General features: G+C 44.8%; 53 protein-coding genes, 2 pseudogenes and 1 riboswitch. Of the genes and pseudogenes, 28 read left to right on the top strand and 27 right to left on the bottom strand.

The features are described 5' to 3' along the window. Nucleotides 1–101 precede the first annotated feature (101 nt). Both manA and AB4558_RS15860 read right to left on the bottom strand, forming a co-directional pair. A complete protein-coding gene (gene manA, locus AB4558_RS15865; protein ID WP_372158926.1) occupies nt 102–1,319 on the bottom strand; it encodes a mannose-6-phosphate isomerase, class I in 1,218 nt (405 codons plus the stop codon). 116 nt (nt 1,320–1,435) lie between these two features. Continuing rightward, entirely contained in the window at nt 1,436–3,340 is a 1,905-nt protein-coding gene (locus AB4558_RS15860; RefSeq protein WP_372158925.1) for a fructose-specific PTS transporter subunit EIIC, read from the bottom strand. 377 nt (nt 3,341–3,717) lie between these two features. Between AB4558_RS15860 and AB4558_RS15855 the strand changes: the two genes are divergently transcribed. Both AB4558_RS15855 and AB4558_RS15850 read left to right on the top strand, forming a co-directional pair. Next, entirely contained in the window at nt 3,718–4,557 is an 840-nt protein-coding gene (locus tag AB4558_RS15855; RefSeq protein WP_372158924.1) for a helix-turn-helix transcriptional regulator, read from the top strand. A gap of 563 nt (nt 4,558–5,120) precedes the next feature. After that, nucleotides 5,121–6,899 carry a sodium:solute symporter family transporter gene (locus AB4558_RS15850; protein WP_372158923.1) on the top strand — a complete coding sequence of 593 codons (1,779 nt, stop codon included), beginning with the start codon at nt 5,121–5,123 and terminating at the stop codon, nt 6,897–6,899. A gap of 129 nt (nt 6,900–7,028) precedes the next feature. Here AB4558_RS15850 and AB4558_RS15845 read toward each other — a convergent pair whose 3' ends face one another. Together AB4558_RS15845 and AB4558_RS15840 are read right to left on the bottom strand one after the other, a co-directional pair. Continuing rightward, nucleotides 7,029–7,802 carry a PTS sugar transporter subunit IIA gene (locus AB4558_RS15845; RefSeq protein WP_017061657.1) on the bottom strand — a complete coding sequence of 258 codons (774 nt, stop codon included), beginning with the start codon at nt 7,800–7,802 and terminating at the stop codon, nt 7,029–7,031. A gap of 7 nt (nt 7,803–7,809) precedes the next feature. Next, nucleotides 7,810–8,112 (bottom strand): PTS fructose transporter subunit IIB, encoded by a 303-nt coding sequence (locus AB4558_RS15840; RefSeq protein ID WP_017070485.1) that lies wholly within the window; start codon nt 8,110–8,112, stop codon nt 7,810–7,812. Between the two features lie 328 nt (nt 8,113–8,440). Here AB4558_RS15840 and AB4558_RS15835 point away from each other — a divergent pair, with 328 nt between their 5' ends. After that, nucleotides 8,441–10,306, top strand: coding sequence for a fructose-specific PTS transporter subunit EIIC (locus AB4558_RS15835; protein ID WP_372158922.1), 1,866 nt, complete (start codon nt 8,441–8,443; stop codon nt 10,304–10,306). A 126-nt stretch (nt 10,307–10,432) separates the two neighbouring features. Here AB4558_RS15835 and AB4558_RS15830 read toward each other — a convergent pair whose 3' ends face one another. Next, nucleotides 10,433–11,017 (bottom strand): TetR/AcrR family transcriptional regulator, encoded by a 585-nt coding sequence (locus tag AB4558_RS15830; protein WP_017076914.1) that lies wholly within the window; start codon nt 11,015–11,017, stop codon nt 10,433–10,435. 139 nt (nt 11,018–11,156) lie between these two features. After that, nucleotides 11,157–11,330, bottom strand: a complete 174-nt coding sequence (locus tag AB4558_RS15825) for a hypothetical protein (protein WP_017061661.1) — start codon at nt 11,328–11,330, stop codon at nt 11,157–11,159. 495 nt (nt 11,331–11,825) lie between these two features. On the opposite strand from AB4558_RS15825, the gene AB4558_RS15820 reads away from it, so the two are divergent. Continuing rightward, entirely contained in the window at nt 11,826–13,805 is a 1,980-nt protein-coding gene (locus AB4558_RS15820; RefSeq protein WP_372158921.1) for a methyl-accepting chemotaxis protein, read from the top strand. Nucleotides 13,806–13,926: 121 nt separating this feature from the next. Here the strand turns inward: AB4558_RS15820 and AB4558_RS15815 are convergent, their stop codons facing one another. Beyond that, nucleotides 13,927–15,090 carry an amino acid permease gene (locus AB4558_RS15815; protein WP_017061663.1) on the bottom strand — a complete coding sequence of 388 codons (1,164 nt, stop codon included), beginning with the start codon at nt 15,088–15,090 and terminating at the stop codon, nt 13,927–13,929. A gap of 490 nt (nt 15,091–15,580) precedes the next feature. On the opposite strand from AB4558_RS15815, the gene AB4558_RS15810 reads away from it, so the two are divergent. From AB4558_RS15810 to AB4558_RS15800, 3 genes are all read left to right on the top strand, one after another. Further along, a complete protein-coding gene (locus AB4558_RS15810) occupies nt 15,581–16,816 on the top strand; it encodes a MerR family transcriptional regulator (protein ID WP_372073834.1) in 1,236 nt (411 codons plus the stop codon). Next, a complete protein-coding gene (locus tag AB4558_RS15805; RefSeq protein ID WP_372112843.1) occupies nt 16,817–17,386 on the top strand; it encodes a GNAT family N-acetyltransferase in 570 nt (189 codons plus the stop codon). A 236-nt stretch (nt 17,387–17,622) separates the two neighbouring features. Then, complete coding sequence (locus AB4558_RS15800; RefSeq protein WP_017061666.1) at nt 17,623–18,171, top strand: carboxymuconolactone decarboxylase family protein; 549 nt, start codon at nt 17,623–17,625, stop codon at nt 18,169–18,171. A 91-nt stretch (nt 18,172–18,262) separates the two neighbouring features. Here the strand turns inward: AB4558_RS15800 and AB4558_RS15795 are convergent. Continuing rightward, nucleotides 18,263–19,689, bottom strand: a pseudogene (locus AB4558_RS15795) (PLP-dependent aminotransferase family protein). A 124-nt stretch (nt 19,690–19,813) separates the two neighbouring features. Between AB4558_RS15795 and AB4558_RS15790 the strand changes: the two are divergent. Beyond that, a complete protein-coding gene (locus AB4558_RS15790; protein ID WP_371725250.1) occupies nt 19,814–20,713 on the top strand; it encodes a DMT family transporter in 900 nt (299 codons plus the stop codon). A 104-nt stretch (nt 20,714–20,817) separates the two neighbouring features. Here AB4558_RS15790 and AB4558_RS15785 read toward each other — a convergent pair whose 3' ends face one another. Beyond that, nucleotides 20,818–21,243 (bottom strand): DUF3010 family protein, encoded by a 426-nt coding sequence (locus AB4558_RS15785; RefSeq protein ID WP_017061669.1) that lies wholly within the window; start codon nt 21,241–21,243, stop codon nt 20,818–20,820. Between the two features lie 259 nt (nt 21,244–21,502). Here AB4558_RS15785 and AB4558_RS15780 point away from each other — a divergent pair, with 259 nt between their 5' ends. Then, the gene (locus tag AB4558_RS15780) at nt 21,503–23,140 is read left to right on the top strand and encodes a methyl-accepting chemotaxis protein (RefSeq protein WP_372158920.1); all 1,638 of its coding nucleotides are present in this window, start codon (nt 21,503–21,505) and stop codon (nt 23,138–23,140) included. A gap of 153 nt (nt 23,141–23,293) precedes the next feature. On the opposite strand, the gene AB4558_RS15775 is transcribed toward AB4558_RS15780, so the two are convergent. Continuing rightward, entirely contained in the window at nt 23,294–23,641 is a 348-nt protein-coding gene (locus AB4558_RS15775; RefSeq protein ID WP_017064934.1) for a DUF3316 domain-containing protein, read from the bottom strand. Between the two features lie 209 nt (nt 23,642–23,850). On the opposite strand from AB4558_RS15775, the gene AB4558_RS15770 reads away from it, so the two are divergent. After that, nucleotides 23,851–24,720 carry a LysR family transcriptional regulator gene (locus AB4558_RS15770; protein ID WP_017064933.1) on the top strand — a complete coding sequence of 290 codons (870 nt, stop codon included), beginning with the start codon at nt 23,851–23,853 and terminating at the stop codon, nt 24,718–24,720. Between the two features lie 114 nt (nt 24,721–24,834). Here the strand turns inward: AB4558_RS15770 and AB4558_RS15765 are convergent, their stop codons facing one another. Beyond that, a complete protein-coding gene (locus tag AB4558_RS15765) occupies nt 24,835–26,496 on the bottom strand; it encodes a methyl-accepting chemotaxis protein (RefSeq protein WP_372074956.1) in 1,662 nt (553 codons plus the stop codon). A gap of 275 nt (nt 26,497–26,771) precedes the next feature. Here AB4558_RS15765 and AB4558_RS15760 point away from each other — a divergent pair, with 275 nt between their 5' ends. From AB4558_RS15760 to dgcA, 5 genes are all read left to right on the top strand, one after another. Further along, nucleotides 26,772–27,284, top strand: a complete 513-nt coding sequence (locus tag AB4558_RS15760) for an RNA methyltransferase (protein WP_017061674.1) — start codon at nt 26,772–26,774, stop codon at nt 27,282–27,284. A 110-nt stretch (nt 27,285–27,394) separates the two neighbouring features. Continuing rightward, a complete protein-coding gene (locus AB4558_RS15755) occupies nt 27,395–28,231 on the top strand; it encodes an SGNH/GDSL hydrolase family protein (protein WP_017069800.1) in 837 nt (278 codons plus the stop codon). A gap of 95 nt (nt 28,232–28,326) precedes the next feature. Continuing rightward, entirely contained in the window at nt 28,327–29,232 is a 906-nt protein-coding gene (locus AB4558_RS15750; RefSeq protein WP_102320893.1) for a LysR family transcriptional regulator, read from the top strand. Between the two features lie 91 nt (nt 29,233–29,323). Next, on the top strand, nt 29,324–30,331 hold the full coding sequence (gene dgcN / locus AB4558_RS15745) for an N-acetyltransferase DgcN (protein ID WP_017061677.1): 1,008 nt from the start codon (nt 29,324–29,326) through the stop codon (nt 30,329–30,331). A gap of 57 nt (nt 30,332–30,388) precedes the next feature. Beyond that, the gene (gene dgcA, locus AB4558_RS15740) at nt 30,389–31,375 is read left to right on the top strand and encodes an N-acetyl-D-Glu racemase DgcA (protein ID WP_017066889.1); all 987 of its coding nucleotides are present in this window, start codon (nt 30,389–30,391) and stop codon (nt 31,373–31,375) included. Between the two features lie 94 nt (nt 31,376–31,469). Here dgcA and AB4558_RS15735 read toward each other — a convergent pair whose 3' ends face one another. From AB4558_RS15735 to AB4558_RS15720, 4 genes are all read right to left on the bottom strand, one after another. Then, a complete protein-coding gene (locus tag AB4558_RS15735; RefSeq protein ID WP_102393449.1) occupies nt 31,470–32,258 on the bottom strand; it encodes an HAD-IIB family hydrolase in 789 nt (262 codons plus the stop codon). Nucleotides 32,259–32,336: 78 nt separating this feature from the next. Further along, entirely contained in the window at nt 32,337–32,492 is a 156-nt protein-coding gene (locus AB4558_RS15730; protein ID WP_017061679.1) for a DUF3012 domain-containing protein, read from the bottom strand. Nucleotides 32,493–32,732: 240 nt separating this feature from the next. After that, nucleotides 32,733–33,089, bottom strand: coding sequence for a ribosome hibernation-promoting factor, HPF/YfiA family (hpf, locus tag AB4558_RS15725; RefSeq protein ID WP_017061680.1), 357 nt, complete (start codon nt 33,087–33,089; stop codon nt 32,733–32,735). A gap of 337 nt (nt 33,090–33,426) precedes the next feature. Beyond that, nucleotides 33,427–33,684 (bottom strand): hypothetical protein, encoded by a 258-nt coding sequence (locus tag AB4558_RS15720; protein ID WP_229648214.1) that lies wholly within the window; start codon nt 33,682–33,684, stop codon nt 33,427–33,429. 57 nt (nt 33,685–33,741) lie between these two features. Between AB4558_RS15720 and AB4558_RS15715 the strand changes: the two are divergent. Next, nucleotides 33,742–33,969 (top strand): annotated as a pseudogene (locus AB4558_RS15715) (hypothetical protein); the annotation flags it as partial. A gap of 411 nt (nt 33,970–34,380) precedes the next feature. Then, nucleotides 34,381–35,811 (top strand): YfcC family protein, encoded by a 1,431-nt coding sequence (locus AB4558_RS15710; RefSeq protein WP_372126902.1) that lies wholly within the window; start codon nt 34,381–34,383, stop codon nt 35,809–35,811. A gap of 121 nt (nt 35,812–35,932) precedes the next feature. On the opposite strand, the gene glgC is transcribed toward AB4558_RS15710, so the two are convergent. Further along, nucleotides 35,933–37,153, bottom strand: coding sequence for a glucose-1-phosphate adenylyltransferase (gene glgC / locus AB4558_RS15705; protein ID WP_017064925.1), 1,221 nt, complete (start codon nt 37,151–37,153; stop codon nt 35,933–35,935). Nucleotides 37,154–37,553: 400 nt separating this feature from the next. Here glgC and ompW point away from each other — a divergent pair, with 400 nt between their 5' ends. Both ompW and AB4558_RS15695 read left to right on the top strand, forming a co-directional pair. Beyond that, nucleotides 37,554–38,201, top strand: coding sequence for an outer membrane protein OmpW (ompW, locus tag AB4558_RS15700; protein ID WP_372158919.1), 648 nt, complete (start codon nt 37,554–37,556; stop codon nt 38,199–38,201). Between the two features lie 202 nt (nt 38,202–38,403). Further along, the gene (locus AB4558_RS15695) at nt 38,404–40,215 is read left to right on the top strand and encodes a choice-of-anchor I family protein (protein WP_372158918.1); all 1,812 of its coding nucleotides are present in this window, start codon (nt 38,404–38,406) and stop codon (nt 40,213–40,215) included. A 106-nt stretch (nt 40,216–40,321) separates the two neighbouring features. Here the strand turns inward: AB4558_RS15695 and AB4558_RS15690 are convergent, their stop codons facing one another. Further along, nucleotides 40,322–41,041, bottom strand: a complete 720-nt coding sequence (locus AB4558_RS15690; RefSeq protein WP_004733012.1) for an SDR family oxidoreductase — start codon at nt 41,039–41,041, stop codon at nt 40,322–40,324. Nucleotides 41,042–41,266: 225 nt separating this feature from the next. Here AB4558_RS15690 and AB4558_RS15685 point away from each other — a divergent pair, with 225 nt between their 5' ends. Continuing rightward, nucleotides 41,267–42,172 (top strand): LysR substrate-binding domain-containing protein, encoded by a 906-nt coding sequence (locus AB4558_RS15685; protein ID WP_372158917.1) that lies wholly within the window; start codon nt 41,267–41,269, stop codon nt 42,170–42,172. 70 nt (nt 42,173–42,242) lie between these two features. Here AB4558_RS15685 and AB4558_RS15680 read toward each other — a convergent pair whose 3' ends face one another. Then, entirely contained in the window at nt 42,243–42,581 is a 339-nt protein-coding gene (locus tag AB4558_RS15680) for a winged helix-turn-helix transcriptional regulator (RefSeq protein ID WP_372158916.1), read from the bottom strand. 105 nt (nt 42,582–42,686) lie between these two features. Between AB4558_RS15680 and AB4558_RS15675 the strand changes: the two genes are divergently transcribed. Beyond that, complete coding sequence (locus tag AB4558_RS15675; RefSeq protein ID WP_372158915.1) at nt 42,687–43,454, top strand: SDR family NAD(P)-dependent oxidoreductase; 768 nt, start codon at nt 42,687–42,689, stop codon at nt 43,452–43,454. A gap of 135 nt (nt 43,455–43,589) precedes the next feature. Beyond that, the gene (locus tag AB4558_RS15670) at nt 43,590–44,243 is read left to right on the top strand and encodes a cupin domain-containing protein (protein WP_372158914.1); all 654 of its coding nucleotides are present in this window, start codon (nt 43,590–43,592) and stop codon (nt 44,241–44,243) included. Nucleotides 44,244–44,341: 98 nt separating this feature from the next. Here the strand turns inward: AB4558_RS15670 and AB4558_RS15665 are convergent, their stop codons facing one another. Then, nucleotides 44,342–44,980 carry an NAD(P)-dependent oxidoreductase gene (locus tag AB4558_RS15665; protein ID WP_372158913.1) on the bottom strand — a complete coding sequence of 213 codons (639 nt, stop codon included), beginning with the start codon at nt 44,978–44,980 and terminating at the stop codon, nt 44,342–44,344. A gap of 154 nt (nt 44,981–45,134) precedes the next feature. On the opposite strand from AB4558_RS15665, the gene AB4558_RS15660 reads away from it, so the two are divergent. Beyond that, nucleotides 45,135–46,031 carry a LysR family transcriptional regulator gene (locus tag AB4558_RS15660; protein WP_017069812.1) on the top strand — a complete coding sequence of 299 codons (897 nt, stop codon included), beginning with the start codon at nt 45,135–45,137 and terminating at the stop codon, nt 46,029–46,031. A gap of 131 nt (nt 46,032–46,162) precedes the next feature. Here AB4558_RS15660 and AB4558_RS15655 read toward each other — a convergent pair whose 3' ends face one another. Next, nucleotides 46,163–47,011 (bottom strand): hypothetical protein, encoded by an 849-nt coding sequence (locus tag AB4558_RS15655; RefSeq protein ID WP_017064918.1) that lies wholly within the window; start codon nt 47,009–47,011, stop codon nt 46,163–46,165. 338 nt (nt 47,012–47,349) lie between these two features. Next, the gene (gene ribB, locus AB4558_RS15650; RefSeq protein WP_017054827.1) at nt 47,350–48,006 is read right to left on the bottom strand and encodes a 3,4-dihydroxy-2-butanone-4-phosphate synthase; all 657 of its coding nucleotides are present in this window, start codon (nt 48,004–48,006) and stop codon (nt 47,350–47,352) included. A 188-nt stretch (nt 48,007–48,194) separates the two neighbouring features. Then, nucleotides 48,195–48,345: riboswitch (FMN riboswitch) on the bottom strand. Nucleotides 48,346–48,714: 369 nt separating this feature from the next. Here ribB and AB4558_RS15645 point away from each other — a divergent pair. Continuing rightward, nucleotides 48,715–49,461: a phosphatase PAP2 family protein gene (locus AB4558_RS15645; RefSeq protein WP_017064917.1), complete on the top strand. Its 747-nt coding sequence runs from the start codon at nt 48,715–48,717 to the stop codon at nt 49,459–49,461. A 53-nt stretch (nt 49,462–49,514) separates the two neighbouring features. Here AB4558_RS15645 and AB4558_RS15640 read toward each other — a convergent pair whose 3' ends face one another. The 3 genes from AB4558_RS15640 to AB4558_RS15630 all read right to left on the bottom strand — a co-directional run bounded on the left by AB4558_RS15640 (nt 49,515) and on the right by AB4558_RS15630 (nt 52,117). Then, on the bottom strand, nt 49,515–49,877 hold the full coding sequence (locus tag AB4558_RS15640) for an MmcQ/YjbR family DNA-binding protein (protein ID WP_372158912.1): 363 nt from the start codon (nt 49,875–49,877) through the stop codon (nt 49,515–49,517). 78 nt (nt 49,878–49,955) lie between these two features. Beyond that, on the bottom strand, nt 49,956–50,681 hold the full coding sequence (locus AB4558_RS15635) for a sulfite exporter TauE/SafE family protein (RefSeq protein ID WP_170963358.1): 726 nt from the start codon (nt 50,679–50,681) through the stop codon (nt 49,956–49,958). A gap of 224 nt (nt 50,682–50,905) precedes the next feature. Then, nucleotides 50,906–52,117: an MFS transporter gene (locus tag AB4558_RS15630; RefSeq protein ID WP_102429223.1), complete on the bottom strand. Its 1,212-nt coding sequence runs from the start codon at nt 52,115–52,117 to the stop codon at nt 50,906–50,908. 29 nt (nt 52,118–52,146) lie between these two features. Here AB4558_RS15630 and AB4558_RS15625 point away from each other — a divergent pair, with 29 nt between their 5' ends. Then, the gene (locus AB4558_RS15625; RefSeq protein WP_017061698.1) at nt 52,147–52,296 is read left to right on the top strand and encodes a hypothetical protein; all 150 of its coding nucleotides are present in this window, start codon (nt 52,147–52,149) and stop codon (nt 52,294–52,296) included. 460 nt (nt 52,297–52,756) lie between these two features. Further along, a complete protein-coding gene (locus tag AB4558_RS15620) occupies nt 52,757–53,371 on the top strand; it encodes a YitT family protein (RefSeq protein ID WP_017065874.1) in 615 nt (204 codons plus the stop codon). A gap of 120 nt (nt 53,372–53,491) precedes the next feature. Here the strand turns inward: AB4558_RS15620 and sigZ are convergent, their stop codons facing one another. After that, nucleotides 53,492–54,076 carry an RNA polymerase sigma factor SigZ gene (sigZ, locus tag AB4558_RS15615; protein WP_017061700.1) on the bottom strand — a complete coding sequence of 195 codons (585 nt, stop codon included), beginning with the start codon at nt 54,074–54,076 and terminating at the stop codon, nt 53,492–53,494. Next, nucleotides 54,060–54,356: a helix-turn-helix transcriptional regulator gene (locus tag AB4558_RS15610; protein ID WP_004733042.1), complete on the bottom strand. Its 297-nt coding sequence runs from the start codon at nt 54,354–54,356 to the stop codon at nt 54,060–54,062. Before AB4558_RS15610 ends, sigZ begins: the two co-directional genes overlap by 17 nt. Nucleotides 54,357–54,589: 233 nt before the next feature. Here AB4558_RS15610 and AB4558_RS15605 point away from each other — a divergent pair, with 233 nt between their 5' ends. After that, a complete protein-coding gene (locus tag AB4558_RS15605) occupies nt 54,590–55,690 on the top strand; it encodes a permease (RefSeq protein WP_372158911.1) in 1,101 nt (366 codons plus the stop codon). 90 nt (nt 55,691–55,780) lie between these two features. Here the strand turns inward: AB4558_RS15605 and trmY are convergent, their stop codons facing one another. After that, nucleotides 55,781–56,380, bottom strand: coding sequence for a tRNA (pseudouridine(54)-N(1))-methyltransferase TrmY (gene trmY, locus AB4558_RS15600; protein ID WP_017061702.1), 600 nt, complete (start codon nt 56,378–56,380; stop codon nt 55,781–55,783). A 255-nt stretch (nt 56,381–56,635) separates the two neighbouring features. Here trmY and AB4558_RS15595 point away from each other — a divergent pair, with 255 nt between their 5' ends. Next, nucleotides 56,636–57,160: a DUF3087 family protein gene (locus AB4558_RS15595; protein WP_371721795.1), complete on the top strand. Its 525-nt coding sequence runs from the start codon at nt 56,636–56,638 to the stop codon at nt 57,158–57,160. The last annotated feature ends 511 nt before the right edge of the window (nt 57,161–57,671 follow it).

The following is a 57,671-nucleotide window of genomic DNA, read 5'->3' as shown; positions in this document are numbered from 1 at the left end:
GCGATGAACCAGAAAAAAGCGGTAGGAACAAAAAAGCCCTGCAAAGCAGGGCATGATCAATGTTTGTATCTACTCGGGAGAGCTAGATTTACTCGATAGAGCTAGCTGTAAGCACGCGCTACACGTCCAACGCAATCCAGTTTGTAACTCTCAGCGTAAGCAGGAATGAATACCGATTGGCCTTTCTCTATCACGCAGGTTTCGCCGCATTGGTGAGTGAGCACCATGGATTCGTCGAGTGGTAATAGGATCTCGGCACCTTCGGTAGTGATCTGTCGTTGATGTGAGTTTTGCACGATAGAGAACTTAAAATCCTCGACTGGAATTTGGTATTCCATCACATCACCTTGCTCTATCGGGCTGAGCAGCAATCTATCCGCAGGCTTTTCATTGAATTGAGTACAAGAGACTAATTCATTGATATCCATGTACTTAGGCGTCAACCCTGCGCGAAGTACATTGTCTGAATTCGCCATCACTTCTAAGCCCGTACCTTTAATGTAAGCGTGCGGTGTCTCGGCATCAAGATACATGGCTTGCCCTGGTTTTAGGGTAATCACGTTCAACAGTAGCGGAGCAAACAGGCCTACATCACCCGGATATTGTTGTTCCAACTCTGAAATCAATTGGAACACAGGGGTATCTGAAAGCTTGGCCTTCATCAGTAACATGGTCAGCGCCATGCCTTTTTGTTCACCTTGCAACGACAATAAGCTCGCGAAGAAGCTGGCTAATCCATTGGGCGTTTGGTCGCCCGCGAGGTCATTAACCATAGAGTTTAGCTCTGGAATATCAAGATAATGGAAGTGCTCTAGGATCTCGCTGATCGACCTAAAGCCATTCATCGCGGTGTAGTCGGTTAGGGCATACACCAGTTCTGGCTTGTGGTTGGGATCTTTATAGTTGCGGTTGCCAGCTGTCATCGGAATGCCTTGCTGCTCTTCAAGAGCATAGCCAGATTCCGCTTGTTGCTTGTTCGGGTGAACTTGAACAGAGAGCGCTTTCTCCGCCGCTAACACCTTAAACAGATACGGAAGTTCACCAAAACGACTTGCGACTTTCTCGCTTAGAAACAAGTTTAGGTTCTTGGAAATAAGGTTCGACAACGTGGTTTGCTGACCATTGTCAGTGACCATCGAACAACCATTAGGGTGAGCGCCCATCCAGATCTCCGCTTGCGGCTCACCAGATTGGTTATCAATACCAAACAGTTGGCTGAACGAAGAAGGGCTACCCCATGCGTAGTTCTGAATCACGTTGGTCATCGGGTAGAAAAAGCGTTGTACGAACGAATCGTTCGCTAAAGAAAAATCAGACATCGAAATCACCATGAAGGGAAACATGGCTTGAGCTCTATTCGACCTATTTGCAACTAAAGTATTAGCGACTAAAAAAAGGAGAGTAGAAGGGCTCAAGCCATTGGAGTTGAAATGGCTTAAGCCGCTGCTGTCGTTAGCTTGGCTTTGCGTAGATTTTTAAGCGCGATACAAGTAACCGCAGTTACACCCGCACCAGATGCCATGCACAGCAGTGCTAGCAGTGGGTAGTTCATTGCGCCAAGTAGAGCGACCACTGGACCACCGTGAGCCACGCTGTTGGTAATACCAAACGAGAACGCCATTACCGCAGCTGTCATTGAACCAAGCACGTTGGCAGGGATAACCGACATCGGATCTTGAGCCGCGAAAGGAATCGCACCCTCAGAGATACCCACTAAGCCCATTGCGCCCGCTGCTTTACCCGCTTCAATTTCAGAAGATTCAAACAGGTCGAACTTGCGGCCAAGTCTGGTCGCGATAGCCATGCCTAGTGGAGCCACAGGAATTGCACACGCCATCGCACCCATGAACTGAGTTTGACCGCTGGCAATCATGCCGACTGAGAATAGGAACGCCACCTTGTTGAACGGGCCACCCATATCGAAACCAGCCATGCCACCTAATACGATGCCAAGCAGAACCACGTTACCTGTACTCATGCTCGTTAGCAGTGCAGTAAGAGCATCCATCAGCCCAGCGATAGGTGCGCCGATAACAAAAATGAACAGGCCTGCGATGAATAGAGAACCAGTGATCGGAGCGATCATGATAGGCACAAGCGGTTGAACGAATTTGTGGTAGTTAAACGACGTAATCCATTTAACGAAGTAGCCCACTAAAAGACCAGCGATGATTGCGCCAATGAAGCCTGTACCTGCGTCAGCGCCATAGAAAGAACCGTTGTTGGCAATCCAGCCGCCAATCAAACCAGGGGTTAGAGCAGGGCGGTCAGCAATCGCGTAAGCAATGTAGCCGGCTAAGATTGGGATCATCAGGGTGAAGGCAACCACACCAACTTCTAGGATTTGGTTCCACATGCTGCCAGCAGGAATCGCCATGCCAGACTCACTTGGCTCACCACCAATGGCTAGTGCTAAGGCAATCAAAAGACCGCCTGTCACCACGAATGGGATCATGTGAGATACGCCATTCATCAAGTAACGGTAAAGGTCTGAACGTGCTTGCGAAGCTTTCTCTGCAACAGATTGGTTGGTCGGTGCTTGTTCAGCTTGGTAGCTAGGTGCATTGAGCGCTTGCTGAATCAAGCCTTGCGCGTCTTTGATTGGCGCTTTTACGTTGGTGCTGATAACGCGTTTTCCGGCAAAGCGAGCCATGTCGACCTGTTTGTCACAAGCCACCACAATCGCATCTGCGCGTTCGATCTCTTCTTGAGTTGGGCTGTTCTTTACACCAATAGAACCGTTGGTTTCGACCTTGATGTCGTAGCCAAGAGCCGCTGCCCCTTTCTCTAGTGCTTCGGCTGCTAAATAAGTGTGTGCAACGCCAGCAGGGCAGCCAGTCACGCCAATGATGAAGCCTTGTTTCTCAATGTTGGTTTCCGTTTCTGATGGCTCAGGTTTGCTAAGCAGTAGTTCTAATGCTTGTTGTTCAGATTGAGCATTCATGAAGCTTTCGATAAAGCCTTCTTCAATCAGTTTTGAAGAAAGTTCTGCCAGTACTTCGATGTGGTGATTATCGCCGCCATCAGGAGAGGCAATCATGAAGAATAGTTTTGATGGCTGGCCGTCATCGGCGCCGTACTCGATACCCTGTTGATGGACACCGATAACAACCGCGGGTTTAATCACCGCAGCGCTTTTCGCGTGTGGTAGAGCAATACCTTCTTCAAATCCGGTATTACCTTGTTCTTCACGAGCCTTAATGTCGGCAAGAAACTGTGCTTTGTCTGAGATTCTGCCTTGTTCGTAAAGCACGTCTATCAGCTCTTTAAATACGTCTTCTTTTGAATTAGCGCTAAGCGAAAGCTTAATCAAATCTTGATTGATCAATGTCGTGATCATAATGAACCCCTACTCTGTTCTTATTTTGTTAGGGTATTCTGGAATCTACGGCTTACCTTCTGTAGTGAAGAAAAAATGCATTTACTGGATGATTGTTGCGTTATAAATGGAGTGTGATTTTGATCGGTCGGACGGGCGGTTTTAGCCCTATATTGACAAGGTTTGTCGTACATTGAAGCTTTTATTTATAAGGGCTACAGCGTGTTTTGTTATCTGGGGAATTACGTGCCTCATTGGTTTCTGTACTGGAAATTTATTTCTAAGACTGGATTTTTGTAACCTAGATCTCAAATTGTGATTTTGCTCAATAGCGCTATGTTTCAGTAACAGGTATATCTATTTCCGTAGCCTTATTGCTGCCCATAAGAGTTCGAATAATGATATTTCATGACTTAATCTCGTCGGTGTTAAATGAGCGAGAACCGTTTCATAACATCTGGTTTGCTGGAGATTTTCACACGCCATCCGCTTGCAGCTATCAGGTGAACTTTCCACGTTTAGAGCTGGTGCTAGATGGAGAGTATGTCAATGAAATGGAGAGTCATGATCGCAAGATCACCAACGTTATTGCCAAAGCCGGAGACGCGATTTTCATCCCACCCAACTGCTGGAATAAACCTAACTGGGATACTGACTGCTCGGTGCTGAGCATGTTGTTTGGGCGTCGTCAGCTTGGTTTAAGCTTAGTGAGTAAGCGCAAAGGGGAAGAGAGCTTTTACGATATTCAAAAGCACAGTATTCAGACTCGATCAGGGTTTGCGATTGATAACATCTTGGAGGCGCTTAGCTCGTTAGCGAGAGAGAGCAACAAGCAGCCGATGGATGAGTTATTACTGCAAGCTCTGCTCCAATACAGCAAGACGATGTTGGATGCGCCTGTCGAGAAATCTCACAGCCGCGTGCAGGATGTGTATCAAGGGATTTGTATCTACATTCAAGAGAATTTCCACCGTCAAATCACCCGAGACAGCATTGCCTCACGCTTTAGTATTTCATCCAATCACTTGTCGCGAATGTTCCGTCAGCAAGGCCACATGACGCTGGCAGAATACATCACCCGTGTGCGAATCGACCGCGCTAAGTTCATGCTCAAAAAGTACAACTTCAAGCTCAATGAAGTGGCATTACGTTGCGGCTTTAAAGATGTGAACTACTTCTGTCGCGTGTTTAAGAATCGCACAGGAAGAACGCCGACCGAATATCGTGGTTCAATCTAATATCCCTTCTAATTACCTTTCTGACCAGAGCTTATACGACCTAAATTTGTATGACTAGATCACCACAGTGAGCTCTGTGTTGTGGTGATCAATTTGCTTTGTGTTTTCCTCTGCTGTTTATTTCTACACCTTATTTCCAAACCTATCTTTAGGCACGTTCTCTATTTATCCCGTTTCACTAAATAAACCCAATTAATAACATTAAGGGTTCGCTTTGCGAGTTGCTTATTATTTTTCGTTGCCTATTTATTGAATTAAACGTGTGAGAGTTGATGTATTAACGCGATGCATTTAATGAATGCTAAGTAAATTAAAAACAACTTATCGAGACGACAAAATCTTGTTATTGTTGTCCAGTTTACTGATTGAAATGTTTATAAGTTATTGATTTTAAATGTTTACTTCGATTCGGCTTATTCTTTATTTACTAACGTGTAATTCATACCTCGAAATCAAATATTCAGGTTTATACGCCCCATCACAACCTTGACTTATAATACTACAAATTAAAAATTCTATAGATAATATGCTCTTCAGATATTCATCATAAAGAAGACTTATACATGGAACTCAATACTCTGATCGTAGGAATTTATTTCCTTTTCCTTATCGCAATAGGTTGGATGTTTAGAACGTTCACCAGTACAACCAGTGACTATTTCCGCGGGGGCGGTAACATGCTTTGGTGGATGGTTGGCGCGACTGCGTTTATGACTCAGTTCAGTGCTTGGACCTTCACTGGCGCAGCGGGTAAAGCGTATGCCGATGGTATGGCTGTCGCGGTTATCTTCTTAGCGAACGCATTTGGTTACTTGATGAACTACCTGTACTTTGCTCCGAAATTCCGTCAGCTACGCGTAGTAACGCCAATTGATGCGATTCGTATGCGTTTTGGTAGCTTCAACGAGCAAGTGTTTACTTGGTCTGGTATGCCGAACAGTATTGTTTCTGCGGGTATCTGGCTGAACGGTTTGGCGATCATCGCATCGGGCATCTTTGGCTTCGATATGACAACCACCATTATTCTGACGGGTCTTGTTGTACTTGTTATGTCGGTGACAGGCGGCTCTTGGGCGGTTATCGCGTCTGACTTCATGCAGATGGTTATTATCATGGCGGTAACCGTAACGTGTGCTGCAGTGGCTATCGTACAAGGTGGTGGTGTTACTGAAATCATCAACGATTTCCCTGTAGCAGAAGGCGCATCATTCGTTTCTGGTAACAATCTGAACTACGTAAGCATCTTCGGAATCTGGGCATTCTTCATTTTCTTCAAGCAGTTCAGTATCACCAACAACATGTTGAACTCTTACCGTTACCTAGCGGCAAAAGACTCAAAGAACGCGAAAAAAGCAGCACTGCTAGCATGTATTCTGATGACCATCGGTCCAATCATTTGGTTTATGCCACCTTGGTTCGTAGCAGGACAAGGCGTTGACCTGGCAGCACATTACCCAGATGCAGGTTCTAAAGCAGGCGACTTCGCTTACCTTTACTTCGTAGAGCAATACATGCCAGCAGGTATGGTAGGTCTTCTAATCGCAGCGATGTTTGCGGCAACCATGTCTTCTATGGACTCAGGCTTAAACCGTAACTCTGGTATCTTTGTAATCAATTTCTACCAACCGATTCTTCGTCCAAACGCGACAGAGAAAGAGCTGATGATTGTGTCTAAGTTGATGTCTACCTTCTTTGGTCTTGCCATCATCCTTATCGCGCTATTTATCAACTCGCTAAAAGGCTTGAGCCTGTTCGACACCATGATGTACGTGGGCGCATTAATCGGCTTCCCAATGACCATCCCTGCATTCTGTGGTTTCTTCCTTAAGAAGACTCCGGACTGGGCAGGTTGGGGTACGCTAGTGGTCGGTGCGATTGTGTCTTACATCGTTGGTTTCGTGATTACCGCTGAGATGCTACAAAACTTGTTCAACCTAGAGCCGCTAACGAGCCGTGAATGGTCTGACCTAAAAGTAGCAGTAGGCCTGATTGCACACTTAACATTTACTGCTGGCTTCTTCATTCTTTCGACTCTGTTCTACAAACCACTGGAAGCGTCTCGTCAGAAAGATGTTGATACCTTCTTCAACAACCTAGCGACACCATTGGTTTCTGAATCAACAGCACAGAAGAAACTGGATAACAAACAACGCCACATGCTGGGCTCACTGATCGCAGTGTCTGGTGTGGCAGTGATGGCGATGTTTGCTCTACCGAACCCATTCTGGGGAAGAATGATGTTCGTACTGTGTGGTGGTATCGTGTTCATCGTTGGTTTGCTGTTGGTGAAAGCTGTAGACGACTCGGTTGAGGATGCGAAACAAGAGAAAAAAACAGCTTAAGTTAGCTAACCAGTTAAACAAGTAATTGAACATAAAACGGCTGAGCTCTAATGCTCAGCCGTTTTTATTGTGTGAGAAAAAAAACGAGCTTAAAGGGTTGGTTAGACAGTCTGTTTGAGCTAGAGGAATTTAGATAAGACGAGATGAGATATACATTAGAAGAGCTTGTAGGTCGACACTGCTTCGAGTCTTTTGCAGACGTTCATTGACCTGATCGTGAAGCAGGTTTCGAGTTAGGTTGGTCGCCGCCACAATGTGCTCTCGCTGTGGCTTGGTTGGCAATACCAAAGCGATAGCTACATGCACTTCTCCGATACGTGATGCCCAGTCAATCGGGTCGTCACTGACGATGACCGCAATCGAGAGATCTTGAGTCGATTCAAACATCACATGCGGCAGTGCGATACCCGGTGACACGCAGGTTGAAGAGCGTTCCTCTCGCTTAATAAATGCCAGAATCAGTTCATCTGGGTCTTCTGGATAAACAAGGTGAGCGAGCCCTTTCAAGCATTCAAATTTGGTCAGTTGAGTTTGCGCCTTAGCGTGGTGCCATTTGATATCACAAGGTGGGCATATCTGTGGCATTCGCTGGATTAAATCGCTAGAGAATTCATGGTTCACTTGCGAACCAACCATGTCGTAATGCTCTGCAATTACGTCTTTGAGAACGAAACAGGCCAGCTCCGCATCAATACCAACCGCGGTTATCTGACACAAATCACCACGAAGTAAACCCACTTGCAGCATCGCGACGGATTTGGAGAGATCAGCGGTTCGATTTTGAGTGATGTTGATAATGCGGATGTTGCTTTTGAACTTCTTCGCTAAGCGAGTCAGGGGCTGCGCGACATGTGAGTTTGCGGCAGGATCGTTAACGAAGAAGGTGATCTGGTATTCGTTCATCAAAAGTTTAAGTTCGACAATGCTTAATAAAGACTTTATCGACACTCAACAATACCTCTTCCATTGGAACAAATACGGTTTTAGCTGGGTCAAATCGGCTTGGTTGTTCGATGTCGATATCAGAGACGATCAACACTTTGTCTGCGAGGGTAATATCTTGGGCGGTCAGTAAGTTTTCAATACCCATAGCGCCTTGCGTCTCTACCTTTATTGAAACGTTGAACTTAGGGGCTGTTTTATTTAGAGCATCAGCTGCCATATAAGTATGCGCAATGCCTGTAGGGCACGCAGTTACCGCTACAATTCTCATTATTATTCTCGGCTTAATCTCGTCCCTGTTACGTTACATAAGCTACCTTTCAGAAGCTACTTTGCACAAGCTATCTTGCATGGGAACTCCAGTATGGAGATCTCGCATGGGAGAGGGACGATATTGTTATGGGTTCTGTGGATTTTATGGATTGGCGTTTTTTATTCCAAGGTGAAAGTCACACTCTGAGTTCTTGGTTACAATAATCCAGTTAATGCACCTTTCGTCCTATATATTGAGTGCCTTCACACCGTTAATCTTTTCATCTTATTAACCTTATCACTTACGTAATTACTTCAGTCTGAAATCAGGCGAGGCAGAGCAGCATATGGATATCACCAACATTATCGAGCCCGAGATCATCTGCTTAGATTTACAAGCAGACTCAAAACAGGCGGTATTTGAAGAGCTTGTTGAACTGCTCGACCGTGCCGGTAAGCTCTCTAATAAACGTGAATTCATTAATGATATCTGGAAGCGTGAAGCCATCGGTAATACAGGCTTTGACGATGGTATTGCGATTCCACACGCGAAAAGCAGTGCCGTAGCTAAACCTGCTGTGGCGGTAGGTATCAGCCGCTCTGGCATCGATTATGGCGCAGATGGCGGCGAGCTGTCGGATGTGTTCTTTATGCTCGCTTCCCCAGACAACAACGACGACCACCATATCGAGGTTCTGGCTCAGATTTCGACCAGACTTATCGAAGATGGCTTTGTTACAAAATTAAAGGCAGTGGAGTCAGTCGAGGAAGCTCAAGAGCTGTTTCTTGAATCTAATTCAGAATCGTTCGATAGCTACGCCTCTAGCCATCATGAAGTGTATGTCGAGCCGCTCAGTCCTTGGGCGCAATCTCTTAATCGCCTCAAAGAACACTTGTTATACGGCACCTCACATATGATTCCTTTCGTGGTTGCAGGTGGTGTGCTTTTGTCTTTGTCGGTGATGATGTCGGGTCATGGCGCAGTACCTGAAAGCGGTGTTCTGGCTGACATCGCACAGATGGGTATTGCGGGGTTAACCCTGTTTACTGCCGTACTAGGCGGCTACATCGCCTACTCAATGGCTGACAAACCGGGTTTAGCGCCCGGAATGATTGGTTCTTGGGTTGCGGTCAATCAATACAACACAGGGTTCCTTGGTGCGATTGTGGTCGGCTTTTTCGCAGGCTTTGTGGTTAATCTACTCAAGAAGATCAAACTGCCAGACAGCATGATCTCGCTGAGCTCGATCTTCATCTATCCATTAGTCGGCACCTTTGTAACCTGTGGTGCGGTGATGTGGGTGATTGGCTCGCCGATTGCCCAAGTGATGCTAGAGATGAACCAAATGCTTACTGGTATGGCAGGCTCAGGAAAAGTGGTATTGGGCAGTATTTTAGGTGCAATGACGGCCTTTGATATGGGCGGCCCAATCAATAAAGTAGCAACGCTGTTTGCCCAGACTCAGGTGAATACTCAACCATGGTTGATGGGCGGTGTTGGTATTGCGATTTGTACACCACCACTAGGCATGGCACTGGCGACTTTCTTATCGCCGAAGAAATTTAAAAGAGACGAGCGTGAAGCGGGTAAAGCGGCGGGCATCATGGGAATGATCGGCATCAGTGAAGGCGCGATCCCATTCGCAGCAGCCGATCCAGCGCGCGTTCTGCCTGCAGTTGTTGCAGGTGGCATTGTCGGTAACGTGGTTGGCTTCATGTTCCATGTAGTGAACCATGCACCATGGGGCGGCTGGATTGTGCTGCCAGTGGTAGATGGCAAGATTGGTTATATCGTCGGCACACTAGCAGGTGCTCTAACGACAGCCCTGATCGTGATTCTTCTGAAGAAGAACGTGGTCGAAGGCGAAGCGAATTCTAATCAGTTCATGGGGAGCTCGGTAACGGAAGAAGGGCAAGCGGATGTATTGGCGATCACTTCGTGTCCGTCTGGTGTTGCCCACACTTTCTTGGCTGCGAAATCGTTAGAAAAGGCGGCGCATCATCTTGGGGTTCGGATTAAAGTCGAAACCCAAGGTGCCAACGGAATAGGTAATCGCATTACCCAGAAAGACATTGAAAAGGCGAGGTTGGTGATCTTTGCTCACGATGTGGCGATTAAAGAAGTTGAACGCTTTGCGAACGTGAAAACGCTAGATGTCAGCACCAAAGAGGCGATGCTTAATGCTCAGGCGTTGATCATGAGAAAGGTGTAACTCTTTAAGCCGCAAAGTTTATCATCTATAAAGTTAACTAGCTCAAAACTAAAAAGACTCCGCTCAGGCCGGTTAAGGTGAAAGTGGAGTCTTTTTGTATCGCTTTCTAATGTATAAGTTCAGCCCTCAAAAAGGGTGGTACTTAAAGACGTCTTCAACCATTGAGTTGAGCAAATCGATATCGTCACAGGTTTTGGCGTAGGTACGCAGGCCTGCTATTTGGACCTGAACATGACGAGCAAGTTGAGTCGGTTCGCGCTCTTTGCTTATTTCACCCAATTCTTGTGATTCTGCAATCAGCTTGGCGAATTCACCTTCCATGATCTTGAGTGATTTCTTTGCTTCTGCTAATAACTCTGCGTGTTCATCAGTTAGCTCTGCGACCGTTTTAGCCAACATACACATGCCATTTGGCGAACTTTGTTTCGATTCGACAACGGCGCGTTTTACGAAATTTTCGAGCGCTTTGATAGGCGATTCGGTTTCACTGCGGAAGCGGTTCAGGTTGAGGATGCCAAGTTCGGTATAGCGAGCAAGTGTCTCTTTAAACAAACCTTCTTTGCTGCCGAACGTCGCGTAGATGCTGCCCGGACGCATATCAATCACGTCTTGCAGGTTGCGCATAGAAGTCGCGTGAAAGCCCTTTTCCCAATACAGGTTCGTTGCTTTATCTACTACGTCTTGTCTATCGAACTTAGCGGTCTTAGCCATAACATCTACTTTATTAATCTGAACATATGTTCAATATTTTATGCTGAACGCCCGTTCTAGTAAAGGTGTGTTTGGCTGCTTTACATAGGCTTAGAACATCAAAGAGTTAATAAAACATCCCGATCATCAGGAAATTATCTTAATCATCAATCACTTCTACGGTCTTGTGCTGAGCACCGTAGTAGGTGCCTTCATCGATGGTGTACATCAATGTTGCCTCGCACTCTGGACAATCGAATTCCTCATTGGGTTCAATGGCCGCTTCTTCTACCCATTCCCAACCGATATGTTCTTCGCAAGCGGGACAATCCATACAATATCTCTCATTTGTTGTCGCATATTTATTGCGAATCTCTAATTTAATAATTCGGCATTATACATATTTAGTTAACGAGGAATAGACAGTTAATCAGCGCAGAATAGGGAGTTGGTTAGTTGTGAATCAATCGCTGGTGAGCGTTGAATCTATAGTTAGTTCTGAATATATCGTTTTCTCTGAGCATATAATTGGTGCAGGCCTACCCCTTTTGGGTAGTTAAAATGTGTCATATTTCAGTCGCTTACGTCAATAAAATGTTGTTGCACGTGTTTTTGGTATCGTTAGGTCGCTTAGCTAACAGTTTTATCGGTAAATCAATGTATTTTGTAAGGTTAAATGTTACCTTCATCGCATCGCGATCTGTGTGGCATGGTAATTGATGCACATTGATCAAGTTGAATAATTATACAGTCACAATTGAGGCGCATCTTATTAAGGATGTGCGAGTTAGATGACTGAAAAGATTTGTTAGCTGCTAGGGAAATGATAATGAAATTAACCGATATGTCTTTTAAGCAAAAAATCATCGCTTTGCTTATTTTACCGATCTTGGGATTTCTATGGCTTAGCGTTTCTGCGATTTCAAAAGGCGTAGAAACCACCAGTGAATTGTCTTCATTAAACCAACTTACCCGTTTGTCGGTTGTGTACAGTGAACTTGTGCATGAGTTACAAAAAGAGCGTGGAATGACGGCTGGGTTTATCGGCTCACAGGGCACTAAGTTTGTCAGTGAACTACGTGCACAAAGAGCCAGTGCAGATAATAGACGTAATCTGAAAACCGAATACTGGCAATCTGCTGAAATCGATTTACCGCAGATCACTCGGCTGAACACTGAAATAAGCCAAAGCCTAAATCAAATTACTTCTATTCGAAATCGAGTGGATTCTCAATCGATTCCTCTGTCTGAAGCTTTGGGTTACTACACCAAACTTAATGCAAAGCTGCTGAGCGTATCGGCGTTAATTGCTGAGCTTAGCTCTGATGCTACCATCACCACAGAAACCATCGCTTACTACAACTTTTTACAAGGTAAAGAGCGAGCGGGTATCGAGCGTGCTGTCCTCAACAACACTTTCTCTAAAAATGAATTTGGCCCAGGCATGTTGGTTAAATTCATCTCTTTGGTGACTGAGCAAAATACCTACTTCTCAAACTTTGAGGTATTGAGCACCCCAGCTAACGTTCGTTTCTTTGAACAGCAATTGAATGATCGTTCGGTGGCAGAAGTAGAAAAGCTTCGTGGTTTGGCTGAATCTAAGATGAGCGGTTTTGATGTTGATCCTGTGTACTGGTTCTCGCAATCTACCGCTCGTATTGTTCAGCTAAAGAAAACAGAAAACCACCTAGCAGAGTCACTTATCGCACTGACAGAGAAAAAAATGTCAGAGGCGCAGTCTGCGATGATGATGAGTATAGGTCTGTTTGCCTTGATTACTTTGTTCGCGACCTTCGTGAGCTATAAGGCGATCAGCGACCTGACGATGAGAGTAAAAGATCTTACAGTGATGTTGTCTAAGGTTCGTAATGACAACGACTTAACAGTTCGCGCTAAGTTTGTTGGCAACAGCGAGCTTGGACTGATCTCTTCGGCACTCAACGAAACGCTAGAGAAGTTTTCGAATGTCATCGATAACTTGTCTCAATCGAGTTTGACCTTGGCTTCTGCCGCTGAAGAAACCTCACAAACCTGTCACTACAATTCGAACACGCTAGTGCAACAACAAGACCAAATTGGCTTGGTTGCAACGGCGACAGAAGAGCTATCGGCAACGGTGAACGAAGTCGCGGCGAAAACACAGCAGACAGCTAGCTCCGCTAAAATGGTCGATGAGCAGTCGCAAGAAGGTTTGAGTACAGTTCAGGATTCTTATCACTCGATTGAAAAACTGGCAACTGAAATTAATGACCTCGCTGAAAAGATCACGCACCTACACGAAAGCAGCAACAACATTAACAGTGTGATTGATGTGATTAAGTCGGTAGCAGAACAAACCAACCTACTTGCATTGAACGCGGCAATTGAAGCGGCTCGTGCGGGTGAGCAAGGTCGTGGATTTGCGGTCGTTGCCGATGAAGTTCGCACGCTAGCGCAGCGCACTCAACAGTCGACAGCTGAAATTGAAGGTTTCATCAGCTCGCTACAGTCTGATGTGCAAACCGCGTTTAATGTGATTGATAACAGCCAGAAGATGTCATCTAAAGCGGTTGAGGATTCAAAAGAGGTGGAACACACCTTACAAGGTATCTCAGCATCGGTAAGCGAGATCTTTAGCATGACAGAGCAGATCGCAACCGCAACCGAAGAGCAAGCGGTAGTGACTCAAGACATTGCTCAGAACGTAATGGCAGTAGAGCAGAAGTCGACAGAATCTACGACAGGTGCAACGCAAATAGCTGCAACAGCCAAAGAACAAGCTCAGTTAGCAGCTTCATTGAAAGATATTGCGAGTACGTTTAAGAGCTAACTAGCAAGCACTCCAATAAGAAGTAAAATGCCCGTTAGTCTCTACTTTTAATAGCAGGACTAACGGGCTATTTGTATCTGCTGTCTTCTAAATGGCAACAGATAGTCCATTCAATGGGGATCTACCCCATAAACCAAGACACGAAAATCAACGCACCAAAACCAAATGTCGCCATTAATGCCGTGTCGCCACCGGCTGCTGTGTAGCTGCCTTCGGTTTGTAGGTGAGGGAAGTCAGGTCTGCGAACCTTAACTACCATTGCGAGTGGGCCCCAGATAGCTAGGAACACCAGGACCATGCCTGCATAGTCCAGCATGCTTACAAACTGGCTAGCGAACAGCTCAGCTAATACCAAAGGTAAGATGAAGGTTAGCGCATAAGCCAACGCTTTGTTGTTGGTCACCGCATCTTTGTTTTGGTCGTAAAGCGCCATCGACACGCCGAGGAAAGAAGTCACCAAGGCCAGAGCAGAGAACAGAGCGATCACCACTTTCAACCAAGCAGATTGGCCGCTGAACGCAGAGATCAACTCAGAGATATTGTGGAACTGGCTTATCGCGTCTGTGCCAAGGTTGCCGATAATCGCGAATAACCAAGTTAGGTAGCAAATTAATGGAATCACTGAGCCTAGCAGAATCATATTGCGGATCTGCTTTTGAGTTGCTTCACGGTTGTAGATAACCAGTGACGGGATCACCACCATAGAGGCAAAGCTAGTAAAGATAACTGCGCTGTATTGCACCACGTCGTTGGCCGTGTATTGGCTGGTTTGAGTTAGGTAATCAAGGCGAATGTTGCTAAATAATGACGCGATAACGATAAACAGCATCACGACCATCAAGATGAATAGCCCGCGATTCAGTTTGTCGATATAAGACTTGCCCGAGACGACGATAGCACCCATCAATAGGCTGAAAATGGTATACGCAACGGATGCTGATACATCGACACCAACGTCGAGCAGTAGCTTATGAATGATGTCACCGACACCCAAGATATAAGCGATGAGCATGCACACCAGCAGTAGGTAAAAAAGTGCATTGATAAAGTGTTTACCTTTGCTGCCCAGAGTGAGGTAAGCAACACTGCTCATGCCACTGTTGTCTTTGGTTTTAGTACACGCTTCTGCCAGTAGGAGTGCAGAGTAAGTGGTGCCGATAAAGATAAGTAGCATCAGCACTGAGCTGATCATGAAGCCAAATTGAGCCAACACCATGGGAATAGCGAGCATGCCTGCCCCTAATGCAGTTCCTGACAGAATCAAAGAACTGCCGAATAATTTCATATTCAAGAAAAACAACCTCAAGCGATCCAATTAAATTTTGTTTGGATTGTAAATAATTGTTTCCAAGACTAACAAAATACTCAGTAAAGTTAGGGGTTAATTTCTAATAAATTTTGAATTTTTCTAAAAAATTTAAGCAGGAATTTCTGGTGTATATGTGTGGTTGATTTAAGTATTCACTCGGTGAGTTTATTTATCGTTTAGTTAACGTTCGTCCATTATTGAATGATTTAGAAATTGGCAAAATTCAGTTAAAAAGAAGTATGTTTATGAGCTAATTGTTTTCAATTCATCAAGTTTAATACTTCTCCTTTCCTGAATCCCGTTCAGGCAATGTCGATGACTAACCGTTCTATGGGTAAAAGACACGCTCAGATCGCTTTATCAATTTGAAGGTAAATAGGTAAAGAACGAGAAAAGTGTCGAAAATTCTGTTGACCTGACTACAACTTCATAGTTTATCTTTACTACTGAAATGAGGGAGAAGTGGATGTATCGCATATCTGAATTAGCGGAGCTCGTTGGCCTGAGCCGTTCAACGCTTTTGTACTATGGAAAGTTGGGTTTGATAGAAGCTCAACGCACCAATAATGGTTATCGAAGTTATTCCGAACGCGACTTGCAGCGTGTGAAATTGTTGCAGCAGTTACAAGCGGGTGGACTGACGTTGAAAGAGTGTCAGGCGTGTTTGGATGCCAAGGTTGACCGCTCCTTGTTACAAAACCGACTCGAACAATTGGACGAAGAGATCGCTCAGAAACAGCGTTCGAGAGATCTTTTATCGGCCTTGTTAGGCGAGAGTGGTTTGCAAGATTGGCATGAATCGATGGACAAGGTGGCGCCTGATGCGCATCTCGATTGGCTCATTAAGCAAGGCTTTGATGAGAAGCAAGCACTGCGACTGAAATGGCTTTCAAAAGACATGAACGATCATGACCAGTACATGGCGGATTTTGAGGTGATCTTTGAGGGTTTACAGCGTTTAGGGCCAGGAACAGCGGAAGATACTTTAGCGGCGTTGGTACACGTTTCGGTTTCTCCTAAACGTGTGCTTGAGATCGGTTGTGGTAAAGGTATTGCCACCTCTGTGTTAGCGAAAGCCTTAGTAGAACATCAAGTGGATGTGCAAATAACGGCGGTAGATAATGATCAACCGAGTTTAGATGTTCTGACTCAGCAAGCACAGGTTCTTGGCTTAGAAAGCAACGTCAAAACCGTATGCGCGAGCATGATGGATCTGCCGTTTGAAGCTAAGTCGTTTGACCTAATTTGGTCGGAAGGCAGCGCTTACATCATGGGTGTTGAAAAGGCGCTAAAGCAGTGGCGAAATTTACTCAGTGATGACGGCATATTGGTCGTTAATGATTTGGTGTGGAATACCGAACAACCTAACGAATCGAGCAAAGCGTTCTGGCAAAAAGAGTATCCAGACATGACGACGGTATCCGAGCGAATTAAACAGGCACAAGCTGCGGGTTATGAAGTCTTGGAGCACTTTGCACTGAGCGATGCTGGTTGGCTTGCGTATTACCAGCCCTTTCAAAAGCGAGTAGAAGCGCTTAAAGCAACGATGCCGAACTCAAAAGCGCTCGTAGATTGCGACAATGAAGTTAAACAATTTTTCGATAGCAACACATCAAAGAACGGCTTGGATCAACAGCCTTCGAAAGGTTCTGAACAACGTGATTTTGATTATCAGTTCTTTGTGCTCAAGAAATTAAAGTAAGTGAGTAACACCATGAAATTTAGACAATATAATTCAAGCGAAATCGAAACGATCACTCAAGTTTTCACTCAAACCTTTACGGATTCAGAAGGCGAGAACGAAGGTAAAACCGTGGGTATGCTTGCCAACGACCTTTTAACGACTACAGCCCCGACAGAGCTACTTTGCTTTGTCGCTGAAGACGATTCTAGTGAGTCGGATGTGGATAGCACGATTGTGGGTGCGATTATCTTTACGCCGCTTTCATTTGATGATGAAACCAAGGCATATTTGCTTTCGCCAGTCGCGGTGAGCACTCAGATGCAAAAGCGTGGTATTGGTCAGCGCCTGATTAACTTCGGTTTGCAGTTTCTAAAAGAGCAGGGTATTGAGCTTGCAGTGACGTACGGTGATCCTGACTACTATTCAAAAGTGGGCTTTGGGCAAATTACCGTTGAGCAGGTCCCAGCGCCCTTTGAATTGAGTTTCCCTCACGGTTGGTTGGCTCAATTGTTAACTGGTGGTGAAATCAAAGTAACAAGTGGCAAGTCGAGTTGTGTTAAAGGCTTGGCTCACGCAGAATATTGGTAGCCGCTTGCAAAAAATTGAGAAAAAGAGAAAGCCCATCAGGTGTTGCCTGTTGGGCTTTCTCGTTATGAACAAAAGATATCCGTCAGGCTTCAATGTACAGTTTGAACGAGTGTTCAAAATAACACTTGAACGATCGTTCTTGTTTGATCTATATTGTTTTCACACCAACGGAGAACATTCATTAATTGCTCCGTGATTGAATAACTTTAGAACCGAAAATTGATAGGGATAGAGCAATGAGCAACTTCAAAATTCACTCAGTAGAATCCGCGCCAGAGCAAAGCCAACCTATTCTTGAGGGCGCTAAAAAGCAGATGGGCAGAGTGCCGGGCTTGTTTGGTGTGTTGGCTGAATCTCCAAACACACTTAAGGCTTACACCCAGCTTCATCAGGCATTTAGTGACTCATCTTTCGATGCTGAAGAGCTAACGGTTGTTTGGCAAACCATCAACGTTGAACACGAATGTCACTACTGCGTTCCAGCGCACACAGGTATCGCACATTCAATGAAGGTTGATCCTGCAATCACCGAAGCACTGCGTAATCGCACGGCTCTACCCACTGAAAAATTGCAAGCACTGCATGATTTTACGCTGAGCATGGTGCGTAACCGCGGCAATGTGCCTGAAAGTGAAATGGCAGCATTTTTCGAAGCGGGCTACGGTCAACAACAAGTGTTAGAAGTGATTCTTGGCCTGTCTCAGAAAGTGATCAGTAATTACGTAAACCACGTTGCTAAAACGCCAGTCGACAAAGTATTTGAACAGTTCGCTTGGCAAGGTTAATTACCGTTAACCAAATCAAAACCTGATAATGATGAAAGCCCCGCTCAGTTGAGTAGGGCTTTGTTGTTTGGGCTATGTGGGCCTAATCTGGTTAAGGTGTATGTTTAGCGATTATCTTCGCTAATGTCACAACCCCTTCTTTCCACTCTTTGCTCTCTTCAATGTTGGCGACAGTGAAGCGCAAGCAGTGTTTATATTGGTCATTGGTGCCAAATACTGTACCGGGTAAATCCCTAATTTGTGCTTTAAACAATCTTGGTAGACGGCATAACTATCGACCGACTCTGGCAACGTTATCCAGTTTAAAAAAGAGCCTTCCGGTTTTGATAGGTGGTATTGCCCGACAAGGTGAGGGTAGCTATCTAGTGCTTGTATTAACAGGCTTTGGAATTGCTTTTGATTGGTTTGGTAGAGCCGCTTCATTTTGGATAAGTGGCTGCGATATTTACCGGTAGTGAGAAATTGACCCACAGCGGATTGCATCAGGTTTGAGCTGCCCATGTTGTCGCATAAAAGGTACTTTTCGACCAAAGGTTGGTAGCGCCCCGACAGTAACCAACCGATTCGTAAACGTGAGTCTAAGGTTTTAGACAAGGAGTTGACGTAGATGACTCTATCTTGATCATCAAGCTCTTTGAGACTAGCGATTGGTGTATCGAATGCCAAGCTACCGAACACATCGTCTTCGATAATTGGCAAAGATCCCGTGATCTCCAGTAATGCTTTTCGATTCGCCAATGGCATTCTTGAGCCCGTTGGATTAGTAAAGTTTGGTGTTAGCAGCAGCGTCTTCACTTTCCATTTGTCCAACGCACTCTGTAGTGATGGGATATCAATGCCATGGCTAACACTGCTTGGGATTTCTAAAGCTTGCAAGCCAAGTGATTCGAGCAACAATAAATTACCGAAGTAACAGGGCGACTCGACTGCCACGATGTCACCGGGCTTGGTGAGCGCACGTAATGCCAAACTGATCGCCTGTTGAGCACCATGAGTAATCGCAATCTCTTTCGATCCCGCAGGTACGCCTAGATCATGGGTGATCTTTAACAATTGCTTTACTAATTGCTCATCGCCGGGAGGTAATTGGTAATAACCGGGCAATTGAGTTTGTAATCGACTGTGGCGGCCAATCTCGGCATACAAGCTACGAATCGCAGGGTTGTTTATGTTCGGGTGCGCGGAGCCTGCCAACAGTTTTAGACGACCTTTTGGACGAGACAGTACCGATTTGGTAACAGACAACAGATCGACTTTTTGAGGTTGGCTTGGTGCATCCCAGCTAGTGGTGTTTGGTGTTTTCACGCGATAGCCAGATTTAGGTACCGAGTAAACCCAGCCTGTCGCTTCCAGTTCTTGGTAGGCACGAATTACGGTATTTTTGCTTACGCCAAGCTGTTCGCTTAACTGGCGGATCGAAGGAAGACGATCATCTGGGTGAAAGAGCCCTTTATCAATTTGAGCCTTAATATGTTGTTCGGTAGCAAGATATTTATTGCCGCTGAGTTCTGCTTCCACGTTTTTCTCCCTCGTTGCTCCCTTTTAATCTGTAACCATTTAAAGTGTTATATCTGTGTCTTTATTAGTTATCTGTACCCAACTAAGGTAACAGCATTGATGAAGAGTTGACCAGAGGTTTGTAATGCTGATTAAAATGATTCCGTTTGTGTTTGTAATATTGTGGTCGTCAGGCTTTGTTGGCGCACGTCTTGGTGTTGAATATGCCGAACCCGCAACGTTACTCTCACTGAGGATGGTGGCCAACGTAGCGCTGTTCTTGGTTTTGATTGCAATCCTTAAGCGTCGTATTCCTCGTGGTCGAGCATTCTTCCACGCAAGTGTGGTTGGCATCTTGATTCATGGTTTCTACCTTGGTGGCACCTATCTGGCGATTGATATAGGTATGCCCGCCGGGTTGAGTTCTCTACTTGTTGGCTTACAACCGATTCTTACCGCATTGATTATGATCAGCTGTACTTCGCAGCGTTTTAATTTTGCACAGTGGTTGGGGTTAGCGCTTGGTTTTGCGGGTATTAGTTTGGTGTTGATGGGCAATATTGAATGGCAGTCAGACGACCAAAAAGGCTTGGCAACGTTATTGTGTTTGGTTTCTTTGGTGGGTATTACCTGCGGCACTTTGTATCAGAAGCGCTTCTGTCAGGGGACAGATATGGTCGGCGGTGCGATGGTGCAATATTTGGCTTCTGCCGCGTTGTTTCTGCCGTTCGCAATGCGTTACGAAACTATGCAAGTAAACTGGACGATAGAATTCACGTTGACTCTAATTTGGCTGGTGGTCGTTCTGTCTTGTGTTGCCATCCTATTGTTGCTTTACATGGTAGAGCACGGTGCATCTTCAAGTGTGGCTTCGGTCTTTTACTTGGTGCCACCGACGACAGCAATCCAAGCGTGGCTTATTTTCGGTGAATCATTCGATATCTATGGTGCAATGGGCTTTGCGTTGTCGGCAGCTGCAGTTTATTTGGTGGTGAGGAAGCCAGAATGGATTAAGGCTCGCAGTCGAACAGTGTTAGAGCGGTAGTTTGTATACCAAAACTCATCCTACTAAAAATCGATGACTAGAAACAAAAAAGAGCCTGAATATTCAGGCTCTTTCTATATAAAATATTGGCTAGCGACTTTTGATTAGCGTTTCATCAAACAAGCGTAAGCCGTTGTAAACGGTGCTTCTTGGTATTGCTTAAGGCCGGTCTCTTTGAACTTCATCATAAGAGGGTTGCGCTTAAGGCTTTCTTTGATTTCAGCTGGAGACACAACGGTTACATCTAGGCCGTCGATTAGCTGAATTGCTGCTTCAAGTTTGAAGCCGAAACCACCGCCAGCAAATTTGCCTTTAGTCTGACGTTGGCGAATTACAACTTTTTCTACTTGGTAATCTTCCATTAACTTTGCAAAAGAGAATTGAAAGTCTTTCATATTCTGTGTGTCGTTTGCGTCGCTAATCGCAACCTTAGAAACTCGGCAATCAGGAATGTTAAATACGCCGTCTGACAGAGAAAGAAGACAGATGACTGCATCGTTACCTTTGATTTCAACACCACAAATTTTCATGTTCTTACCTACTTATTTTAGAGCCCTACATTATGGTGTTATTTCTAACACTTCTCCAGTATTTGCGCGTATCAGCAGCAAATAAGTCTAAATCAGAGAGTATTTTAGTCGCCGAAAGTTAACCTTTGATTGAAAAAACATCACACGAATTTACGGTATCGTTTTCTATGATATGAAGCTCACAAAAGCTTAGCGGGATTTTATATGTGTGCTGTATATTGCGCGCGCATCCCTATTTGAAGTGTGGTTATTAATCCCAATGAATATCAATAATCTTTCGATTAAGAGTAAAATCGCGATCCCGCTGTTGGTGATTGTGATTGTTTTTTCTACCGTTACTGTGCTTAATGTCATTAGATCTAATGCTCAGGCTGCGATTAATAACGAGCTCAATAATGTGGTTCAGCCAGTGCTAGATAACCTAGAAGATGGCTACCGAGATATCTACCAAATTATCGCTTCGGCACAAGGTCTGTTGCTTGCGAAAGACCAAGCGGCGGTCGAGTACCAAAAGTTTGAATTTAAAGACAACGCTTACAAAGCGGTTCCTCGTTTTCAAAGTGTCGAAACCTTGTATCAAGCGGGCGTGTTGGACCCATCTTCACGTGGCGAGTTAGCAAAGCTTGTTAACGCGATGAGCAAGTGGGTGGCACTGCACGAGCCAATGTTCGCTGATCCAGCAAACGCAGACCAATACAATATTGATTACTCGCCAGCGCTTGACGCAGAGTTTGCGATCATTCGTACTCAACTGCGCGATATCCGAACTCTGATCGAATTGAAACAGAAAGAGCTTCGCCAGCAAGCCGATGACTCTATTGAATCGAGTAAGTTGATCATTGAAGTGGGTATGGCCGTTGCTGTTTTCGCTGCACTTTTCGCTATGTGGTTATCCAATCGGTTTATCGTTCAGCCAATCCAGTACGTAGAGAAAGCGATGAATGAAATCGCATCGGGTGACGGTAACTTGTCTCAACGTATGAAGGTCGAAGGTAATGATGAGATCGCTCGTTTAAGTTCTGCTTTCAACCAGTTTGTTGGCAAGATCCATGTCACCGTCGAACAAGTTATTTTTACATCGAATGCGGTACGCGCTGAGATGGAAAACATTAAATCGTTAACGCAAAGTGTTGCTGAATTCTCGTCGAATCAACAGCGAGAAAGTGAAGTGGTCGCGGCTGCAGTTCATGAAATGCAAGCAACCAGTGAAGTGGTGAGTGGTAACGCATTAGATGCGGCAACCGCAAGTAACGTTGCAAACCATGAAGTGGAATCGGCTGATACTACGCTTGGCTTAACTGTTACTTCGATTGAACGCCTTGCACAAGATATCGAGAACGCGGGTGGTGTGGTTCAAGAACTGGACACAGATGTGAAGAACATCGCCTCAATCCTTGGCGTGATCAAAGGTATTGCAGAACAAACCAACCTGCTTGCATTGAATGCGGCAATTGAAGCGGCACGAGCGGGTGAACAAGGTCGTGGCTTTGCAGTTGTGGCTGATGAAGTTCGTGCGCTTGCGAGCAAAACTCAAGACAGTACAGGCGAAATCCAATCAATGATTGAACGCTTAGAAGTGGGGGCTAAACATGCGGTTGGCGTGATGACTGAAAGCAAAGTGAGTGGCGAGAAAACCATTGTTCAAGCAGGAACTGCAGCGTCTTCATTGAGTGAGATTCGAAACTCAATTGGCAAGATGAATGACATGAACACACAAATTGCTACGGCGGCTTCGCAACAGTCTCAAGTGTCTGAAGACGTGAATAAGAATGTTCAACGCATCGCTGAAAGCACCATGCAAATGGTTGAGATGGCAAGCAGCGCAGAAAATGCATGTATGGCATTGGCTGAACAGTGTGAAGCGCTAGATAGCCTTGTGTCTCAGTTTGAAGTGTAATTTTCAAAATTAGACAGACGCATATGAGCCGATAATGGTTGCTCGTTTGAATTCCATTAATCAGCGCTGAACGAAAAAAAGCCCGTACTCTATGAGTGCGGACTTTCTTTTTGACTAGATGATCAGTTTTTAGACCTGATCAATCACTCAGTGTTAGCTGCTAAGACCGTCTTTGTATGTGTAACGGTAGTCCACTTTTACGTTCGCTTGGTAGTGGATGTCGCCGTTCATGTTAGTGATCTTTTTCACTTCCATATTTGCATCATCAATCTTGAACGAATCGTATTTGGTTGTCTGTTGGAACTGTGGCAGTTCTCTTGAAAGCTCAAAAGGTGTTTTTGCGCGTAACTCATCCATAAGGTTGGTGCCTGCATCGTATGCTTCGACTTCACTAGCATATGTGTCAGATTTTAGCGTTGTTTCTTGAATTGTTGTTTTAGTTGCTGCAAACGCAGTGGTGCTGAGTACAAGAGTTGATGCAAGTATGATTAACTTCTTCAAAGGGATACCTTACTTTGTTGTACCAGTGTTTTAGAGATTCTCACCCTAGCAATAGGGGATGAGGTTAATGTTAGGACAAAAATATGGTTCTGTAAGGGAATGACTATAGGTGCCGAAGATTAATGCACAGCGCATATCAAGCAAGGTGACACTGATATCTAACTTCAATACACTGTATGGGTAACCAAAGTTCAGCATAAGGTAAAGGCATGGCCAATTGGGAAGGGGTAAGTGAGTTTGTTGCAGTGGCAGAGCGTGAAAGCTTTACTGGTGCGGCGCAGAAGCTCGCTACGTCGGTGGCTCAAATCAGTCGTAGAGTAGCAAACCTCGAAGAACGACTCGCAGTGAAACTGCTCAATCGAACGACGCGTAAGGTGTCTCTTACAGAGGCTGGGCAACTCTATTACCAACAATGTAAGTTGTTGGTCGAAGGTTTAGAAATTGCTGAGCTTGCGGTCACGCAGATGCAATCCACACCCAAAGGCTTACTGAAAGTCACCGCGCCTGTGACTTATGGTGAGCGCCAACTCGCCCCAATACTGCATCAATTCTTAAAGCTTCACCCGCAAGTAGAGCTTGAGCTGATGCTGACCAATCAAAAGCTCGATCTTATCGATTCGGGTGTTGATGTTGCGATTCGTCTTGGCCGCTTGGAAGACTCAAGCCTTGTGGCAAAGAGGCTGTCTCAACGCCAACTTTATGTATGTGCAAGCCCTGAATATATTGAACGTTATGGCGAGCCGCATACATTATCAGAATTAAATAATCACCAATGTTTAGTCGGTGGATTTGAACATTGGCGTTTCAAAGAAAATAGACGCCCTCGCTCAGTTCGTGTTAACGGACGCATTAAGTGCAACAGTGGTTTAGCCTTGTTAGACGCAGCTAAGCAGAGCATTGGCTTGGTGCAGTTGCCGGAATACTATGTGAGTGAAGACCTTGATTCTGGTGAGTTGGTTGAGGTGCTGTCCGATTATCGAGATGACAAAGAAGGGATCTGGGCGCTTTATCCTCAGAACCGCAACTTATCTTCAAAGGTTCGCCTGCTGGTGGACTTCCTTTCTGAGCAATTGGATTAGTGTATGGCTTAAAACCTCCACCGATAAAAACGGGCTTCAGAATAGAGATTCTGAAGCCCGACGTGTTTTAGGATTAATTATCGTTTGATTACGGCTTACTAGACCGAAAATGTATTAGACGGTGAAGCGATCCACCAAGTGATACAGCTCATTTGCACGACTGTTGAGGTTTTGGCTACCTGTACGGTTTTGATTCGCGAGTTCTGCCGATTGTGAGCTTTGGTCAGAAATCACCACGATGCGTTGAGATATTTCTTGGCCGACAATATTCTGCTGTTCAGTCGCTGTCGCAATAAGCGAGTTCATGTCCATGATGGTATCAATCGACGCTTGGATCTTCGCCAGTGCTTCGGCTGCGGCATTCGCTTCTTCCACGGTTTGCGCACTTCGGTTTTGACTTGAATCCATCGCTTTCACAGCAGCATCTGAGGCAGCTTTAAGTTGCTCAATCATCTTATGAATGTCGCCAGTGCTCTCTTGAGTACGGCTTGCTAGCTTACGTACCTCATCGGCTACTACAGCAAACCCACGCCCTTGTTCGCCCGCCCGCGCAGCTTCAATCGCGGCATTCAACGCAAGTAGGTTAGTTTGCTCGGCAATGTCTTGGATGACCGCCAATGAAGAGGAGATGTTTTGTACATCGCCTTCTAAACGAGACACCACGGTGTTCGCTTCTGATACTTCGCTCGCTAGGCCTGCCACCGAGTCTGCAGCTGCGTTTACGATCTGTTGCGCTTCTTTTGCATTGCCCTCTGCAAGCTTGGCGGAATCCGCCGCTTGGCTAGCGTTGCTCGAGATCTCTTGCGCCGTTGTGGTCATCTCAGTCATCGCTGTTGCAACTTGTTCTGTCTCTTCACGTTGCCCTGTAGCAATCTCGTCGACCTGCGCAGCACGAGAAGACATGTTAGATGTCTCGGCTACGACTTGCTGACCGACATCACTTACGCTGCGAATGATGGTTTGCAGGCTTGCCACAAAGGCATTGAAGTTCTCGCTGAGTTTTGTGAACTCGGGCGCTTTGAAGGTTTCCATTCGAGCGGTTAAGTCAGCTTCGCCACTCGCGAATGCGCTGATTGAACGATCAAACTGCTCGAGTGGTTGCATGATGGTACGGTTGACGGCAACGGCAAACACAGCAACTACTAGGGCAATCAAACCACAGAATATAGCGATCGCCGTCAATGAGCTTTGTAACGCGACATTCGAGCTCTCTTTCATCTCTGCGATGACCGCATCGATGTCGTCAGTATAGAAACCTGTGCCTAGCATCAAGTCCCACTGGGGAACGAATATCGAGTAGCTCAGTTTCGGTAGAGCTTCTGATTGACCAAGTTTTGGAAAGTAGTAGGTGGTGAACTCACCAAGCTTTGAGTTCTTGATCAAGTCACGAATCAGGTAGTTGCCTTTTTTGTCTTGCAGGTCGTAGTAGTTTTTACCAATGCCATCGTTATTTTGCCCAACAACTACTCGAACGCCTTTAGAGTCGTAGCCAAAGATGTAGCCAGACTCGCCATATTCGAGAGTTCTTAATGTCGGTAAGGCTTCTTCTAATGTTGCACCTCTTTCCAAGAACGGGCTAATAGAAGATTGAGCCATTTGCAGATACGCTTTAAGTTCCTTTTCTTTCATCGCCATCATATTGCTACGCGTCGATTCTACTTGTTGTGCGGTTAGCTCGGTGCTCTTCATATACGTCACGCTCATCATCCCAATTGCCATCAGTAGCAGTGGAATAAAAGAGAGAATATAAAGGCGGTTTTTGATGGTTAGGGTCATGTCACGCTTCCTGTGTGATTGTCTCATGCAATTTTCAACACATTATTAATGTGGTTTCAAAATGTAAATGGGCTTGTTGTTTAATTGTTATCCTAGAGTGTTTTTGTTTTATAAATATGATGACGGTTAGGTTTTTGGGGTGAGAAGCCTTGCAACTAGAGGCTTAAGCGAGAAAAAGTGAGTTTGTATCGATGCTTTTGAATTCGACGCTGCTTTGTTAGAATGCGACGCTTTGTAGCACCCTGCTATGTCTATTCGTTAAGTGAGAAAGATTCATGAACAAAAGCCATGTGACTATTGGTTTAACTAACCCAAAGAGCCCGACAAACGTTGGTGCTGTTATGCGTGCGGCTGGTTGTTACCAAGTCGACGAAGTTAAATACACAGGGCAACGCTACGAAAAAGCCGCAAAATTCCACACCGATACTAAGAGTGCTGCGCGTACTATCCCGTTGACTGGTGTTGAGTCGTTTTTAGACAATCTTGATCCAGAAACGAAGATCGTTTGCGTAGAACTCGCAGAAGGTGCAACACCACTACCGCGTTTTAAACACCCAGAAAATGCCATTTATATCTTTGGCCCTGAAGACGGCTCTATTTCTCAAGATGTCGCCGACAGAGCCGATCATGTTGTGTACGTACCAACGGTTGGCTGCATGAACTTGGCTGCAACAGTTAACGTGCTGCTTTATGATCGCCTTGCTAAGTCAGATGAAATGGATGAGAGCAACGAGCTGATTAAGAAAAGCCGCGATAACCGTAATCACCTGCTGATCAAAGAAAAGTAACTATTTACTTCTAGTAAAAGTAACGATCTGCTTCTAGTGTTATCTATCCCGTACGCAATCGGATATTATCTTGAGTTCATCATCAGATAATTGAAGGGTTAGATAACACCATGGAAGACAAGCAATTACTTGCCGCGCTACAGCAACACTCTGTCCTCGATCTCTATCAGTTATTCCAAGAAGTTGGTCAAAACTGCTCTTTGTATGCATTACTAGAGAGGTTATCTTCCCTTAAAGAACATCATCAACTGAGTACTCGTCTTAGCCCTTTTAAGCCTCATATCGAAGGATTGCTAGCTCAATTTGATAGCGCCACTCCAGATAGCGAGATCCTCAAGGCAGTCGCTCTTCAGTCTGAGATTCAGCAACGAGGCCACAGTATGAGTCGTTACATCATGACATCAGATAATCACCGCCATTTTTCCCCAAGTGCAGACCTAGTCATGTTTGGTGATTCGATCACCGAATGGGCCCCGTGGGCGGATATCTTTCGCGATGTTTCGATGGTCAACCGTGGCTTAGCGGGTGACACCACAACTGGCATGTTGCGCCGTATTGATACCACGTTGAATGTGAAGCCAAAGCTGGTGTGTTTTATGGCAGGGATAAACGATTTAGCTCAGGGTTATGATGTCGACCATATCTACCAGAACTACATTGATATGCTTAAGGTGTGGCAAGAAAATGAGATTCGCATATTGGTGCAATCAACGCTTTATGTTGGCTCTAAACTGCAAGGTTTAAATCCGTCGGTTGAACTGCTCAATAGCAAGCTAAGCGAGTACTGTACACAGCAAGGCATTGCGTTCTTAGATGTGAATTCAGTATTGTCGCCTAATAAGCTGTTGTCGAACAAGTACTCGTGTGATGATCTGCATTTGAATGCGAAGGCTTATCAAACTTGGGCTGAGATACTTCAACCTACGATAGCTGAGCTACTAAAATAGACTCACGCAAAACGCTAGCTAGACCGATAAACAGCTTAGCTAATACAAGAAAAGCCAACCCCTAGATTTGTTTCGCGAACCATAAGGACATCAATGTGAACCTAAGACAATTGGAAGTCTTTTACGCCATTATGCAGACCGGAACCGTATCTGGAGCCGCGCGCAGCTTGCATGTGTCGCAACCAAACGTGACCCGTATTTTGGCGCACACGGAGCAACAACTTGGGTTTGGCTTATTCGAACGAGTTAAAGGGCGGTTGGTGCCAACGGTTGAGGCAAAAACCTTACTGCCAGAAGCGGAAAAGGTGTATCAGCAATTGGGGCAATTTCGATCTCTGACCAACAAAGTGAAGCAAGGCCATCAGCATTTACGCATTGGTGCGCCGCCGATTTTAGCGACTAAATTACTGACTCCGGTAATCGCCCAAATGTCTCGCGAGCAAAATGGCAGTAAGCAAGATCTCTCTTTTGAGTTGCTGACTGCAAACCGTGATGAGCTGTGTGCTGGGTTATTAAAGCATGAGCTTGATATTGCTATCGCGTTTGGCGATGAAGCACCGCCTGCGATATTAAGTGAAACGCTATTAACCGAATCACTAAAGGTTTTGGTTCCTTCCAATACGGTTGATCATTTCCCCGCGGAATTAACGTTAGATGATCTGATCAATTATCCGCTGCCAATCATCGGGCTCGATAGCCGCGATCCATTAGGCCTCCTGTTACATCAACGCCTTATTGCACGTGAGCAGCATTATCACCACCCGATATCTGTACGTGGGTATAGCGCCGCTGCGGAACTGGTCAAGCACCAAGCGGGGTTTGCGATTGTTGATCCGTGGACGGCAGAGCAATATCAAAATGACGATGCGGTCTGTGTGTTGCCGCTTCAACCAGACATCCAATTTTCGGTATCGATGCTTTGCGCAGAGCACACCCCTCAGTCGATTTCCGTTAAGCAATTTATCGCTTCATTGAAAATCCATACTCACCCTATAACTTAAGGTTATAGGCTCGCCATAAATAGGCATTCGGCAGCTTCGAAGTTCTTAATTAAAGTAAACCCATACAAGGGCTTATTAATTAGGAATACTCATGTCGATCGCTCAACCTTACCTTCTTTTTCTTGGGGATGTTACTGACCCACTCGCTGCAAAAACAGCTCGCGGTATTCATCAATGGCGACCAGAAATCTGCCTAGGTCAACTGCGTTTAACGGGTGATACCGTTTCACTGGGCTTAACGGATATGACCCTGCAAGAGGCGCAAGCGCAGGGCGCGAAGACGCTAGTGATTGGTACCGCAAATCCGGGTGGTGTTATTCCTGATTCTTGGCAGTCAACCATTATGGCCGCTGCAGAAATGGGATATGAGATTGCATCTGGCATGCACCAACGATTGAGTGAATTTTCACCGCTTGCTGACATGCAGCAACAAGGATTGACTAAGCTTCATGATGTGCGCCATTTTGACGGTGTTCTTAATGTTGGTAACGGTAAGCTTCGTCAAGGTAAGCGCCTGCTTACTGTCGGAACTGATTGCTCAGTAGGCAAAATGTTCTCGGCATTAGCGATTGAAAAGTCGCTTAAACAAGCGGGAACATCCGCTCAGTTTAAAGCGACAGGGCAGACAGGTATTTTGATTGAAGGCAGCGGTATTTCGATTGATGCGGTGGTTGCGGATTTTATTTCTGGCGCAGTTGAAGCGATTAGCCCTGATTTTACCGACCACGATTGGGACATCATTGAAGGGCAAGGCTCTTTGTTCAACCCTTCGTTTGCAGGCGTGAGTTTGGGTCTTTTACATGGCGCACAAGCTGATGCCTTAGTGCTGTGTCATGAAGTTGGGCGACCACATATTCGTAACCTTCCTCATGCTAAATTACCAAGCATAGAACAGACGATTGAAGCCAACTTGCAAGCGGCGCGACTGACTAATCCAGACGCGAAGCTGGTGGGTATCTGCTTGAACACGTCGGCGATTAGCATTGAAGAGGCTGAGACATTGTGCCAAGAATGGACCACACTCTATCAAGTGCCAGTGACGGACCCAGTGCGCTTTGGTGTACAACACATTACTGATCATTTGCGACATTCACTTTAACGACTTCATCATTTCTACGTTTCCATTTGTTAAAGTGAACATCAACCGAGTGAAATTATGAAGATTACAGCTGAACCCATTATTATCGCGATGCAAACGCCTTTTCGCATCTCTCGTGGCAGTCGAACTGAGTGTCACGTTGTTCGTGTTTACATTGAACATGGTGGCAAACGAGCTCAGGGCGAATGCACGCCTTACCCACGATACGGCGAGTCATCGGAGTCTGTGTTAGCGCAAATCCAACAAGCGTCTAGCGCACTTGAAGCTATGTTTGAACGAGGCGTTACTGATCCGGCAGAGCTAAGAGATCATCTTCAGTCTTTATTGACCGGAGGGGCAGCGCGCAATGCGGTCGATTGTGCGCTTTGGGATTTTGAAGCTCAGCAGAACGACCAGACGTTTCCGAATAGCTTGTTTGAGTTGCCTGCTCAAATCGTGACTGCAATGACAGTCTCGATTGGCACGCCAGAAGCCATGGCGACTCAGGCTCGAGACTATGTCGCGAATGGTGCGAAACTTCTGAAAGTGAAGCTTGACGGCGAGCAGGTGGTAGAGCGTGTTCGCGCGGTACGAGAAGCTGCGGCAGATGTTCAAATTGTATTGGATGCGAATGAAGCGTGGACAGGATTGAATCTCGAAGAGTTGTTCAATCAACTGGTAGAATTTGATATTGCGATGATCGAGCAGCCGTTACCCCAACAGCACGATGCCTCATTGGCGCACATCAAGCACCCGATACCACTGTGTGCTGATGAAAGCTGTCATACCACTTCGCAACTTTCATCTTTGTTAGGCAAATATGAAATGGTCAACATCAAGCTCGATAAAACAGGTGGTTTGACCGAAGCATTGGTACTTGCTGAAGAAGCTCAAAGGCTAGGATTTACGCTGATGTCGGGTTGTATGCTCGGTACATCGCTGGCGATGCGTGCAGCTCTGCCTATCGCCGTTCAATCTGAAATCGTCGACCTCGATGGCCCAGTCTTACTTGGTCAAGATGTAGCACCATCACTGACTTATCGAGATGGGATGATTATTCTCTAAGTTCGTTGAGCCCGTTTAATCGATGGACATGACATGAATGAAATCGTATGAGTGAAAACTTGTGCGATTTTTGCTTCAAAGTCTGAGCGATTATCTAAATTACTTCACTTTTAAGCCTCAGCAGCGCATCCACAAATTCTGCAAACCCATAGCCACCAGGCTGCGACATGACCCTGCTTGGATGGTGCTCTAGCTTATCCCAATAATGTTGAATGTTTGCCACGCCAACGGTAAGTGGAAGTGATTCGAACATCTGCTGATCATTCATTGAATCGCCGACATAGCAGGCTTGATTGTGGATTTGCTCAAGCGATAAGCCTTTATTAGCCAGGAAACGGTGCACGGCGTTTTTCTTTGAGTGTTCGCCGTACCAAGCGTTGATATGAATCGAACTTGCCGTCGCGTGTGCGCCTAAAGCGTGTATTCTTTCGAGTACCGCTTGAACAGTTTCAGGATCAACAGGCTTACGGTTTTGGCCGATATCAATCGCGACCTCACACAAGCGGTAAGATTGATCCAAAGTTAGCGATAGGTCGGGGTAACTCAACAAGATCGCTTCAACTTCTTGTTTTAGCTTAGCTTGGTTCTTACGCACTTGTTCTAGCGGTGTTTCAGATGAGAGTTGTAATGCATCATCTTGCTTCTCTAGTAAGAAGGCGCCGTTTTCTCCAAGCACGGCATCGACAGGCCAGAGCTGCGCAATATGGTCACACCAACCAGCACAGGCTCCCGTTACAGCGACCACTTTGATTCCATTGTCTCTCAGCTTTTGTAACACAATCAGGGTTTCTGGAGGGAGTGAACCTTGCCAAGTGAGCGTGTCATCCACGTCGGTTAATACCCATTCGATGTGCTTCCAGTTGTTGTCTAGTTGGTGTTCCATTAAAACTCACTTATTCCATGGATTGTTTTACACAGAGCGTATTAATTCAGCCCAATGTAGAATTAGAAGCTAACGTGATTAGAAAATACAGTGTTTAGCAAAATCGCCCGCTTCATTAGCCGTCCAGTCACCTTTAGGCTTTTCTTTCATATCCGCACACCAAGCTTCACTGCCAACCTCGGTACAAGCCATTAATTGAGTAGCAAGGAAAAGTATCAACGCGATTTTCTTCATAATAAACATTCCGTTGTGGTCTAAATTTCTGCTTATAACTGTATCAAATACCACAAGTGATTGTTATAGCTGCTAAGAACTTAAGGGCGTTAATAATGATGTGGGGTTGAGCTGAATTCGAGGGACGGTAAAGAAGCGAAGGTTTGCTTGGCTTTAAGATCGAAAAAGCCAGCAATGTATGCTGGCTTTGAAATTCTTAATAAGTTTCTATTCGTTATTTCGCTTTAACTACTTATCGATTTATACCAATTTCATCTCTTGGATGATGTCCGAAGCAATCTCTGGCTTCGTGCTTGTTGGTTTCTCGTGTAGGTCGGCTTTCAATTGTCCCTTACGGTTACTTAGGCCCGCTTCAAGTTTCTTAAGTGCTGCAGCGATAGCTGGGTACATAACATCGTCTGTCGATTTTGCTGTTACTCGTACACCTTCGTAGTTGGTGAATACTTCAACCTGATGTTGACCGTGTTCTTTAGTAATGATGATGTCGCAACTGATCAGTGATGGGAAATGGTTAGATATCTTCTCGAATTTACCTTCGATGTCTTTGCGTGACTCGTCGTTAATTGATACATGATGTGTTTGAACATTTATTTTCATAAATCATACCTTTCCAATGACTGTGTCATTTAAACGTAGCAAACATCGCATAGATTAACCAACTGAGAATTAGCACATGTGTGATTGACTTCAGTGTTATCAAATATTCTCTTGTTACTCCCTTGAAAGTCCGATGAACTGAACGCATATTATGTTTCGTGTTTTAAAGACATGTTCAAAAAAACTCCATCCTTGATAATTTGCGCTAACCTACAGCGAATTCCCAGTGAATCTCTCTTTATCGGTTTTATAATTCCGAAGTTGTCACTCCATTGATTTTCTTTCCAGCTCACTCACTTTTTCTTCTTTGATTAAAAACTCAGCTTAAGTTACTAATTTATAGACACTCAACTGCCCACTCCATATTGAAGTGAAACTCTCCTGCTGTGAGTTGAGACTCGGGTATGGTAATGCGTGCTCGAATATCGACTTCTTTATTGGATGCCAGTTGATCGACAGGAAATTCGACGCCCTGACGCCAATAATTAATGTCACCTTCATAGCGAACCGGCGTTTCGACTTTGAATCGCACAAGTTCTGAAATGCGAGACTCATCAATTGAGCCTAGATCAATATGTTGCAGTTTGAGCAACAATCGAGAATCTTTGCGATTGGACTCAAGCTTAAGCGTTATCGCTCGGCCATCGTATTCTCGGCCACTGAATTTAAGCCGTTTAAGCGTATTAAAACCATCAAAGCCATTAAGATTGATGCAGAAATGCTGGAGCTGTTAGGCAGTGAAGATGGCAACACGGCGATGATCAAAGTGAGCTGGGATGAGAAGGGAATGAAGGTCTATAAGGATGGCTACTTAGCGGATTATGAGTACGGGATTGCCCCTCATGAGATGCAAGAAAACTACGAATTAGCACCTAAGTAACTCGATTCGATTGCAGAAAAGCGCCTTACTTATTAGTGGGCGCTTTTCTTTTGCTCACCAAAGCATGACGAAACTCACACTTTTCTGACAATTAATGACTCGTTATGCTAGTATGCGCCGCTTGTCTTTGTAATTGATAAAAAACGCATTACCCAAACAGTCTTTTTCTGTTTATCTGCTTGTAATGACCTCATTCAGTTTGGCCTGGCTTGGCCGAACATCTGCATTTTGCTCGGACGCAAAGAGAGTAGTTCTCACTACTTCACTATGTACATTTGAGAGCACCATCTATCAAAGGCCTTTTAGAAACAGCCTAGTTAGCGTGAACTATGTTCTGCGTGAAGGGTTTCGTTTTTCCAAAATCCCCCTGGCGCCAAGTATTGCTTGGTTGCTGACAAGTAAGGAGTCTATATGATGTCTACGGTATCTACATCCGTACCTACATCTCCAGCTGGTAATACAGCTTCGACAGAGAAAGAAGTAAACCATCCATTTCTTTCTTTGGTTATCATGGTGATCGTTGCTGCAATCGCAACTTACTTCATCCCTGCTGGTGAATTCGAGCGAGTGGTCATGAATGGCCGCACGGTTATCGACCCAGACAGCTACACACAATTGACGAGCAACCCAACAACATTAGCCTCTTTTTTCGAATCATTTTTTAAAGGCTTCAAATCCGCTTCTGGCGTGATGGGCGTTGTGGTATTTGTGGGTGGTGCTTTTGGCATTATCAAACACATGGGCTTGTTAGACGCATCCGTTGTTGCACTAACCACTAAGCTAAAGAAGCAAGGCTTGTACGTAATTGCGCCTGTGATCATGACGGCGATTTTCTTCAACGTCACCTTCACCGGTATGCGTGAACTTGATGTCATCTTTATCTCTTTGATGATCCCGATCTGTATCAAGCTTGGCTATGACGCGATTACGGCACTTGGCGTTGTTTTACTGGCAAGTTGTGCCGGTTTCGCAGCCGCTTTGGCTAACCCATTCTTTACGGGTATCGCACACACTATCGCTGAACTGCCTATGTATTCAGGCATGTGGTATCGCTTTATTGTTGGCATGTTCATGTTGCTAACAGGTGCTTGGTATGTACTTAACTACGCGCGCAAAGTTAAGCAAGACCCGACCAAAGGTTTGTTGCACGGTACGGGTTACCACTACGAATCTAACGTTGAAGCGAAAACACTGACCACACGTGAAAAGCTTGCGGGCATCGCGTTCTTGGGCGTGTTCGCATACATGATCTTCGGCACGTTGACGATGGGTTTCGGCTTCACCGAGATTGCGGGTGCATTCGTGGCGATGGCGATTATTCCGGGTTTGGTGGCGGGCTTATCTCCGAACAAGATTTGTGAGTACTGGACCAAAGGTGTTAGCGATGTATTGGTTGCGGTACTGATCATCTTCTTTGCTCGTTCAGTGCTAACCATTATGGAAGACGCGAAGATTGTTGATTCTATTATCTTCTATCTTGCACAAATCATTTCTGGTAGCTCTAAACTTGTGGCAGCAGCAGGGATCTACTTCTCGCAGGCTGCGATCAACCTGTTCATTCCGTCGGGCAGTGGCCAAGCGGTGATTACCATGCCAATCATTATTCCATTGGCAGATATTGGTGAAGTGACTCGCCAAGTGGCTGCACTGGCTTCTCAATTGGGTGATGGTATTTCTAACTATATTTACCCAACCAATGGTGGCTTGTTAGCGGTATTGGCTATTGCAAAAGTGCCTTACACCAAGTGGGTTCGTTTCTTCTTACCACTGTTCTTGTTCTGGTCGGTAGGCGCTTTGATTTCAGTTGTGATTGCTCAAATGATTGAGCTAGGGCCTTTCTAAGGTTTCTGTTTAATCGAATACATGGACAGTTAAGGCTTAACTGAAGCTGTGTGAGTAAATAAGAAGGCAGCGAATTCGCTGCCTTTTTTCGTTTAAAGAAAAGCTATTCCAACGTTAAAGGTTACTCTTCAAATTGGTAAGAAGAGGGCACCACAATCACGCCTTGTTTTGATATGTGGAAGCGTTTCGCATCGGCAAGGCCATCAAGACCGATCTGGGTTCCGTCAGGCACCTTAACGTTCTTGTCGATGATGCAGTTTTGTATGTGGCAATTTTTTCCAATCTCAACATCTTCAAACAGAATACTATCAATCACAATCGCGGCATTGCTGACTTTCACTTTCGGGAAGAAGATTGAGTTTTGCGCCGAGCCGCCTTCAATTACAACGCCATTCGCTATCATCGAGTTGATGAATATTCCTTGATTACCTTCAACTGAAGCAATGGTTCGTGCGGGTGGCAGCTGCGGTTCGTAAGTACGAATCGCCCAATCAGGTTGATATAAATCGATAGGCGAAGCTGGCTTTAACAGGTCCATATTCGATTGGTAATAAGAGTCGATAGTACCAACATCTCTCCAGTACGCATCTTGGGTCACTCGGCCTTCTTCATCCCCAAACTTGTATGCGTAAACACTGTTGTTGCCGACCAACTTAGGAATAATGTCTTTACCAAAATCGTGGCTTGAGTTCGGATCTTCGGCGTCCGCCAGTAGCGCTTGTGTTAGCACTTCTTTATCAAAGACGTAAATGCCCATTGAAGCCATGCTTCGAGTCGGCCTGCCAGGTACACAGGCAGGGTAACGCGGCTTCTCGGTAAAGTTATTGATCTCTAGAGATTCATCTATCTCCATCACACCAAACTCTTTGGCTTCGTCAATCGAAACCTCCATGCACGCCACGGTTAGGTCGGCCTCGTTCTTTTTGTGCTGCTTGAGCATTGGCGCGTAATCCATGCGATAGATATGGTCACCGGATAACACCACCACATGCTTGGCTTCACTGCGAGAAAGCAGATACAAGTTTTGATAAATTGCATCGGCAGTACCGCTGTACCAGCTATCACCGGTTCGCATTTGTGGGGGAACATTGGTGATGTATTCGCCGAGCTCGGGGTTAAGCACCGACCAACCATCTCTCAAATGTTTTTGCAAAGAGTGAGACTTGTACTGAGTCAGCACTAAAATTTGGCGTAGCCCAGAGTGTAAGCAGTTCGCGAGAGTGAAATCGATGATTCGATATTTGCCACCAAAGGGTACCGCAGGTTTTGCACGGTTATCAGTGAGAGGGGAAAGCCGAGAGCCAACACCGCCGGCCAGAACGATTGTTAGAGTGTCTTGCATGATCAGAACCTCAATGTATTTATGATTATGAACATAGACTTGCAAGCACTAAGCCAAATGTAACTCATTGAATATTATACGCGGCAAGATTGATTCTTGTAGAGCTGCACCAAAATGATGCGTGCGAGATATTGGCTTGCTCTATTTTGATCCAAAGAGAGCTGAGCAAAGTGAAGGGATTGGATTAACAAAATGACGCACGGAAAAGTTGCATTACAAAACTGTCAATAAAATGAAGAGATAAAGTGATCGGGTCGATATAAATTTACATAAATAATCACAACTTTTCACAAATTGATTTCCATCAATAAAGTAGGGTTATTGTATGTTACCTTGCACGCAAAATAAGAAATGATTACTCATTCACCAACAAAGATTAAGCCCCCAAAAGGAAATTATAATGAAAAAAACAGTATGTGGTATTGCGGTTATTGCGGCTCTTATGTCAACCAACGTTCTTGCTCATAAAGAAGGTGATTTCATCATCCGTGCAGGTGCAGCAATGGTATCTCCTAACGATAGCAGTGGAGATGTTCTGGAGACATCGGGGTCAAAATTTGGTGTGGATTCAAACACCCAACTTGGTTTGACATTTGGCTATATGTTTACAGATAACATCAGTCTTGAAATTCTTGCAGCAACGCCATTCTCTCATACAATCTCTACAAATCATGGTGGTCTAGGCGATATCGCTGACACAAAACACCTACCACCTACGCTGATGGTGCAGTACTACTTCGGTGAAGCAAACAGCAAATTCCGTCCTTACGTAGGCGCGGGTATCAACTACACCGTATTTTTCGATGAAGAACTTAATGGTACGGGCAAAGATGCTGGTTTGAGCGACTTGTCTCTTGATGACTCTTGGGGCTTGGCAGCAAACATTGGTATGGACTACATGATCAATGAAGATTGGTTTTTGAACGCATCGGTTTGGTATGCAGATATCGGCACTACAGCAAAATATAAGTTTAATGGTCAACAGTTCTCGACAGACGTTGATATCGACCCATGGGTATTCATGATTGGTGGTGGTTACAACTTCTAATCTCCCTATACAGTTTACTAAAGGCGCTCAAGCATCAGCCAGCTTGGGCGCTTTTTTTTGCTTACTTGTTAATAGGTTGTTCGCATTAACTCTCTGTTGCTATGGGTAAAAGTTATTTATTGTCGTCATTTATTGTTAATAAAAGGGAAAGATAAGTGTCATAACAGCCCTCTATGATCGCGATTCAAATTATGGAGGATATATGAATCGTAAATTTAATAAGCTGACATTATTACTGCCTATCGCGGTTAGTTCTGCTCTAGTAGGCTGTTCTCAACCAACATCACCAACGACTGCTACGCCATCTCAAACGTCACTTGATGCTTTTAGCCTTCAATGCCAATCCATCGAGCAACCAAGCGCTTCCAATGCTGAGGTAACTGGAATCAGCCTAGTTGGTCGTTCAATTGCCGACGCCCCGTTTGATACTTCTGCAGCCGAAATCGTCAGCTACGATTCATGTACCGACAAGCTTTATGTTGTGAACGCTCAAGGTCAGAAAGTTGATGTGTTATCAATGAACTCAGCTAGCGAACCAACATCTTCGGGTTCTATTGTTCTTCAATCAGCGGCTGCGGCTTCGGGTATTAATATCGGTGCTGCGAACAGTGTATCGACTCATACAGGATTAGTTGCGGTCGCGATTGAGAATGCCGACAAACAACAAAACGGCATCATTGCACTTTATCGTTCAGACACGTTAGATCTGATCACTACTTATACGGCTGGTGCATTACCGGACATGGTGAGCTTCTCGAAAGATGGTCGCTATATTGCCTCTGCAAATGAAGGTGAGCCGAATGCGGATTACAGCATTGATCCTGAAGGTTCAGTAACGCTGGTGGATTTAACCAATGGCCCTTTGCAAGCGAAGGTCACTCAGATTGACTTCAAGGCATTTAATCAAGGTCAGCCTCGTCACAAAGAACTCACCGACAAGGTTCGAATTTCAGCGCCGAATGCGACCGTTGCTCAAGACTTAGAGCCTGAATACCTAACGTTTGCTGACAACGGCAAACTCTACGTTGCCCTGCAAGAGAACAACGCACTAGCAGCGATTGATGTCGCAACGGCAGAGGTGGATGCGATTCTTGGTTTAGGCGGCAAACCTTGGGATAGCGCGCAATTGGATGCGTCGAATAAAGACAAAAATATCGGCAACCTACAAAACTACGCGATGTTAGAAGGACTTTACATGCCAGACAGCATCACTAGCTACAGTGTCGATGGCAATACCTACATCGTGACGGCGAACGAAGGTGACGGCCGCGAGTATGGCATCAAGACAACGCAAAAAGAGTGTGACGATAAAGGCTTTGAGTGGGATGGTGACGACTACCAAGGCACTGAAAACTACACAACAGAAAAAGACTTTTGTATCGCTTATGTCGATGAAGTGCGCGGTAAGAAGTTAGATGTTGACGCTAACCACCCATTGGCTGGTGCATTGAAAGACAACAAACAACTGGCTCGTCTTAAGGTGATTAAGCCACAAGGAACACTTGCTGCTGACCAAAAGGTTCAAGCATTCGGTAGCCGTTCTTTCTCTATCTGGGATGAGTCTGGCGAGTTAGTGTTTGATAGCGGCGATGATTTTGCTCGAATCGTTCTTGAACAAGATCCTGCAAACTTCAATAGCACCAATGATAACAACCAAAGTGGTGACGATCGCAGTGATGATAAAGGGGTAGAACCTGAAGCTATCGAAGTGGCTGAGATTAACGGTAAGCACTATGCCTTTATTGGTCTTGAGCGCCAAGGTGGCATCATGGTTTACGACGTAACACAGCCTGAAAACGCAAGTTTCATCAGTTACTTGAACAACCGAGACTTTACACAACCAGTGTGTACCAAAGTTGATGAAGACGGTGATTGCGACAACGATACTTACAACTCAAAAGCGGGTGACCTAGGCCCAGAGTCAATCAAGTATTTCACTCGTTCAGGTAACCACTTTATTGCGGTTGGGAACGAAGTAAGTGGTAGCACATCAGTTTATCGCGTTGAGTTTTAATCACGGTTACTGCTTGTAGCTAGACTTAATAAAAACAAAAGCGCCACTACTGAATAAGTAGTGGCGCTTTTTAGTTCATCGCTTGTTTAGTAGCGATAGCAAAGGCCTATGGTTGTTGCTTAGTTGGTGCTAGAGCAATCTCACGGATACATACGTTCTGTGGTTGTTGGTAAGCGAATGATACAGCGCGAGCAATGTCGTCAGCTGCCAATACGCCGCCCATGTCTTCTTTCCAAGAATCGTAACCGTCTTTGATCTCTTGAGATGTTGTGTGAGACAGAAGTTCAGTCTCTACAGCACCTGGTGCGATAGTCGTAACACGAACATTTGAAGCGGCCACTTCTTCACGAACGTTCTCAGAAATAGCGTGTACCGCGAATTTAGTACCACAGTAAGCCGCGTGGCTTGGGAATGTTTTCTTACCTGCGATAGAGCTGATGTTGATGATAGTACCTGTGTTGCGTTCCATCATCGGAGCAAGTACAGACTGCATGCCGTTTAGAAGACCAATCACGTTTACATCGAACATTGTCTTCCACTCTTGTGCGTCTTGAGTATCAATTTGACCAAGAAGCATTGCACCAGCATTGTTGATAAGTGCATCTACAGGGCCAAACTTCTCTTCACCTTGTGCGATTGCTGCATCAAAAGACGCTTTGTCTGTTACGTCTACTTTTACTGACAGTGAGTTTGGTAGGTTCAGCGCTTCAAGGCGGTCAACACGACGAGCTAAAAGTAGCAGAGGGTGACCTTCATCGCTTAGACGACGAGCGATTGCTTCACCAATACCAGAGCTTGCACCTGTAATTACGATTAGTTTTTTCATTTTATTTCCTCTGTACTTTTTTGCGTCGGTTGGCTACGACGTATTGTTTAAGTGCATTCGAATCAAGTGCTTGTTGCCTTGCTTCGTTGCGATGGAGGTATATTAAGGAAAATAGCATTGTTGATATATAGCGCTTTACTTGAAACACTGTTGCTGTGGTGCAACAATAAGTGCGTTCATTTTATTACTTCATGCTTTTTAAATTTCACAAGTAAGCTGGCGGCCATGCTCAATCAAATTAACCTGTCTGATATTCGTTCTTTCGTGCTTATCGCTCGTTTAGGTAACTTCACCAAAGCGGCGGAGGAGCTGGATGTGTCTCGTTCCCACGTATCACGCCAAGTGAGTAGTTTAGAAAAACAGATGGGCGTGACCTTGTTTATCCGCACTACTCGAACCTTGAGGCTGACGCACGCGGGGCAAGATCTCTATGCTAGATGCGAACAAGCCTTAGATAATATAGACCAAGCCCTGATTGCTGCCGTCGACGATGTCGAAGAAGTACGCGGTGACATCAAAGTAAACTGTGTCGGTGGTTATTTGGGGGAGGTGATCATCGCGGATCTAGTGAATGAGTTCATACAGCTCTACCCAGACATCAGCATTAGCCTTGATTTCAGCAGTAACCGAGTCGACTTGATTGAAGATGCTTTCGATATCGCTTTTCGCATGGGAAGCTTAGAAGACGCGGGCTTTATCGCGAGGAAGCTATTGGATATTGAGATGGGAACACTCGCGAGCCCTGAGTATTTCGTTCGTAAAGGAAAGCCTAATCACCCCAAAGATTTGATTCACCATGACTGCTTAACGGGGTCAGTGCGCAAGTGGATCTTTCAAGCTGTTGACGACACCAAGAAAACGGTCGATGTGCATGTGACTGGAAGGTTGCAATGTAAAAACGGTCGAGTGCTAGTACAGGGCGCGAAGTCGGGTAACGGGATTATTCGTGTACCTACAATCTATTGCTTACAAGAACTGAATGATGGGCAATTAGTGCAGGTGTTTGATGATTGGGTGGTGCCTAAAGTGGACTTTTCAGCGATCTACCATCGAGACCGCTATCAACCAAGCCGTATTAGAACCTTTATTGATTTCGTGAAAAGTCGCTTTGAGCAAATGCCAGTGAGCTAAGTATATTTGCTGTCTTCCGTCTTCCTTTTTTTGTCTTCCGTTTTTTGACAATAGTTGGATTGGCTTAGACTTAAATTTCGTCGATTTCGTTTTGTAGGCTTTCTAGCTGATCGAGAATCAGTAAGAACTTCTCACCAAATGGAGTGACTTGGTACTCAACTCTTGGTGGCAGCTCGTTGAACATTTGCTTATCTAAAATCCAGAACTCCACATTTCGCTTCAAACATTCATTCAGTACCTTGGTCGATAACCCTTCGACCGAACGCACCATTTCACCGGGGCGATTAATGCCATTTGCCAATAATTGGTAAACCGTTAGCGACCATTTACAGCCGTAGATGGTTTCGACCATACGAGCGGAACGCTCTGGTGCCGATTTTCTTGAAAAAAAGTTTTCCTGATTTTTCATAAAGATGTACCAATAAGTACCTACCTAACCGATTTGTACTTACTATTCATAGTGTTAGTTCAAAGCCTAAGATTACCACGTTCACATGACTTAGGAGATAACAAAATGAATTTCACTAAAAATGGTATTGCAGTAGTAATCGGTGGCACAAGTGGTATGGGCTTTGAAACAGCGAAGCAGTTAGTCGCTCAAAACATCTATGTGTTGGTTGTCGGCAATAACCCAACTAAGTTAGATAAAGCGGTGTCAGAACTTCAATCACTAGGCCGCGCGACTGGCTGGCAAGCTAATCTTTATGATGATGCGAGTGTAGCCAATCTTATTGCGCATTTAGAGTCATTTGAAGAGGGCATTGGTTACCTTGTTAATGCGGCTGGTTACTTTAACCCTAAAGCGTTTATTGAGCACCAAGAATCGGATTACGAGCAATACATGCAGCTAAACAAAGCGACTTTCTTCATCACTCAAGCTGTCAGCAAGTTGATGATCAAAAACGGTGGCGGAAACGTGGTAAATGTAGGCTCTATGTGGGCGAAACAAGCGATCAAAGCGACGCCATCTTCTGCTTATTCAATGGCAAAGGCTGGTCTACACGCTTTAACACAGCATATGGCGATGGAGCTTGCGGATCACAACATTCGTGTGAATGCGGTGTCTCCAGCCGTAGTTAAAACGCCAATTTACGAATCTTTCATTAAACCGGAAGAAGTAGATCAAGCGCTAGAAGGCTTCAATGCTTTCCATCCAATTGGTCGAGTAGGTTTGCCGAAAGATATCGCAAACAGCATCTCTTTCTTGTTGTCTGACAGTGCTGATTGGGTCACGGGTGCAATCTGGGATGTTGATGGCGGTGTGATTGCTGGTCGTAATTAATCAGGATTCTTTTTAGGTGGCTATCGCGCAGGCAAAATAGCAGCGAGATAGCCTCCTTGATCAGTATTCGCGTAGAATAGAAACGAGAAAGACAACAATAATAATTAAAACGATAACAAGAGTAAGGTCGCCATTATGTTCAACATGGACTTTTCAAAGAGACTGGTTATAGAAACCGAGGCATTAGATTGGGTCGCAAGCCCTGCTAAAGGGGTTTGGCGTAAGCCACTTGAAAGAGAAGAGAAAGAATCGGGCCACACGACCAGCGTGGTGAAGTACGATCCTGACTCTTCGTTTTCTGAGCACCCACACCCACAAGGCGAAGAGATCTTTGTATTAGATGGTGTGTTCTCAGATGAAACTGGAGATTTCCCTGCAGGCACTTATATCCGTAATCCCCCGGGCAGTGCGCATTCTCCATCAAGCAAAAATGGCTGCACGATCTTGGTGAAGCTCAACCAGTTTGATGCGAGAGACTTAACTCAAGTTCGCATTAATACTCTAGAAACAGAGTGGCTTCCGGGTATTGGTGGTTTACAAGTGATGCCACTGCATGAATTCGAACACGAGCATGTCGCGTTAGTGAAATGGCCCGTTGGTGAGCGCTTTCAGCCACACCGTCATTTTGGTGGTGAAGAGATCTTTGTGTTGTCAGGCACTTTTAAAGATGAACATGGCGTGTATCCAAAACACACTTGGATGCGTAGCCCTCATATGAGCGAGCATTTCCCTTATGTGGAAGAAGAGACGGTTATCCTAGTGAAAACAGGTCATTTGCCACTGATATGATGATTATGTCGACAAGTAAAATAGAAAGCCGCTTACTAAAAGTCAGCGGCTTTCTGCTTTCTAGTGCCTATTGAGCTTACCTAATACACATTTGAGCATTAGTAAGCAACACCAATACGTTGGCGCGGGAACTTGCCAGCTTCGAGCTCATCAATCATCGCAATAGCGTAATCGCTGACTGAAATTTTGCTGTTACCATCTTCGTCGGTGAGCAGTTGATCGCCACCAGTGCGGTAGGTCGATAGTTTCTCGCCCGGGAATATTTCTGCGGCAGGGCTAACGAACGTCCAGTTAACTTCGCTATTAGATTGCTTGAACACTTCAAGAGCTTCGCCTTGTGCTAGTGCTTCGTTTTTGTAATCCGCAGGGAATTCTGGAACGGTTACTAACGGTACGTTTGGTGCTACTTCTAATGAGCCTGCACCGCCAACCCAAAGTAGGCGCTCGATACCGATGCTTGGTAATGTTGCCAGCAATTTAGCCGCAGTGTTTTTTACGATGTGGTGATTACCCAAAGCACGTCCGCCAATCGAAGTAATGACTGCATCAACGCCCGCTAGTGCGTTTGCTAGACTTGCAGCTTCATCTTGTAAATCAAATGAACGAACCTCAACATCGCTAATCTCTACACGGCTTGCATCTCTTACAACAGCAACGACTTCGTGTCCGCGATCTTGAGCTTCTTGAGCGATGTGACTACCAATCCAACCTGATGCACCTAATACTGCAATTTTCATAATGTCTCTCCAATTATCTAATTTATTGAGTCTGTTTCTCGACAGCCATTGCAGTCTAATAGCTCACTAGGTTGCGATAAATATCATAAAATGATGTAGATTGTATCTATGTAGCTAGCTAATAGGTTTTATTCAGTGGATAAGGGAAAGTGTGATGGATAGGTTGACGGCAATGCGTAGCTTTGTCGAAGTTGCGAATTGTGCCAGCTTCACCCAAGCAGCTGAGCATTTGGACATGAGTCGGTTGCAGGTTTCACGTCATGTTCAAGAGATAGAAGGGTGGCTGAAGCAGAGGCTATTACATAGGACGACTCGAAAGGTGAGCTTAACCGCGGCAGGGGAAATCGCTCTGCAGCGCTGTGAGAAGATCCTCCATGAGACCGCTGAGCTAGAAGTTACTTCACTCAATCAAACCGATGATCTTTCTGGAACCATTCGAATTGCAGCTCCGATTGGTTTAACTCAGCACATGTTGTTGGATGTGGTCGAACAGTTCACCGAGCGCCACCCTAATATCACGGTCGAACTGTTTGCCTCAGACCGCTTTACTCAGCTGGTGGATGAGAGGATCGATATTGCACTTCGTTATACCGATCAACCTGATGATAGTTTGATTGCACGAAAGCTAATGGTTATTGATTCAGTGGTGTGTGCCTCGCAAGCCTACTTAGACAAACATGGTGAACCTGAAACGGTCGAGGCGCTTCGACAACACAATTGTTTTCGTCACTTGAATGTTTCTAAGTGGGATTTTGTTAAGGACAATCAACACTATTCAGTTGAGGTGTCTGGCACTATCAAGGCTAATGATGTTGGAGTGCTAACTCGCGCCGCACAGCACGGGAAAGGGGTAGTTCGTTTACCTTGTGACTTAGCCAACCCACTGATTGCGAATGGCAAATTGATACGAATATTGGATGAGTTTGTTTCACCGAGTAGTGTGCTGTGGGCGGTGTATTTGTCTCGTAGTTATCAGCTGCCGGTTGTTCGTCAGTTCATTGATTTTGCCGCAGAAGCTTGGTCTAGCGATATCAAATCTGGCGATGTTTGAAACTTCATAGGCAATGATACATAGCGATAGAATTTTAAAAGCTCATAAATACAAAAATCCGATATCAATGGTGATATCGGATTTGAACTCAATAATTCAGAGTTCCAGCACGCTCTCCTCTCACGAAGTCTTTACATGTAATGATGTACGGATAATCGGGTATTTATTACCTTTTCGTTTACGTCTGGTAAAGGCTGATACAAGCTTCTCGTAATATCGGATAATACTTGGTCGTAAACTTGCGACACGACGCTAGAGATATCACTGGTTAATTCGTACATGCTATCTGCCGGTTGGGTCGCTTCGTTACTTGATGCGATCTCTGAGAGTGCATGCATCGCTCGCGTACAAACCGGTGACCCACTACTAAGAGGGCAGATAATCGATAACTGGTTGAGTTTTCTGTGTGTCTGAGAGGCGTAGAATTTGAATCTCGCGTACTCCTCAGGCTTCTCCATATCAGGTATGCACATGCGTAACTTGGTCAGGATCTCCATGCAGTCTAAGATCTGTTGCCAATTCATGTGATACTCACGGCTCATGTCTTCACGCTCAGACTGAATTAGCCAGATGATCATTACTTCATCCATCAAGAACATGCTATGGCGAATTGTTTTGCCATGAATCGATTGGTTACGCACCAAGCTACGGTTTTGCCAGTCGCTGTGCATGGCGATGAGCTTGAGGTGATAGATGCGATACATAGGGCGGCTATCAAACGACACATGGGACTGAAGCAGTTCAGATACTTCAAGTATGTTGTCGTAAATCTCGTTCACTTTGCGAATCGAGTCGCTAGACAACTTATAAGCTAGAGCATAGTGCGTTGCCGCGCGATGTTTGCGTGATAACAACAATAATTCTCTAAGCAGAACTAAGGTTTCAAACCTGTGTGATAGCGCTGTTTGTCTCTTCCTTGAGAAATGAAACAGGGCCGCAAGTACTAATAGGGATAAACCCACTGAAATAACTACAAACATATTCAACTCCTAATATTTGTATACCTACTTAGTGGTAGTGCAGACACCGTGCCAAAATAAATAAGTGTTATATTTCAGTTGCTTATGATTTCCCTGTAATTATGGATGATCAATGATGGTGCATGACTTCACCATTCTAGTGAATGTTTTTCATATTTTGCAGGATTTTTTGAGAGGTTAGTCGTGGGCGATGAGATGGAACTTAGATTTCAGTGTAGGAAATGAAGAAGGCCTCACCCTTTATATACTTTTAACTAGAAAAAGCAGTAAGAGTGAGACCTTTCAATGTTCATTTCTGAGTTTCGTTAGCTTAAGAGCTAAGCGTTTAGCACTAAACGTTACGCAAGCTTAAGGTCGAACTCAGTGCGGTACATAACCATATCTTCAATGGTCAGTACTGGCATGTTGTGAAGTTTGCCGAAAGCAACGATCTCTGGCGCTTTTGCCATTGTGCCGTCTGGGTTGGTTACTTCACATAGTACGCCTGCCGATTGAAGACCAGCCATTTGCATAAGATCCACAGTACCTTCTGTGTGGCCGCGGCGAGCAAGTACGCCACCTTTACGAGCACGTAATGGGAATACGTGGCCAGGGCGAGCAAGGTCAGTAGGCTTAGCTGTTGGGTTTGCAGCTGTCTTGATCGTTGTTACACGGTCAGCGGCAGAAACACCTGTTGTTACGCCAACTTTTGCTTCGATAGTGACGGTGAACGCAGTTTGGTTTGCGCTGTTGTTATCAACAACCATAGGTGGAAGTTCAAGTTGGTTTGCTTGCTCGTCGGTTAGACATAGGCACACAATTCCACTGCATTCGCGGATCATAAGCGCCATTTGAGCATTGGTTAGGTGTTCTACTGAGTAGATGATGTCGCCTTCGTTCTCACGATCTTCATCGTCAAGTAGAAGTACGCCACGACCTTCGCGTAGAGCTTGCAGTGCGTTTTCAACGCGAGTGATTGGTTCGCCAAATTCGGCAAGTAGTGAAGACTGATTCATGGTTAAACTCCTAAAATATCACCAGAATCAGGGCTGTATGAGGGATCTCAACCGAGCACAACAAAGCCTACTCATTACAAGTCAACTTTAGCTCATTATGGTTTTATCCAAAACGAAATGCACCCGCCTAAGTTGGAGGTACGAACCCAACTCACGCGGGTACGCCTTTCCAACTTAAACGAGTGTGTTTTCATTCTCTCTCATCCGGACTATAACCGTCGGCTCTGGCATCTCACCAGATCTGCTGACCTCGACGAATCGAGCGCTCGCGGGCTTATCTTTAGATTTTGCTAAGGACATACCGCCGGTGGGGAATTTCGCCCCGCCCTGAGAATAAAAATTAATAATCTGTTTTGCTTTTGAAAGCAGACCAGATGGTAATCCTTTCAATAGTGGATTTAAAGGACTGACAGCAAAGTTTTTAAGATTCTGGCCTGATAATCCGGTAAGTGTTCACTTTATCAGCAGAACGCGTCCGGTAGTCTATTAATGGGATGATGCCTTTGTCTCGTCTGGTTTCAGTGGTTTTTGCTATCTCTATGAACATTATTGGTGCTGGCGTGGCTGTTCACCGAATCAATACTCAAGAGGTCCATTAATCGAATATTGTTACACCATGACGGCTGACTGACCGTTTTGACATAAAATTGATATTGACGATGCTAAGCTGCGATAGCATACGACCACTTTATCTAAAAGATCTTAGCCATGACTTCTCTGTTCTCTAACAAATCCAAAGGCTTATTACTGCTCGTTCTAAGTTTGTATTCCCTCATACCCTTTTTGATCTTTGGATCTGACTTCGACCTTGGAAGTGCTGTTTTGCCTTTCTATGGCGCCTTCATAACGTTTGTGACTTACTCTGCGGGCAATCAAGGGTTCTTGGTAACACTAGCGATTTTGTCTTTAGTATTGTTCACGATGAAGTTTTCCAAAGCGAAGTTAGTCAGTCTTTGTCTGCAGCTCGGCTTGTTGTTGGTGCTTAGCTTTGCAGCGAAAACCTTCTTAAAGCATTCCACTGAGAGCCCTCGTCCTTATTCTGAGTATTTGGTGACGCAGGAAGTGGTTGATATGCCGGAAGTGTTTTACGAATTGCCATTGGTTGAAAAGAATGCTGCGATTGAGTCTGTACAAGATAAGGTGAGCGAGTGGCGAACGCGTCACTGGTTGGGTGAAACTGACTACTCTTTCCCATCTGGACATATGATTTTCGTCGGTGTGTGTTTGGCGTTCTTTGGTGGTCTTCTCCTAGAGGCGAAACGCTTTTATCTAGTCGGCGGTTTACTGGTTTGGGCTGGTGGTGTCGCCTATAGCCGTGTTTGGCTTGGCATGCATCGACCAGAAGACTTAGCCGGATCTATTGCCTTTGCGGGTTTGATCTATTTATTGGTGCCGCTTATCTCAGAGCAAAAAATAGAACGCTATTTACCTGCATTTTTGAAACAGACTTCTTAGGGATCCGTCCTCACTGCAAAAGAAGGGCTCAGATTAGCAGTACGTAATAAACGCTACTGATTGAGCCCTAGCTCTGCTTGCTTCTTTTTGGTTAGACCTAAGGACACAATTCGGTGTGACTCAATGAGATAGTATCTCAGCTCCTCATCCCTTTGTGGCGTGCTTTCAAACAGCTGAATCCATTTCATACCGCGTGAAGCAAAGTAGGGGGCAGGTTTATAGCCCGGCTCTTCTTTGAGAAAGTCGAAATTCTGATCGGACGCCTTGAAGATAAACGCAGGCTCATCTTTCGGTCCCCAACCACCAATCGCAAACACCTTGCTACCCACTTTCCAAACGTGCGAGTTATTCCACTGCATCACATAACTGGTTGCAGGCAGTGACTCGCAGAATGCGTTGAATTCGTCGTAAGTCATAGAGCGTCCTTTTATCTACTGGGTGTTTGTGTTGGTTTTCTAAGATGTCTTTCTTCTTCTTGTCTTTATCGCCAATAACTAGCCAGCTAAACCCTGCCAGATTGCCGTAAAGCCACTGAGAGAACATAGCAGTAATGAACCAATGCGTATCTTCTCTTTAGGGATGCTTTGTGTCGTCATTAACGCCACTTTGTAACCCAACCAAGCAGCAGGCAGCAAAGGTATAGTGATGATCAAGTGGTGTAGCGTGAAAAAGCCAATTGGGATCTGTACAACCAACGAAATGATCGAACTAAACACGAAAAACGCAGAAAGGTTACCACGAAGCTGATTGGCATCTTGGTGTTGGAGTAGCAGTGCCATCGGAGGACCACCAATACCCGAACTGGTGCCAAAGAACCCAGAAAAGAACCCCGCAATACCCATCTTAGTTGGGGTTGGTTCGAGTCTAAAGGGCAATAGGCTAACAATCACGGCAAATACTACCAATAAGCCCAACCATAGTGATAACACGCTCGTTGAAACCATCACTAACAAAGCGCCACCTGCCAGTGACCCCGGAATGCGGCCCAGCAATGCGATTTTTAATCCGCCAATAGAGATATTTGCTCGATGTTTAAAAGCGTTGAATAACGAGATAAACAGACCGATTAAACAGATAGGTGCAGGTACATAATCAGGAGAGACCAAAAACAGCAGTGGAGCTGCAACAATGGCCAAACCAAAGCCGATTGCGGTTTGCACAAATGAGCCGACAAAAATAAGTGCCATTGCGATAAGGACAGTCTGATCCATGTATTCCATAAGCCTGCGGATTAGTTTTAAAGGAGCGGGTGGATACTATAAATGAAAACCAAGAGAATAGTCTTATTATTCAGTGAGCTTTATGCCAGTTTCGCTAGTTATAGTTTCTATTATCGCGACCAACAAAAAAGCGAGTGAGTATCTCAGGATGCTTCCTTTCAATACTCACTCGCTTTATTGGAACGACTTGTTGTTTACGCTAGTGGGGGAGTCAGCATAAAACGTTAAGCCATTGCCAATTTCACTCGCTCAATCGGCTTGTCATTGATTGGTAAATGGATAAGTGCTGCTGCAAATGCCAGTACCACCGTTGACCACCAGATTGGCTCGTAAGAACCGTAGTAATCGTATATACGACCACCCACCCAAGCGCCTAAGAAGCTACCCACTTGGTGAGTAAAGAACACCAAACCGTACAACGTTGATAGGTAACGGGCACCGAAGATCTGACGTACTAAGCCAGACGTTAGCGGAACCGTACCCAACCAACAGAATCCAATTGCCGCACCGAAGATAGCCGCGGTTGATTCAGTCACAGGCAGAGTAACAAACGCACCGATAACCACAGTACGCACTAAGTACAGTGCAGACATAACGTGGCGTTTGCTGAACTTGTCGCCCATTACACCCCAGAAGTAAGACCCGAAGATGTTGAAGATGCCAACGTAAGCCAGTGCCATTGCAGCGCTGCTCGCGGGTAGGTCTTTATCTGCTAAATAGCTCGGTAAGTGCGTTGCGATAAACATTACGTGGAAACCGCACACGAAGAAGCCCGCGTGAATCAACCAGTAACCTTTGTGAGCAAACGCTTCAGACAACGCTTCTTTGAGTGTTTGGTTCTCTTCAGCTTGCGCTTGTTTGTTTGAGGCTGCTTTAGGCGCTCGCATGAACAGCGCAAAAGAGATCATCAAACAACACAGTACGCCAAACACTTGCATCGCACTCTGCCAGTCAAATTCATTCAGCATGTATTGTGCGCCCGGAATTACCGCGAACATACCAAATGAACCTGCAGCCGTGGTTAAGCCAAACGCCTTAGCCGCGTGCTCTGCTGGTACAACTTTCGCTACTGCGCCAAGCACGATCACGTAACTTGTCGCACTCAAGCCAAGACCAACCAGTGCGCCTAACGAAACGTAAAGCATGCTCGATTCGGTAGAAATTGATGTAAGAAGTAAACCCAAACCGTAAGCACATGCGCCAGCAATAATGATGCGTCTTGCTCCCCATTTGTCAGCGGCCATACCAACAAAAGGTTGGAACACACCGAACAATAAGTTTTGTAGAGCAATAGAGAAGCTGAAAAACTCTCGACCCGTGCCGAAATGCTCTGAAATTGGCATCATGAAAATGCCGAATGATTGTCTGATCCCTAGACTGATAATAAGTGTGCCTATCCCTAGCCATACCAGTAAAGGAAAACGGAAAATGCTCATTCTAATACTCTTAAATTAATGGTGGTGATGTGAGTGGTCTTGCGCTGACATGTGTTGGTCAGTCATCTCATGGTGATGTTCGTGCCCAGAATGATCATGCCCTGACTGCTGGTGGCAACCACTGCTTACGGCATGCTGAGCCAAGAGATCAATCAATGGCTGACTGTGATGCACAATAACTAAACTAATGACGAGGAATAACGTCATTCTGGCAAGTTGGGCAAAAAGAGATTGTGAAAACATACGGTGTTGACATGCGCTCAATGTTGTAAGAAGTCGCGCATCATAGTGATGAGTCGGGTATGTATCAAATGACCATTTGTGATGTAGTCTATGCGTTTTATGCATAGATTGTCGCTTGATAGGAATTGGTATAAAACGCGCTCAATAAATAAGAAAACTTGAAGCTCGTTAGTTAATAGAAACAAGTATCTAATTAAGAATGAAAGTCTAAATTAAGGCTTATAACTAGCTGTTTAATTTAAAGTTTCACAAAGCTGTAAAAACTAATATACAAACTAATCACTAAGCAACATTGCTCGTTCACTCGACTTATCTGTCAAACATCGTAAATTTGGGCATAAATCGTTTCAAGACTACTGAAACGCGATGTTAAAAGATTCAGGGAGAGTCATTCACATGGATAAAGATCATAATCTTCGCGAAAACTTACTGGCACTGATCTTAGGTAGCGCATTGGTTTCACTCGGCGTTATCTTTTTCAACCAAGTCGGTTTGCTCACCGGGGGCACGGCTGGTCTAGCGATCTTCATTACCAAAGTAACAGATTTGAGCTTTGGCCAAGTATTCTTCGCACTTAACTTACCTTTCTATATTTTGTCGGTTGCTCGTATGGGCTGGCGCTTCACAATCAATACGTTTATCGCGGTTTCGATTGTTTCGTTCGCCGTGGATCACTTGTATCACGTGATTCAAATTGCCGAAATTCATGCATTGTATGCAGCTTTACTTGGTGGTGGCTTGATTGGTACCGGCATGCTGGTGATTTTCCGTCACAAGATGAGCTTAGGTGGCTTCAACATTCTGGCGTTGTTCTTACAAGAACGTTTTGGAATTCGAGCAGGTAAGGTTCAGATGGCATTAGACTGCACGATTGTTGTGCTTTCTCTGTTCATTGTTGATGTGTCATTGGTTCTTCTGTCTGTGCTTGGTGCGATAGTCACCAACTTGATTCTAGCAATGAATCATAAACCGGGGCGCTATCAACCTGTGGTAAAAGCGGAAGCAGCATAGTTCGGTTCGCTCAAGCTCTAGATTTGCTTAAGTAAAGAGTGATTTGCAGATTATGAAAACAACAAAGCCAGCATTAATTGCTGGCTTTGTTCTATTGAAATAACGGATTCGATGTAACGATTAACACTTGCCGCAGCTGGCGTTCGGCTTAAGCTCGCAATCAATCACATTGCCTTGTTGATCAAGGGACAAGTTACAACACTCTTCAAACAGGTTCTTAAGATCAGCACGGCTTTTTTGCACGCGGGATTTAACCGTTGAATAGCTGACGTTCTGCGCTTCTGCGATCTCTTTTTGGCTTTGGCCTTTGATGTCGACCGCAAGCAGTAGCGATGAACTTTGTTCTGGCAATGCCTGAATAAAAGGTTCAATACACAATGAAAGTTTCTGCTTAAATTCAGAGTCGTGGTCTAAATCGGTAAACCACAGATCTTCAGCATCAATTTGGCTATCACGTTGTTGGCGTGCATGCTTACGGTAGAAGTCGATAATGGTGTTGTTGGCTAACTGGAACAGCCAAGCCTTAACACTGCTAGCATCTTGTACCTTATCTAAGTTCTGATAGGTCTTAATCAAGATATCTTGGAGCAAGTCGTCTACATCCGCAGAGTTGTTGACCTTTGAATGCAGGAATGACTTTAATGCTTGCTGATACTCGGCCCAGACTTGTTCGAGCTTCAAAGGTGCATTAGTTGCACTGTTCATTTACGCAACATTCGTCTTGTAAGAAATCAATCACACCTTCTAGGCACTCATACTCCGCCACGCAGAATAGAGTTCTTCCTTCTCGTCTTTGGCTGATTAGGCCCGCAGACGCCAAGCTTGATATGTGGTGAGACAAGGTAGAACCGGGAATGCCTAGCTCTTCTTGTAGGCCGCCAACTGCAATGCCTTGGTAGCCAGCTTTAACGACACTCTTATAAATGGTTAGGCGAATAGGGTGCCCCAACTCTTTAAGTGCTTTCGCAACGACTTCTAAGTTCATATTAACTCCTCAAGATTTAATTTCGATGTTAGTCGAAATGTATGTCGAATTCAAATTTAAAAACGGTGTCTGTGTAAGTTATTGAAAAACTGTGTTTTCGAAAATAATTTCGATTTTTATCGAAATAATGCTTGTTCTGGAGCTGTTTATTTCTATAATTCGAGAATATTCGAAATTAAGGATTGGTTACTTTTCTCATAGAGCCCGACCTTCAATCCAGTTTGGAGTTAATTATGAGCAATGAAATGTTAACAATGCTGAAAGACGCACTTGATATGTTCGCTTTCTTAGCAGTAGAGCTAATTATCTTTTTCTTAGCGATCAGCTACATTGTTGGGATTCTTCAAGAGTTCCTTACACCAGAAAAGATTCAATCTATCCTGAGCTCACGTAATGGTAAGGGTTATGTAGTAGCAGCACTACTGGGTGCAATTACACCTTTCTGTTCATGTTCGACCATTCCTTTCTTAAAAGGATTGCTGCGTGCAAGAGCGGGTTTCGGTCCAATGATGGTGTTCCTATTTGGTAGCCCACTATTGAACCCAGTGATCATTGGTTTGTTTGTGATTACCTTCGGTTGGCAAGTTGCTGTGTTCTACTTCCTTTTAGCAATGACGGTGTCTGTAGTGGCTGGTTACGCACTTGAGAAGCTTGGCTTTGAGCGTTACGTAAAACCTGAAGCGTATGAATCAACAGGTTCAGCTTCAAGCTGTGGCACTAGCTGTGGTGACTCTGCTCCTAAGAAAGCAGCACCGGTTAAAGCAGAATCTTCATGTGGTACAAGTGCATGTGGCGAACCCGCACCCGTAATGGCGAAAGAGACATCTTGCTGCGATTCTAAAAAAGAAGAGCCACAAGTAACGGTTTCATGCTGTTCAGCGGATGGAAGCGCAACAGCTGAAATCGTAGAGAAGAAAGAACCTAGCCGTTGGATGAGAATTTGGTTCTCAACTTGGAAAGATTTTAAACAAGTTTTCCCTTACCTAATGATGGGTATCGCGATTGGTTCATTCATCTACGGCTTCATTCCTACAGACCTTATTGCACAGTACGCTGGTGAAGGTATGTGGTATGCGATTCCAGTAGCAGCCGTGATTGGTATTCCACTGTATATTCGTGCTGAAGCGGTAATCCCACTAAGTGCAGCTCTAGTACAGAAAGGCATGGCGCTGGGTTCAGTTATGGCATTGATCATTGGTAGTGCAGGTGCAAGTTTGACGGAAGTTATCCTGCTTAAATCAATCTTCAAAAATCAGATGATTGCGGCCTTCCTATTCGTAATACTAAGTATGGCGATTGGTGCAGGTTACCTATACACCTTCATCTTTGGTTAATCTTAGATAACACCATCGATACGAAAATATAGCTAATAAAAAAGAGCTCACCTTGTTGAGCTCTTTTTGTTTAGCTTATCAGTCCGGAGGCTAGAAACCGCGAATATCCAGCTCATTATTGATCAATACAACGCACTGAGAAGCAAACAGCATGTTCGGGCCTAAGCTGATCTTTTCTGTTCCTAAGCGCTTTAAGCTGTTGTAGCTTTTCTTCGGCATTGGGATGTGGTCAGTCAGAAGGAAACATGGGTTTTCCGCAATCTCTGCATCACGGATAAAGTCGCCTTTTTTATCCATCATGTACAGCTGGTGGTCTTCGGCCAGTTCTTTGACTAGTTTTTCAAAGCTCATAGTGCGAACGACGATTCCCGGTTCAACCTGACGAGTCTGCTCTTTGGTCATACCTTGAGAAGCATCAACCGCTCTTACTACCGCTGATAACAATGCCGATTCATGAAAGCCACCAATGTTGGTGATCTCGTTTGAATCGAATGTAATCGTACGTGAAAAGTCTTTAGTACTTTCTAATACAAGGTGCACGGTGACATTCTCACGGTGAGATTGAGCAACGAAGATCGTGTTCATCAGAGTATGAGCCAGAATCTCAGTATGAGCATCTTGCCCAACACCTTCTAAGATAAGTTTGCTCTCTGTAGGGGCTGCGCGAGCGCGTAATACGAATGAACGCATGGAATGTACCTTGTCAGTATGTGATAAAGCGAAACGGCCTTATCAACATGAATTGATGAATAACCAAAATTGTGGCGGTATGTAACTCTTTTCTATTAATGAAGTCAAATAGAGTTGCGTATAGTGACAACCAGAAGAACTCTGCTTATTAAATAGATAATGACCACATTACAAGATGGTTAAGGTTGAAGCGACCCAATGTTAACGTAGATAGTATGTGCAAATTATTAGGTAGCTTGCAAAAGGAAGTAGTCAATGAAGTTACAGAAGATCAATAAAGAAGAATATAGAAAGAAGATGAACCTGTTATTGGTTTCATTGGTTGGTTCACTCGCCGTGTTCGCCATTGTATTCGGAACCATACTGATTGAACTATTTGGTTCAGGACAATCAATCGAGGGTGAATCGACAGGTAATTTCCACTTGAACGTATTAGGTGTGATCTTATCTGTTGCATTGAATGCAATTATCGCGAATCGTGTGAAAGGGCATGATTACTTCAAAGAAGCGCTTTATGTATGGAACCTTAAACAAATCCATAATCAAATTTATCGTAAGCTCAAGCGTATTCAACCCAAAGCTGAACAAGGCGACCGAGACGCGCTGACCATCCTTTACTTCTATTACACCACGCAAAAACAGGTATACGACCTAGACAACAACACATTGACGATAAAAACAGTTCAGCAATCGCTAGATAAGATCTTAGAATTGAGCGAGAGATGGAGTATTGAACTAGATATAGAGGCTTTTTCGAAAGATCTAATCGCAAAGTTTTAAGTAATATGCCCATTATTGTATGAGCTTTGAGCGATGAAAGAGCCTTTTGACGCAAAAGTAGCCACTTAAGAAGGTTTTTTGAATTTTTATCAAAAAAGGGGTTGCCATGTTTTCGATGATCTCTATAATGCCGCCTCACTGACACGGCAGACGCCACAAGGCTTCAGCAGTAATCAGTAAGACGGAAAGTTCGAAAGAAATTAATTTAAAAAGTGTTTGACACTTAAGATTAAATCGCTAGAATTCACGTCCGCTTTCAAGGGTTTCTTTGTAAAAAGAAAGTTTTGAGAAGCAAAGCTCTTTAACAATTTAAACCTATCAATCTGTGTGGGCACTCGTTGATGAATATCAAAACGTCATTCTCAGGAATGGCAGTTACTTCGGTAACAAATTGATTTCAATGAACAGAGTGACCAATACGTTTAACTACTTGTAGTTATTCGGCACAGTCAATTCATTACCATTCTGTTCCTATTTATTTAAGAAGAGAGGGGTAATAGCTTTAGAATTA

Origin of the sequence: Vibrio sp. 10N.222.51.C5 (assembly GCF_041474575.1) — a bacterium.
GTDB lineage: Bacteria > Pseudomonadota > Gammaproteobacteria > Enterobacterales > Vibrionaceae > Vibrio > Vibrio crassostreae_C.
Note: the sequence above shows the minus strand (reverse complement) of the source record. Positions and strands in the feature narration are given on the sequence as shown.

Excerpts from the sequence above, each read along its gene's own strand:
- AB4558_RS15825 (WP_017061661.1), bottom strand. The coding sequence starts at position 11,330 with ATGGATTGTCCCGCTTGCGAAGAACATATCGGTTGGGAATGGGTAGAA.
- AB4558_RS15830 (WP_017076914.1), bottom strand. The coding sequence starts at position 11,017 with ATGGCTAAGACCGCTAAGTTCGATAGACAAGACGTAGTAGATAAAGCA.
- AB4558_RS15695 (WP_372158918.1), top strand. The coding sequence starts at position 38,404 with ATGAATCGTAAATTTAATAAGCTGACATTATTACTGCCTATCGCGGTT.
- AB4558_RS15800 (WP_017061666.1), top strand. The coding sequence starts at position 17,623 with ATGAGCAACTTCAAAATTCACTCAGTAGAATCCGCGCCAGAGCAAAGC.
- hpf (WP_017061680.1), bottom strand. The coding sequence starts at position 33,089 with ATGAAAATAAATGTTCAAACACATCATGTATCAATTAACGACGAGTCA.
- AB4558_RS15690 (WP_004733012.1), bottom strand. The coding sequence starts at position 41,041 with ATGAAAAAACTAATCGTAATTACAGGTGCAAGCTCTGGTATTGGTGAA.
- sigZ (WP_017061700.1), bottom strand. The coding sequence starts at position 54,076 with ATGAACAGTGCAACTAATGCACCTTTGAAGCTCGAACAAGTCTGGGCC.
- AB4558_RS15855 (WP_372158924.1), top strand. The coding sequence starts at position 3,718 with ATGATATTTCATGACTTAATCTCGTCGGTGTTAAATGAGCGAGAACCG.
- AB4558_RS15605 (WP_372158911.1), top strand. The coding sequence starts at position 54,590 with ATGAGCAATGAAATGTTAACAATGCTGAAAGACGCACTTGATATGTTC.
- dgcN (WP_017061677.1), top strand. The coding sequence starts at position 29,324 with ATGTCGATCGCTCAACCTTACCTTCTTTTTCTTGGGGATGTTACTGAC.
- AB4558_RS15760 (WP_017061674.1), top strand. The coding sequence starts at position 26,772 with ATGAACAAAAGCCATGTGACTATTGGTTTAACTAACCCAAAGAGCCCG.
- ribB (WP_017054827.1), bottom strand. The coding sequence starts at position 48,006 with ATGAATCAGTCTTCACTACTTGCCGAATTTGGCGAACCAATCACTCGC.
- glgC (WP_017064925.1), bottom strand. The coding sequence starts at position 37,153 with ATGCAAGACACTCTAACAATCGTTCTGGCCGGCGGTGTTGGCTCTCGG.
- AB4558_RS15790 (WP_371725250.1), top strand. The coding sequence starts at position 19,814 with ATGCTGATTAAAATGATTCCGTTTGTGTTTGTAATATTGTGGTCGTCA.
- AB4558_RS15685 (WP_372158917.1), top strand. The coding sequence starts at position 41,267 with ATGCTCAATCAAATTAACCTGTCTGATATTCGTTCTTTCGTGCTTATC.
- AB4558_RS15860 (WP_372158925.1), bottom strand. The coding sequence starts at position 3,340 with ATGATCACGACATTGATCAATCAAGATTTGATTAAGCTTTCGCTTAGC.
- manA (WP_372158926.1), bottom strand. The coding sequence starts at position 1,319 with ATGTCTGATTTTTCTTTAGCGAACGATTCGTTCGTACAACGCTTTTTC.
- AB4558_RS15845 (WP_017061657.1), bottom strand. The coding sequence starts at position 7,802 with ATGAACGAATACCAGATCACCTTCTTCGTTAACGATCCTGCCGCAAAC.
- AB4558_RS15665 (WP_372158913.1), bottom strand. The coding sequence starts at position 44,980 with ATGAAAATTGCAGTATTAGGTGCATCAGGTTGGATTGGTAGTCACATC.
- AB4558_RS15680 (WP_372158916.1), bottom strand. The coding sequence starts at position 42,581 with ATGAAAAATCAGGAAAACTTTTTTTCAAGAAAATCGGCACCAGAGCGT.
- AB4558_RS15610 (WP_004733042.1), bottom strand. The coding sequence starts at position 54,356 with ATGAACTTAGAAGTCGTTGCGAAAGCACTTAAAGAGTTGGGGCACCCT.
- AB4558_RS15655 (WP_017064918.1), bottom strand. The coding sequence starts at position 47,011 with ATGTTTGTAGTTATTTCAGTGGGTTTATCCCTATTAGTACTTGCGGCC.
- AB4558_RS15710 (WP_372126902.1), top strand. The coding sequence starts at position 34,381 with ATGATGTCTACGGTATCTACATCCGTACCTACATCTCCAGCTGGTAAT.
- AB4558_RS15635 (WP_170963358.1), bottom strand. The coding sequence starts at position 50,681 with ATGGAATACATGGATCAGACTGTCCTTATCGCAATGGCACTTATTTTT.
- AB4558_RS15780 (WP_372158920.1), top strand. The coding sequence starts at position 21,503 with ATGAATATCAATAATCTTTCGATTAAGAGTAAAATCGCGATCCCGCTG.
- AB4558_RS15630 (WP_102429223.1), bottom strand. The coding sequence starts at position 52,117 with ATGAGCATTTTCCGTTTTCCTTTACTGGTATGGCTAGGGATAGGCACA.
- trmY (WP_017061702.1), bottom strand. The coding sequence starts at position 56,380 with ATGCGTTCATTCGTATTACGCGCTCGCGCAGCCCCTACAGAGAGCAAA.
- AB4558_RS15850 (WP_372158923.1), top strand. The coding sequence starts at position 5,121 with ATGGAACTCAATACTCTGATCGTAGGAATTTATTTCCTTTTCCTTATC.
- AB4558_RS15645 (WP_017064917.1), top strand. The coding sequence starts at position 48,715 with ATGACTTCTCTGTTCTCTAACAAATCCAAAGGCTTATTACTGCTCGTT.
- AB4558_RS15820 (WP_372158921.1), top strand. The coding sequence starts at position 11,826 with ATGAAATTAACCGATATGTCTTTTAAGCAAAAAATCATCGCTTTGCTT.
- AB4558_RS15810 (WP_372073834.1), top strand. The coding sequence starts at position 15,581 with ATGTATCGCATATCTGAATTAGCGGAGCTCGTTGGCCTGAGCCGTTCA.
- AB4558_RS15640 (WP_372158912.1), bottom strand. The coding sequence starts at position 49,877 with ATGACTTACGACGAATTCAACGCATTCTGCGAGTCACTGCCTGCAACC.
- ompW (WP_372158919.1), top strand. The coding sequence starts at position 37,554 with ATGAAAAAAACAGTATGTGGTATTGCGGTTATTGCGGCTCTTATGTCA.
- dgcA (WP_017066889.1), top strand. The coding sequence starts at position 30,389 with ATGAAGATTACAGCTGAACCCATTATTATCGCGATGCAAACGCCTTTT.
- AB4558_RS15730 (WP_017061679.1), bottom strand. The coding sequence starts at position 32,492 with ATGAAGAAAATCGCGTTGATACTTTTCCTTGCTACTCAATTAATGGCT.
- AB4558_RS15660 (WP_017069812.1), top strand. The coding sequence starts at position 45,135 with ATGGATAGGTTGACGGCAATGCGTAGCTTTGTCGAAGTTGCGAATTGT.
- AB4558_RS15785 (WP_017061669.1), bottom strand. The coding sequence starts at position 21,243 with ATGAAAATTTGTGGTGTTGAAATCAAAGGTAACGATGCAGTCATCTGT.
- AB4558_RS15765 (WP_372074956.1), bottom strand. The coding sequence starts at position 26,496 with ATGACCCTAACCATCAAAAACCGCCTTTATATTCTCTCTTTTATTCCA.
- AB4558_RS15815 (WP_017061663.1), bottom strand. The coding sequence starts at position 15,090 with ATGAAATTATTCGGCAGTTCTTTGATTCTGTCAGGAACTGCATTAGGG.
- AB4558_RS15670 (WP_372158914.1), top strand. The coding sequence starts at position 43,590 with ATGTTCAACATGGACTTTTCAAAGAGACTGGTTATAGAAACCGAGGCA.
- AB4558_RS15755 (WP_017069800.1), top strand. The coding sequence starts at position 27,395 with ATGGAAGACAAGCAATTACTTGCCGCGCTACAGCAACACTCTGTCCTC.
- AB4558_RS15770 (WP_017064933.1), top strand. The coding sequence starts at position 23,851 with ATGGCCAATTGGGAAGGGGTAAGTGAGTTTGTTGCAGTGGCAGAGCGT.
- AB4558_RS15595 (WP_371721795.1), top strand. The coding sequence starts at position 56,636 with ATGAAGTTACAGAAGATCAATAAAGAAGAATATAGAAAGAAGATGAAC.
- AB4558_RS15620 (WP_017065874.1), top strand. The coding sequence starts at position 52,757 with ATGGATAAAGATCATAATCTTCGCGAAAACTTACTGGCACTGATCTTA.
- AB4558_RS15835 (WP_372158922.1), top strand. The coding sequence starts at position 8,441 with ATGGATATCACCAACATTATCGAGCCCGAGATCATCTGCTTAGATTTA.
- AB4558_RS15840 (WP_017070485.1), bottom strand. The coding sequence starts at position 8,112 with ATGAGAATTGTAGCGGTAACTGCGTGCCCTACAGGCATTGCGCATACT.
- AB4558_RS15675 (WP_372158915.1), top strand. The coding sequence starts at position 42,687 with ATGAATTTCACTAAAAATGGTATTGCAGTAGTAATCGGTGGCACAAGT.
- AB4558_RS15735 (WP_102393449.1), bottom strand. The coding sequence starts at position 32,258 with ATGGAACACCAACTAGACAACAACTGGAAGCACATCGAATGGGTATTA.